Here is a 57,671-nt window from a genome sequence, read left to right as displayed (position 1 = left end):
AATAAGACTTACATCAACTACCGCATACTGAACGGCGCCATCACTCAGCAGGAGGCAGAAAAACCGAACAAGATGGAAATTGTTGGGTTCCGCAATGAATTTCAGGCCAGAGAGCGGGCGCTGCGTGAGACAAAGCGCCTGATGTACTCCCGCGCCCGGATGAATGCCAAGGTGTTTGAGGACGGTATTATTCAGGTCGGCAGCGTTATCCAGATGCCTGATATCTACGACAGCAACGAGCAGCAGGGATACATCACTGGCCGCAGCGGCAATGCGTTTGACACCAGCGAGCCAGTAGTTTTTACCGGGGATATGTTTGTGCTGGTAACAGACAGCTTGGGTAATCCGACAAGGCGCTATCCTGCTACTCCGCGCAGCGACACCCGCTATGGCTTTGTGGCCGCAATTCCTGACATTCAGCTCAACATCTGGAACGGCGATACAGTTCAGTTACCGTCGCGATATCTGATAGCCACAGTGGCTGAAATGGATGCGCAGCTCTGGACGGTTAATAGCATAAAACCTAACTCTGACAGCACGGTTTCTCTGACTGTGGCTGAGTACAGCGATCTGATTTACTCCTAACTTCATCTTCTGACACATAGGCCAGCCAAGCGCTGGCCTTTTTCATGGAAAAAATATGACTACACAGCCAACGCAAAACCGGGTACCAAGCGAATCACCACGTGATTTGAAGTTTAACGCCGGGAAGATTGACGAGTTTGTTACCTCGTTGGTGAATACCTACGTAGATAGATTTGGTAGTGAGCACTACACAATCGAGGGTTTGCGCTGGTTAGCGCAACAGGCTATCTCACAGTATGGCTGGATTCCTGTAGGCACATTTCAGGCTGGCGCAACGCTCACGCTGCCAAACCAAATCCTGAAAGACACAATTGACGGTGAGTACTACCGCTGGGATGGCGCATTGCCTAAGACTGTACCATCTGGATCAGCGCCAGAATCATCGGGTGGCGTAGGCGTAGGTTCATGGATAAGCATTGGTGACTCTTCGTTAAGACAATATCTTTTCGATAACGGGTTTCTTATAAGAACCGTAAAATATTATGGCGCCACTGGAGATGGATTGACCAATGATAGCGCTGCATTTTCTGCAGCCGATTCATGGAGTGTGTCTACCGGGCAAACTATCCGAGTGACTAAAGGCGGATATCTGGTTAAAAATCTCCAGCTGTCAGGTAGTTGGGTATTTGACGATGATGCTTCAATTATTGGCAATATATCTGGCTCAGAAAATGTGATTCTTGCTGGTAACGGGCTGAGGCTTGAAAATTGTACGATTAAAAGAACGCTTTCATCGGCTCCTGCTGATGGCGATTTTGGTAACGCCATAAGAATTGGTACTTACCGGCAGCCTGCTGGGGGGACAAACAGCAACGATATTAAAATAACGAATGCCAAGGTGTTTTGCCTTGGGGATATTCAAGCACAATCAATAGAGATGTTGGGTGATGTCTATAATGTTGACTTAGATGTCACGGTAATTGGTCCGGGTGGTGCTGTGGTGGCACACTGGGGTGGCGACGTGGGTGATGAAGGGCATTCTTCCACAATCACTTATACATACCATCCGCATGACTTAAGAATCAATGTAAGATCTGTTCCCGACTCATCTGGTGTTGGTGGAACTAACTCACTTATTCTTAGCGCATGCTATGGCATAATAGCTAATGTCTACAGTGAGAGCGCTACACGAACGTTCTGGTGTTTCCCAGGAGATGTTTACGATGCGGTTGCTGTAGCAAGGGATAAAGGTAAGGTTTGCACCGGGATCAAGGCAACAATAATTGCTAATCAACCTGTTAACTCATCCTCGCCTGCAATACATCTTTCAGGTATGCCAGCAACACCAAGAACCTCAAGCCTAGCTGGCTACGGTATAGATACAGATACGCAAATGGATTTTGATGTTAATGCCTCTATCAATTGCGGAACAAAAGCTTACACCAGCCCATTAGTCATTGTTGAAGGTGTCAGTACATCTAAGATTAAAATAAGCAAAACTGGATCTGATATTGGTGCTGGATATTGGGCTCAAGTCCGTTATTGCAGCATGATAAGCGCTGATTTTAACGGCTGGTCTCATCAGGGCGTTCGTGTTGCTGGGGTCATGGGATCTACAGTTACAATTAATGGAGCATGTCCTGAGGGCGCCAATCTGGACGTATCTCGCGGATGCGATATTCAGACATTTGTTAGCGGCGCGTTCAGTGTTGTGAGTGCCATTTCTACATCGTCATCATCCATGTCAGTATCTGCATCCGGGCAGGACGCGGTTATATTTGCCGGCACATACCTAACCTACCTCGGTAACCCTGTAGCTCGCGTCATGAAAAGCTACCTATGCAAAGCTGGGGTAACAGTTACTGTGCCAGTTCAAGGAGTAATATCTGCCGTTCCTGCGGGTGCTTCTGTGGCATTTAGTATGCCATGCGAGGGAACAGTAATAAGAGGAACACTTGAAGGATTCCTAAACAATTACGTCTTGGTTAACGCCTGGGGAGTGACTTTAGACATTGATTCAAAGTCGTCGAAACAGCACTCCATTGTATTCAATGGTAACTATATAAGAGGGGTCAAACTAAAAGGGTCTGTAGAAAGAACCGGAAGGTCATCGGATACTACCCGCTCAGATATCTTCATTCCGTCAACCATTACTTTACGCGGTCTAACAGTATCGATGAGTTTTGATCCTGCTATCGTTAACCCATACGTTTCAAGCAGGTTGCAGTACTCAGGGACAAATCATACTGGACTAATAGTGTCTGACTGCGTAGGAACCCCCACATTATCTGGCATATCATTTTCTATAGCCAATAGTGATGTTAATGGAGCAAATTCCCAGGCGCAGATATATGGGAATAAAGTGGACGATTTCCAGGCTCCCAATGGCGTCATGACAGGTATGTATGCAGGCAATGTTTTCATAGGGAACAGCAGGAACGACGGGATACCGACTACAGGATATTGGTCTCGGGGCTCTCGCCTATACAACAACAACATAGTCGCAGGAGGTCAAGAGGGTTACGTGTGTACCGCTAGCGGATCTCCTGGTACATGGAAAGGGTTTGGAGTGATATCTTCATAACCTGTAGAGCGAAACAAGCCGCATTAATTGAACCGTAAAATGTAATGCTCTATTAGCAATTACAGTGATTAAATTAATGCGGCATAGCTTTATCTACCAGCCAAAGTGTTTGTTTTCCTGTTTTTAATATTATTGTAAGGCATGGCAAACAAATAGTAGGATGCAACAACGCATATACCAGAAAAAATAACGGTGTCTAAAGGGGATTTCAGGGATATGTTACATCCTATCATGGAGAAAAAAGAGACCACTACTATTTTAGTGGCCTGCTCTGTTCCGCAGAATACTACTGTTGACTTACCTATCTCACTTAAGAATTTAAACTTAATGATATTTGAAAGAATTATTTGAGGAATAAACAATGCAACGGTAGCAAAAAGAGAAGTCATATTTCTCATGAAGCTACTGCTAATATATGCGTAGATTCCATAAGGTTTGTAAAAAGAATATATGGAAAACAACACAGACAAAAAGCAAATCAGAAGCAACAGAGGATTAGTCCAGTTTTTAGGTCTACTATTTGCTTCACTCATGAGCAATGGAGATGCCAGACTTCCAATTGTGTAAAAAACGAAGTAGTAGATTGCACTATCTATATTCCACGGTAGTGATGGATGGCTTGCTATAGAGAAGTGGCCGGCTATAAAATAAAGGGCAAGGGATAATAAAAAAACATAAAGATCATTTTTTAATACCAATCTCGCTATGCAGTAATAAACTATTACCATGAACAAGCACGGCAAAAACCATAAGGATGTTGCAAAAATATTATTCCTTATCGCCAATATCAAAGATTTCAATTGCATAAGTGTAGCATGAGAATCAAGACCACCCTTTAAGCTATATATCAGTAGAGATATGAAGCCAAATATAAAATATGGGACCAGAATTGACTTAGCACTTTTTATTACCGTGTTTCTAGCATCTGAAAAGGTGGACACCTTTCGTGCAAATAGTCCAGATATAAAAAAGAACAAAGGAACATGGAAAAGAAAGACAAATGGGTGCAGATACCCGGCATTTTTACCAAAGTGTCCTAAGTATATGTAAAAAATGCCTATGACTTTAAGTGTGTCTACCCATTCAATCCTTTCACTCGCACTGCTTGCCATTCATCCCTCTCTTGATAAAAAGTCTGTACGTCAATGTAATTATTTTGTAAAGAGTAAAACATAAATTAGGGCCATGTAAAAGCCCCTGAATGCGGCAAACATGTACCAATCCGTTGTTAACAGGCGACAGAGCGAGAGGCTAAACATTAACCACTCGAACTGGCACCAGAAAATAAATATCTATGCCTGACAGCAGCTTTGAAAGATATACCCCTAACGCATCTTGATCAGATCCACCGATCGATACTACTGTATCTATATACAGTTATTATCAGAGGAGGATTTGACCATGCCACGCGAGTACCAGATCAAAGAAGCATTCATCAGTTCCATCAAGCGCGCGCCATCAGGCCGCAGTACCGTCACCACTGCTGACTTCGTAGAGGAGCTGGAGCGCGTTAACTGGCACTTCACGCTAAAGCAAGCCAACGACTGGATACGCAGCCACACAACCACGTTCCGCGACGCCTCAACGCAGGAGGGCGAGAATATGACGTGGTTCCGGTTCAACCCTAATGGTGGCCTCTGATGGGATTCCCTTCACCGGCGCAGGACTACATAGAGCCGCGGCTCAGTCTCAACTCAGTATTCATTCCCAACCCGGCCACAACGTTTCGTGTCGATATCCCGGACGGCTTCCTGCTGGTTGACTCAGCTGCAAAGGTAAAGCCCGGCAACCGGATTGCGTATCAGTGGAACGGCTACTCAGGGCTGGGGAAGATGTACCGCAACAGCCTGGTCACGGAAGAGGGCGAGGTGATCGAAGGTGAGCCGCTGAATGATGTCATTGTGCTGGGTAAGGTGACGTGCGAGGTACGGCACGTTTATGACGATGGCCGGCCGACTATATAGGTGAGACAGATTTGGGACATGCAAAGGGTTGAACCGGTTTCCAAGCCTTTGCATGTTTTCGCATCGTGGGACGTGTGAGCGCGGTCAGATGCGGGTAAGTTTATGTTTTAGAAGTAAGCTGTCGCATCGGACATACGATGTTCGGGATCGATACGCGTAATAGACATGCTGTTCTCCTCTGTTTTTTGCTGCGCCAGCCTGGCATAACCGGGCTGCGATGTCATCTGTTGTGGTCGCGTCTGCGGAATCCTGACATAATTACAGTGTTTTTCAGGTTACAGGTGAGGATGTGTGGCAGACGATTTTGCAGCAGATGGCGCGTTAGCGCAGGCAATTCCGGGTTTTAAACCGCGTGCGGCCCAGCATGAGATGGCACAGGCGGTCACGGCAGCGGTAACGCACGGCGGTGAGCTGGTGGTGGAGGCGGGCACCGGAACCGGTAAAACCTACGCCTATCTGGCGCCTGCACTGCGCGCAAAAAAGAAAGTCATTGTCTCTACCGGCTCCAAAGCGCTGCAGGATCAGCTCTACAATCGCGATTTGCCCACCATTGCCCGGGCGCTCAAATTCAGCGGAAAAACTGCGCTGCTGAAAGGCCGCTCTAACTATCTTTGTCTCGAACGTATGGAGCAGCAAAACCAGAGCGGCGGCGATCTTACCGTACAGGCGCTGGGCGATCTTATCCACGTGCGCAGCTGGTCATCGGAAACCAAAGATGGCGATATCAGCAACTGCGCCGGTGTCGCTGAAGATAGCCCTGTCTGGCCTTACGTCACCAGCACCAATGACAACTGTCTTGGCAGCGACTGCCCGCTCTATAAAGAGTGTTTTGTCGTAAAAGCGCGTAAAAAAGCGATGGATGCTGACGTTGTGGTGGTCAACCATCATCTGTTTCTGGCTGACCTGGTGGTCAAAGAGGGCGGGTTTGGCGAGCTGATCCCGGAAGCGGACGTAATGATCTTTGATGAGGCACATCAGCTGCCCGACATCGCCAGCCAGTACTTTGGCCAGCAGCTCTCCAGCCGTCAGCTGCAGGATCTCGCCAAAGATATCATTCTTGCCTATCGCACCGAGGTGCGTGATGTGCAGCAGCTGCAGAAATCTGCCGATCGGCTGGCGCAGTGTGCGCAGGATTTTCGCCTGACGCTTGGCGAACCCGGCTTTCGCGGTAATCTGCGCGATCTGCTCAGCGATAACAACGTCATGCGCATGTTTACTCTGCTGGATGATGCGCTGGAACTCTGTTACGACGTCATTAAACTCTCCCTGGGACGCTCAGCGCTGCTTGACGCGGCCTTTGAGCGCGCGGCGCTCTATCGCACCCGCCTGAAGCGTTTACGTGCCATCAGCGAACCCGGTTTCAGCTACTGGTATGAATGTACCAGCCGGCACTTTACGCTGGCGCTGACGCCGCTTTCAGTTGCGGAGCGCTTTCGCGAAGTGATGGATACGCGTAAAGCGGCCTGGGTGTTTACGTCCGCCACGCTGGCGGTGAATGAACAGGTCGGGCATTTCGCCAGTCGGCTCGGGGTTGAGCAGGCGCAGACGCTGATCCTCGACAGTCCGTTTGACTACGCCCGGCAGGCGCTCCTGTGCGTGCCGCGCAACATGCCGGAGCCGAATGCGCCTGGCGGGGCCCGGCAGCTGGCGCGGATGATGAAGCCGCTGATTGATGCCAATAAAGGACGCTGCTTTTTTCTCTGCACCTCACACAAGATGATGCGTGAGCTGGCGGCCGAGTTTCGTGCATCAATGACTCTGCCGGTGCTGCTGCAGGGCGAGACCAGCAAAGGGCAGCTGCTGAAGCAGTTCCTGGAGGCGGGTAATGCGCTGCTGGTTGCCACCAGCAGCTTCTGGGAAGGTGTCGACGTGCGCGGCGATGCCCTGTCGCTGGTCATTATTGATAAACTGCCGTTTACCTCGCCAGACGATCCGCTGCTGAAGGCGCGCATGGAGGATTGCCGGCTGCGCGGCGGCGATCCGTTCAGTGATGTGCAGCTGCCGGATGCAGTAATCACCCTCAAACAGGGGGTGGGGCGTTTGATCCGCGACACCGCCGATCGCGGCGTACTGGTGATTTGCGATCAGCGTCTGGTCTCCCGCCCCTACGGCGAACTCTTTCTCAACAGCCTGCCACCCACGCCGCGGACCCGCGATCTGGCGCGTGCGATCGACTTTGTCCGGCAGGCTGAGGAACACTAATTTATGCCGCTTTGTGATAAGATGCGCGCCATTTTGATTCTCTGAGGTTGTTATGTCCGCCCGAATTTTAGCACTGGACACGGCGACAGAAGCCTGTTCTGCCGCGCTGCTGAATCAGCAGCAGATCGATGCCCGTTTTGAAATTGCTCCGCGCGATCACACGCAGCGCATTCTGCCGCTGGTGCAGTCGCTGCTGCAGGCGCTGCAGCTGGACCTGACCGCGCTGGATGCGCTGGCGTTTGGGCGCGGGCCGGGCAGTTTTACCGGCGTTCGCATTGGTATTGGCATTGCGCAGGGGCTGGCGCTGGGCGCAAACTTACCCATGATTGGCGTCTCTTCGCTGGCAACGATGGCGCAGGGGGCCTGGCGGCTGACCGGTGCCACTCGTGTGCTGGTGGCGATTGATGCACGCATGGGTGAAGTCTACTGGGCTGAATATCAGCGCGATGATGCGGGTCACTGGCACGGCGCCGACAGCGAAGCGGTGCTGAAGCCTGAGGCTGCTGCTGCCCGCATCGCGGCGCTGAGCGGCGAGTGGGCGACCGCAGGCACCGGCTGGCAGGCATGGCCTGAGCTGATGACCACGCCGGGCGCAACGCTACTGGCCACTCCGGTTACGCTGCCCGCGGCTGAAGATATGCTGCCGCTGGCGCTGCAGGCGTGGCAGCGAGGCGACACCGTAGCGGTTGAGCATGCAGAGCCGGTTTATCTGCGTAACGAAGTGGCGTGGAAAAAGTTGCCCGGACGCTGAGCCGCCACGCAACTTATTTTTGCACCTCCAGTCTAAATTAAAAATTACAGGAGATGTGCTTATGCCAGGTTATCGTGCTGGAATCGCTGGTGGCGTACTGGCGTGTGTATTGCTGCTGAGCGGCTGCGTCAGCGTACCCGATTCTATTAAAGGAAGCTCGGCGCTTCCGCAGCAGGATTTATTGCGCGTGATGAACGCTCCCCAGCTCTATACCGGGCAGGAGTCACGCTTTGGCGGTAAAGTGGTTCGCGTTACAAACCTCAACGGACTGACGCGGCTGGAGATAGCCACGCAGCCGCTGGATGAGAGCGCACGGCCCCGGCTGGGGGCTGCCTCAATCGGACGGATATATGCCGATCTCAAAGGATTTGTCGATCCGGTTGATGTGAATAACCAATATGTTACGGTGCTGGGTACCATCAAAGGCACCGAAAAAGGTGAAATTGGCAAGGCCAGTTATAACTTTGTTGTGATTGATGTGCGCGGCTATCAGCGCTGGCATCTGACTCAGCAGGTAATGACGCCGCCGCAGCCAATCGATCCCTGGATCGGATATGGCCCGACGCGGCATCATCCGGGTTACTGGGGGCCAAACCCTTACTGGGGGATGAACCTGGGGGGGCCGGCTCAGGTACAGACTATTCTGACCGAGTAGCCGCCACATACTTTTCCGGCCCGGTTGCGGTGCACGCAGCCGGGCTTTTTTATTGGGCGCGTAACCGGCGCGCGAAATTTAGTGATGGGCTTCGCAACCTGAAAATGCCGTAACCGGCAAACTGGTACAATCAGTTAAAGTATTGTTAATAACACTGATTGCAGAGGCGGCGATGGCTACGCAACAAGAATATCGGGGTGACTCTTTGACCAAAGTTTGGCTGAAACGCTATCCGCCAGATGTGCCAGCAGAAATAAATGCCGACCGTTATCCCTCTCTGGTCGATCTCTTTGAACATGCGGTGTTGCACTATGCCGACAACGTTGCCTTTATCAATATGGGGCAGCCGCTGACCTATCGCCAGCTCGACGCGCAGAGCCGCGACTTTGCCGCCTGGCTGCAGCAGGGGCTGGGACTGCAGCAGGGCGATCGCGTGGCGCTGATGATGCCTAATCTGCTGCAGTATCCGGTGGCGCTGTTTGGCGTACTGCGTGCCGGTATGGTGGTGGTAAATGTTAACCCGCTCTATACCCCGCGCGAGCTGAAACATCAGCTCAATGACAGCGGTGCCAGCGCCATTGTTATCGTTTCCAATTTTGCTCACACGCTGGAAAAAGTTGTGGCAGAGACGGCGGTAAAGCACGTGATGCTGACGCGGATGGGCGATCACCTGGCACCGGTCAAAGCGACGCTGGTGAACTTTGTGGTCAAATATGTCAAAAAGCTGGTGCCGAAATACCATTTGCCCGGAGCTGTACCGCTGCGGCATGCGCTGCAGCAGGGCGCACGCATGGCTTATCAGCGTCCGGCGCTCAGCAATGACGATCTGGCATTTCTGCAGTATACCGGGGGCACCACCGGCGTCGCCAAAGGCGCGATGCTCACCCATGGCAACATGCAGGCAAACCTCGAGCAGACAAAAGCCACCTACGGCAAACTGCTGCGCGCCGGGCAGGAGCAGGTGGTAACGGCGCTGCCGCTCTACCATATTTTTGCGCTGACGGTTAACTGTCTGCTGTTCCTCGATCTGGGCGGCACTAATCTGCTGATTACCAATCCGCGCGACATACCCGGATTCGTTAAAGAGCTGGCTAAGTTTCCTTTCACCGCCATTACCGGCGTAAACACGCTGTTCAATGCGCTGCTGAATGATGAAAACTTTAATAAACTCGATTTCTCCACGCTGCGGCTCTCCGCTGGCGGAGGCATGTCGGTTCAGAAAGCGGTAGCGGAGCGCTGGGAAAAGCTTACCGGGCATTACCTGCTTGAAGGCTACGGCCTCACCGAATGCTCCCCGCTGGTATCGGTTAACCCTTACGATATTACCTGCCATACCGGCAGTATCGGCCTGCCGGTGCCCTCTACTGATATCCGGGTTATTGACGATCAGGATAATGATGTGACGCCGGGTGAGCCGGGTGAGCTCTGTATCCGCGGCCCGCAGGTGATGGCGGGCTACTGGCAGCGTCCTGATGCCACGCTGGAAGTGCTGAAAAATGGCTGGCTGCATACCGGCGATATTGTTACCGTGGACAGTGAAGGGTTTATCCGGATTGTCGATCGTAAAAAAGATATGATTCTGGTATCCGGCTTCAACGTCTATCCTAACGAAATTGAAGATGTGCTGATGCAGCATCCAAAAATTCGTGAAGCTGCAGCGATTGGCGTGCCAAGCGAACTCTCGGGTGAAGCGGTGAAGGTCTGTATCGTTAAAAAGGATCCCGGGCTGACTAAAGAAGAGGTGCTGGATCACTGCCGTCGTCAGCTGACCGGCTACAAGGTGCCGAAAATTATCGAGTTTCGTGAAGAGCTGCCAAAGACAAACGTGGGCAAAATTTTACGCCGCGAACTGCGCGATGAGGCGAAGCGGGAAGGGCAGTAGTGTCGCCATGCTTCCCCAGGTTAACGCCGGCTACGACCGGCGTTTTTATTGTTTTTAACATGGAGCGCTGCGCGGGGTTTGCGCAGCGGGAATAAATACGTGAATTACACCCTGATCGACCAAGACCACCAGCTGGCTGACGTGTGCCGCCTGGCTCGCCAGCATGATGCTGTTGCTCTGGATACTGAATTTGTACGTACCCGGACCTACTATCCTCAGCTCGGGCTGATTCAGCTGTTTGATGGCGAACAGCTGGTTCTGATCGATCCACTGCCGATTGGTGACTGGACGCCGTTTATCGCCCTGCTGCAGGATACGCAGGTGACTAAATTCCTGCACGCCGGAGGCGAAGATCTGGAAGTCTTTCTGCATCGCTTTGGTTGCCTGCCGCAGCCGATGATCGATACGCAGATTCTGGCCGCCTTTTCCGGCCAGCCGCTCTCCTGGGGATTTGCAGCGATGGTTAATCACTTTAACCAGATTGAACTGGATAAAAGTGAGGCCCGCACCGACTGGCTTGCGCGCCCGCTGACCGAGCGTCAGTGCCAGTATGCCGCAGCGGATGTCGCCTACCTGCTGCCTATTGCCCGTGAGCTGATGGCGCAGACTGAAGCCGCCGGCAACATGAAAGCCGCCCTGAGCGAGTGCGACATGCTGTGTCAGCGCCGGCTCGATATATTGCAGCCTGAAGAGGCGTGGCGCGATATTACCAACGCCTGGCAGCTGCGTCCGCGCCAGCTGGCCGCACTGCAGCGCCTGGCGGCCTGGCGCCTGAAGGTCGCGCGTCAGAAAGATATGGCGGTTAATTTTGTGGTACGTGAAGAAAATTTGTGGAAGGTCGCTCGCTATCTGCCCGGCAGCCTCGGTGAACTGGATCACCTTGGACTCAACGGCCATGAAATCCGTTTTCACGGTAAAGCGATGATTGATCAGGTCGCTGAGGCGCAGGCACAGGATGAGGCAACGCTACCGGCACCGCTGCCCAATCTTATTGAGCATCCGCACTATAAGCAGGTCTTTAAAGCGATTAAAGCGCTGGTACAGCAGGTAAGCGAAGAAACGGGATATGGTCAGGAACTGCTGGCTTCACGCCGTCAGATTAATCAGGTTCTCAGCGTGTTCTGGGGGCTGAAATCAGCAAACCGTCCACCCGAACTGCTGAACGGCTGGCGTGGCGAGCTGCTGAAGCCGGGAATCGACAAGATTCTGCAGGCACTTTAAGCGCGCTGTTTTCCCCTGCGCTATTACGCAGGGGAAACGCTGCGATCCGCTACACTCATTTCGGCGCGTCTTCCGTTTCCGGCAGCGTCACGTTCAGCTCCAGAATCGAAATATCGTCGCCTTTCTGATCGAGCTGTACTGTCACCATATCGGGATCGATTTTGACATATTTGCAGATCACTTCCAGGATATCGCGTTTAAGCTGAGGCAAATAGTGGGGCTCACTGTCGCCCCTCCTGCGTTCAGCAACGATGATCTGCAGCCGCTCCTTGGCTATATTGGCTGTGCTCTTTTTACGGGATAAAAAGAAATCGAGTAAGGCCATTGGTTATCCCCCGAACAGGCGTTTCAGGAAACCCTTCTTCTCTTCTTCAATAAAGCGGAAGGGGCGTTCTTCGCCAAGCAGGCGTTCTACGGTATCAGCATAAGCTTTACCGGCGTCAGAATTGATGTCGAGGATCACCGGTTCGCCCTGGTTTGAGGCGCGCAGCACAGACTGATCTTCCGGAATAACACCGACCAGCGGAATACGCAGGATTTCCAGCACATCTTCCATGCTGAGCATATCGCCACGGGTCACACGGCCTGGGTTGTAACGGGTCAGCAGCAGATGCTCTTTGACCGGGTCCTGGCTGTTTTCAGCACGGCGCGATTTAGAGGAGATAATGCCCAGAATACGGTCAGAGTCGCGTACGGATGAGACTTCCGGGTTGGTTGTGATGATCGCTTCATCAGCGAAGTAAAGCGCCATCAGCGCGCCGGTTTCGATACCCGCCGGGGAGTCACAGACGATAAAATCGAACTCCATAGCGGCTAAATCGTTCAGCACTTTCTCTACGCCTTCGCGCGTCAGAGCGTCTTTATCACGCGTCTGCGATGCCGGCAGAATGTAGAGCTGCTCGGTGCGTTTATCGCGGATCAGCGCCTGATTCAGAGTTGCATCACCCTGAATAACATTCACAAAGTCATACACGACGCGACGTTCACAGCCCATAATCAAATCGAGATTACGCAGACCGATATCGAAGTCGATAACAACGGTTTTTTTGCCCTTTTGCGCTAACCCTGTCGCGATGGCCGCGCTTGACGTGGTCTTGCCAACGCCCCCTTTGCCCGATGTTACTACAATAATGCGTGCCATAAATGTTGATTTCCTTAACGAAAGAAAAGGGGCCTAATTAAGTGTCTGGATGGTAAGCGCGCCCTCTTTCAGACAGAGGCGCGCCGCTTTACCAAAAAATTCCGCCGGAATCTGATCCATGATCCAGTACTCACCGGCGATTGAGACCAGCTCAGCGGCAAGGTGAGTACAAAAAATCTGGCAGTCACGATCGCCACTGGCGCCTGCCAGCGCCCGGCCGCGCATCATGCCGTAAATATGTATATTGCCATCGGCAACCAGTTCTGCTCCGGCGCTAACGCTGCTGGTCACAATCAGGTCGGCGTTACGGGCATAAATCTGCTGACCGGAACGCACTGGCGTATTCACCACGCGCGTTTTGTTGATGCTCTCGGTAACAACAGCGGGTGCAGCAGCTTCTTCCGCAGGCGGCGCTTCAGCCGTTTTGCGGTTCTCTTTGCCTTCAGAGAGCACCGGTAAGCCCGCGCGGGCCACCATTTTTTTCTGGGCGTCATCTTTGCAACCGCTGACGCCAACGATACGCAGTCCGGTGGCGCTGATCGCCTGCTGCATCTGCTTCCAGTTAATATCTCCGGATAGCGCTGAGATGTTCAGGACGACCGGAGCGTTCTGTAAAAAGGCCGGCGCCTGATCGATCTTCTCCTGCAGCGCCTGACGAATCACATCGGGTTGTGAATGGTGCAGATGAACAACTGACAGGGTAAAACTGCTTCCCTTGAATTCGATTGGCGATTGCGGCATCTGTCCTGGCTCAGTCCTGTTTTTTTTGACCCGGAGATGAACGTCGATAAAATCGCCATTAACATCATCGGGTCAATATTCGAAGTTCTGCAAGCATGTTATAGTTACTGTAATATTCAGGCAAGTGACGCTAACAGTTAATTCGAGTAAAAAATATGTTTTGTGTGATCTATAGAAGCCCGCAACGCGACCAGACTTATCTTTATGTAGAAAAAAAGGACGATTTCTCCCGCGTGCCGGAAGCGCTGCTTAAAGGTTTTGGCAAGCCGCAGTTAGCGATGGTGCTGTCGCTGGACAAGCGTGAGAGACTGGCCAACGCAGACATTGAAAAGGTAAAGCAGGGACTGCGCGAGCAGGGTTTTTATTTGCAGATCCCGCCGCCTGTAGAAAGTTTGCTCAACGTCCATCTTGAGCAGGGTAAAGAAGTTTAATTCAGATTCATCTGTAAAAAATATAGCCTGTAAATATATTCAGTGTTCAGTGATTAATTAATTGCCCATGTTCCATCCTGTCGTGGGCAATTAATATTTGTTTGCCCGCCGTCGTAAGAAAGATAAATCTCTTTTGACAATTTCTGTTACACCTGTCGCGATAACCGTTAATATTATCTTTACTGGCGCCCCGTTCCGGCCGCTACTCACAGAGCCTCTGTCATCCCGACAGAGCGCAGACATAACTCAGGCAGGTGAAAAATATGTATCAGCATCGTAACTGGCAGGGTGCTCTGCTGGATTTTCCGGTCAGCAAAGTGGTATGCGTAGGCAGTAATTATGCAAAACATATTAAAGAAATGGGAAGCGCAACGCCGGATGAGCCGGTGCTGTTTATCAAACCTGAGACAGCCTTATGCGATTTGCGGCAGCCGCTCTCTATCCCGACCGCGTTAGGCGACGTACATCATGAAGTGGAACTCGCTGTCCTGATCGGCGCCACGTTAAAGCAGGCCAGCGAAGAGCATGTGGCAAAAGCGATTGCGGGTTACGGCGTAGCGCTGGACCTTACGCTGCGCGATCTGCAGGCGGGGTTCAAAAAAGCGGGTCAGCCCTGGGAGCGCGCGAAAGGGTTCGACAACGCCTGTCCGCTTTCCGGCTTTATTCCGGTCGGTGAGTACACGGGCGATCCGCAAAACAGCGAGCTGCAGCTGGTGGTGAACGGAGAGCGGCGTCAGCATGGTTCTACGTCCGATATGATCCACAAAATCAAGCCGCTCATCGCCTATATGAGCCAGTTTTTTACGCTGCGCGCGGGCGATGTGATCCTGACCGGCACGCCAGAGGGCGTAGGCCCGCTGCGCTCAGGGGATAAACTTGAGATATCGCTTGCGGGTCACGGTATCAGCACGCGCGTGCTGTAATACTTGCATCACCGCATCTTAACCTTTATAAGGTGCGGTTTTGCTGAACAACCCGGACCGCAATGATGAGTGACCAACCTTTCTGGCAGACCAAACGTCTGGAACAAATGGACGACGCTGAGTGGGAATCGCTGTGTGACGGCTGCGGACAGTGCTGTCTGAATAAGCTGCAGGACGCCGATACGGATGAGATCTATTTCACCAATGTCGCCTGCAACCAGCTGAATATTAAAACCTGCCAGTGCCGCAACTACGAACGCCGGTTTGAGTATGAAGAAGATTGTATCAAGCTCACGCGTGAAAACCTCACAACCTTTAACTGGCTGCCGCGCACCTGCGCCTACCGGCTGCTTGGCGAAGGCAAAGCGCTGCCCGCCTGGCATCCGCTGCTGGCGGGATCAAAAAAAGCGATGCATGCCCAGCGGATCTCGGTGCGCTACATCGCTGTACGCGAAAGTGAAGTACGCGACTGGGAAGATCACATTATTGACCGACCCGATCGGAATGGCTGATTCTGCGTCCCTCAGCGGCCAAACAGGTTGCGCTGACGCGGCCTGAATATCTGAGCGACAAGTACCACTATCGCCACCAGCAGGTAGGCGGCAAAAATGGCGATCATCCACTGCGGCATGCTCCAGCCGAGGAGCGTCCAGCCGCGCTCAGCGCAGTCGCCGCTGGCAACAAATACCGCGGGCAGCCATTTGTCCAGCGGCAGCCATGCCGGAAAGCGTGCGGCAAAGTCGCAGGTGACAAACGGGTTAGGGTGCAGCTGCAGCATGGTATGCTCCCAGGATAAGCGCAAGCCCTCAGCGGCGCTGTAGATCCAAATGGCCAGGCTGGCCCAGCGCAGCGGAGTCTGCGGCGCAATAGCGCCCACCACGCCTGCCGCCATTACGCCAAACAGCGCACACCGCTCGTAGATACACATCACGCAGGGCTTAAGCCCCATACCGTGCTGGAAGAACAGCGCCACCAGCTCCAGCGCCAGCGCGGTCAATGCCAGCAGCAGCCAGGCGCCACGCCCGCGCGAGCAGAGATTCAGATATCGCAACATAGTGGATTTCCCTTAGCTATCAGTGCCTGGCAGTGTAAACCAAAAGCCCGACGCTGCCAGCCTGCAATCAGGAATTCAGCGATAAAAATGACGCAGATCGTTTATGTGGCAGGTTGTCTGACCCGATAGCCACTTGCCCGTCCCGGGCCAGGTGAAAGCATTCAGCCCGCATGCTGAAATTTGCGCCAGGCCATGCTTTTAATCCGCCGGCAGACTATTTCCGCTATAGCCCCTCTGGTATGATGAGTGTAATGACGATTAAGAACGCAATGAGAACGTAACGCTATGGTTATCAAGGCGCAGAGCCCTGCAGGATTCGCAGAAGAGTACATAATTGAGAGTATCTGGAACAGTCGTTTCCCCCCCGGGTCGATTCTGCCTGCTGAACGTGAATTGTCTGAACTGATTGGCGTTACCCGCACCACCCTGCGCGAAGTGCTGCAGCGTCTGGCGCGTGATGGCTGGCTCACTATTCAGCACGGCAAGCCGACGCGCGTAAATGATTTCTGGGAAACCTCAGGTCTCAACATCCTTGAGACGCTGGCCCGGCTCGATCACGACAGCGTGCCGCAGCTGATTGATAATTTGCTCTCAGTACGCAGCAACATCGCCTCTATTTTTATCAGCCGTGCGCTGCGTCACCATCCGGAAAAAGCCCGCGAAGTGCTGGAGAGCGCGCTGCATGAGCAGGATCAGGCTGATGCCTATGCTGAGCTTGATTACCGGGTATTCCGCGGTCTGGCGTTTGCTTCCGGTAATCCGATTTACGGTCTGATCCTCAACGGACTGAAAGGGCTCTATACGCGGGTCGGACGCCACTATTTCTCTGATTCCGAAGCGCGCGAGCTGGCACGCAGCTTTTATCAGCAGCTGGCGGATATGTGTTCGCAGCAGCCGACGCAGGAGCAGGTGGTTGAGTGCGTGCGGGTGTATGGACGCCGCAGCGGGGAGATCTGGCACAGTATGCAGAAAAATCTGCCAGACGATCTCGGTAACAAGCGCTAAAGAAAACCGGACTCTTCAGTCCGGTTTTTTTATGCTCAGAGTCCGGGCGCACGCGGCGGACATCGGTCGAGCAGTTCTATGCTGCCATCTTCGTTCTGCTGCTCCAGATGAATATCAAATCCCCAGAGCCGGTGAACATGTTTCAGCACATCGCGCCGGCTTTTATCCAGCGGCGCACGCTGCTGAGGAACATAGCGCAGCGTCAGCGAGCGGTCGCCGCGCAGATCCACGTTATAGACCTGAATATTGGGTTCCAGATTGCTGAGATTATACTGGGCAGAGAGCTGCTGGCGAATGGCGCGATAGCCAGCCTCATCATGAATCGCCGCAATTTCCAGATAGTTATTGCGATCGTCATCCATCACGGTGAACAGACGGAAATCGCGCATCACTTTCGGCGACAGGAACTGGCTGATAAAGCTCTCATCTTTAAACTCGCGCATCGCAAAATGCAGCGTTTTAAGCCAGTCGGAGCCGGCAATATCGGGGAACCAGTGGCGATCTTCTTCTGTCGGCGCCTGACAGATGCGTTTGATATCCTGGAACATAGCGAACCCCAGGGCATAGGGGTTAATACCGTTATACCACTGGCTGTTATAAGGCGGCTGATAGATAACGTTGGTATGACTGTGCAAAAACTCCATCATAAAGCGTTCTGATACTTTGCCCTCGTCATAGAGATGATTGAGGATCGTGTAGTGCCAGAAGGTTGCCCAGCCCTCATTCATCACCTGCGTCTGTTTCTGCGGATAGAAATACTGGCTTACTTTACGCACGATGCGCAGCACTTCGCGCTGCCACGGCTCCAGTAAAGGGGCATTTTTTTCCATAAAGTAGAGCAGATTCTCCTGCGGTTCAGAGGGATAGCGCGCGGCTTCTATGTGCGACGCCTCTTTCTCTTTACGCGGCAGCGTACGCCATAGCGTATTTACCTGACTCTGCAGATACTCTTCGCGGCTCTTTTGCCGCGCTTTCTCCTCCTGCAGTGAAATTTTCTGCGGGCGCTTATAGCGGTCAACGCCGTAGTTCATCAGGGCGTGGCAGGAGTCAACCAGACGCTCAACCTCTTCGACACCAAAGCGCTCCTCACAGTCGGCAATATAGTTACGGGCAAACAGCAGGTAATCGACGATTGAACTCGCATCCGTCCAGCTGCGGAACAGATAATTATTTTTAAAGAAAGAGTTGTGTCCGTAGCAGGCGTGGGCCATCACCAGCGCCTGCATGGTCATCGTATTCTCTTCCATCAGATAGGCGATACAGGGGTTAGAGTTGATGACGATCTCATAGGCGAGCCCCTGCTGCCCATGCTTATAGCGCTGCTCGGTTTCGATAAACTTTTTACCGAACGACCAGTGCGCATAATTGATCGGCATCCCCACGCTGGAGTAGGCATCCATCATCTGTTCGGAGGTAATAACTTCAATCTGATGCGGGTAGGTATCAAGCCCGTAGCTTTTCGCCACGCGGTCGATTTCAGCCAGGTAGACATCAAGCAGTTCAAATGTCCAGTCGGGCCCGTCACTGAGTCGTTTACTGCTGCGGGTTGGCTCGTCAAACATTGTCGTCATAGCGCACCTCTGTTTTGCAGGCGGCAGGAAGACCCTGCCACACGGGTGAAGGCTTCGTCCTGAGAAAGAGCGCCCAAAAACTGAGCGAACAGATCAAGGATAGTTCACTGTCTCGCATCCGATAACGGAACTCAAACGAATTCTTTTGGCAGAAAATCATCCGGATAGCGCGATTACACCATGCTATGAGATATTAATCCGGCTGCAAATCAAAAGGCAGAATAATAAACTGGAAAAACTGCAGTCAGGCAGCAGCGGGTGATTCTGCTGAAAAAGGGAAAAAGCCCTGATTTTTTTCTGACAAAGCGCTCCGGTCAGCGTTTCAGAAGCGGTAAAACTCTGATCTTTGCTATCAGGAAGGATTTAAGTGTGCAGAATGTTAAAAAAGATGTGAAATAGCCGGGTCAATTCTAAGATAAACAGAGCAGCCTGATTATTCTGACTCAGGTGCTCATACCAGTTAATTATGCTTTTGTCTCGAGGGGCCTATGCGTGTCGTGATTCTGGGTAGTGGGGTGGTGGGAGTGGCAAGTGCCTGGTATCTGGCGCAGGCCGGACATGAGGTTACCGTCATCGATCGACAGCCTGACGCCGCGCTGGAAACCAGTGCCGGTAACGCCGGTCAGATCTCGCCTGGCTATGCGGCGCCGTGGGCCGCGCCTGGCGTGCCGCTGAAAGCGATTAAATGGATGTTTCAGCGCCACGCACCGCTGGCGATGCGGCCAGACGGCAGCCGGTTTCAGCTTGAGTGGATGTGGCAGATGCTGCGTAACTGCGATATGCGCCACTATCAGGAAAACAAAGCCCGCATGGTACGTATCGCTGAATACAGTCGCGACTGCCTGAAAACGCTGCGGGCGGAAACCGGAATTGCCTATGAAGAGCGGCAGGGCGGAACGCTGCAGCTGTTTCGTACTCAGCAGCAGTTCGACAGCGCCAGTAAAGATATCGCCGTGTTGAAAGAGGCGGGCGTGCCCTATGAGCTGCTGCAGGCTCATGAGCTGCAGCGTGCCGAGCCGGCGCTGGCAGCTACCGCGCACAAGCTGACCGGTGGCCTGCGGTTGCCTAATGATGAAACCGGTGATTGTCAGCTCTTTACCCAACGCCTGGCAGAAATGGCTATGGCGGCAGGCGTCACGTTTCGCTTCAATACGCCGGTTGATCGGTTACTGCGTGAAGGCAACCGCATCTATGGTGTGAAGTGCGGAGATGAAGTGATTAAAGCGGATGCTTACGTCGTGGCATTTGGCTCCTATTCGACCGCGCTGCTGAAAGATATCCTCGCCATTCCGGTTTATCCGCTGAAAGGCTATTCGCTGACTATTCCGGTAAAAGATGCTGACGCTGCGCCACGCTCTACGATCCTTGATGAGACCTATAAAGTCGCTGTGACCCGCTTTGATAACCGTATCCGGGTAGGCGGCATGGCTGAAATTGTTGGTTTTAACACCAAACTGTTGCCGGCACGGCGGGAAACGCTGGAGATGGTGGTGCGCGATCTCTATCCTGAAGGCGGGTTTATCGAACAGGCCTCTTTCTGGACGGGGCTGCGTCCGATGACGCCAGACGGTACGCCAATTGTGGGACGTACCCCGCTGACAAATCTCTATCTCAATACCGGACACGGTACGCTGGGATGGACCATGGCCTGTGGTTCCGGCCAGCTACTGGCTGATATTGTATCGGGTCAGAAACCCGCGATTGCCGCAGACGATCTCTCTGTATTGCGCTATCTGCCGGGTTTTGCCTCGCACGCATCGCCTTTACGCCGCGCGGATATCGCACGCTAACACTCACGGAGAGTTAACACTATGTCACGTCCTGTGCGCGCGTCGGTTAACCGACAGGCGCTGCGTCATAATCTGTCTGTGGTGCGTCAGGCCGCGCCGCAGTCACACGTATGGTCAGTGGTCAAAGCTAACGCCTACGGACACGGCATTGCCCGCGTCTGGCAGGCGCTGGAGAGCACCGACGGTTTTGCGTTACTCAATCTCGAAGAGGCTATTCTGCTGCGCGAGCAGGGATGGAAAAAACCGATTCTGCTGCTGGAAGGTTTTTTCCACGCAGACGATCTGAAGCTTATCGATCGCTACCGGCTGACCACCAGCGTGCACAGTAACTGGCAAATCAAAGCGCTGGCGACCGTACAGCTCTCTGCTCCCGTGGATGTTTACCTGAAAATGAACAGCGGTATGAACCGGCTCGGTTTTCGCCCTGAACAGGTGCATAACGCCTGGCAAAAACTGCGTGCGCTGCCGGGGGTAGGTGAGATCACGCTGATGGCACATTTCGCTGATGCCGATAATCCCGAGGGGGTAGCCGGGCCACTGCAGCGCATTGAGCAGGCAGCTGAAGGCCTGAACTGTCCGCGTTCGCTCGCTAACTCCGCCGCCACGTTGTGGCACCCGCTTACGCATTATGACTGGGTTCGCCCCGGCATCGTGCTGTATGGCGCCTCACCCAGCGGTCGCTGGCAGGATATCGCCGGTACCGGGCTGCAGCCAGCTATGACGCTGAGCAGTGAAATTATCGGCGTGCAGCAGCTGACAGCGGGCGACGGCGTCGGCTACGGCTATCGCTACCGGGCCAGCGGAGCGCAGCGGATTGGTATTGTGGCCTGCGGCTATGCAGATGGTTATCCGCGCCATGCACCTACCGGCACACCGGTATCCGTTGGCGGCGTACGCACCCGCACCCTGGGAACGGTGTCGATGGATATGATGATGATCGATCTCGAACCCTGTCCGCAGGCGGGTATCGGCACCGCCGTTGAGCTGTGGGGTAATGACGTGAAGATTGATGACGTTGCTGCAGCGGCCGGCACGGTCGGGTACGAGCTGATGTGCGCGCTTGCCCCGCGCGTGCCGGTTGAGGTTATTTAAGCGCGGTCACGCTGCCGCGTATTTTACGGCTGCAGCGCCAGGCAATCAGTGCCAGCGCTGCGCCAGTCAGCATCATCAGGGCCAGTGACGATTTTTCCGCGACCGGCAGGGCAACAATCAGCATGCTGCCGCCAGCGCCTCCCGCCATCTGAATAAAGCCCTGCAGCGCTGCGGCTACACCCGCCTGCTGCTGATAGGGTTCCAGCGCATAGCTGGTGGCCGGGCCAACGGTAAAGGCAAGGCCTGCCACCGAGACCGCCACAGGGATCATATAGAGCGCCCAGTGAGGCTGCCATTCAGCAGGCAGAAGGTGAGCGCCCGCCAGCAGCAGTATTGCCCCCAGCAGCATCGTAATAAAGCCCATCGCCAGACAAAATGGCCGGCCCGCTTTGCGGATCGTTTTATTCACAAAGGCGCTGACCAGCATGATCCAGAAGCCGTTGGCCCCAAAGGCAAATGAGAATTGCAGCGGCGTCAGGCCGCCTTCAGTCATCAGCACATGCGGAGCCAGAGAGACGTAGGTCAGCACCATGCCCAGCGCGCCTGCATTGGCAAACGCAAAAGCGAGAAAGCGCGGCTGGCGCAGAATCGCGCCATATTGCGCCAGCGGCAATCCCTTCACCCGCAGCGTATCCGCCGGCCGGGTTTCCGGTAAGGCCACGATCACCAGCAGGCCAATCGCCAGCGCATAGCTGCACAGGAACCAGAAAGGTGCACGCCAGCCATAGGCTTCCGCCAGAAGGCCGCCCAGCAGCGGTGCCAGAGCCGGAACGATGTTTAGCGCGCCATTCAGAAATCCGTAAGCGCGTGCCGCCTCATCGCCGCTCAGGCGATCGCGTACGCCGCTGAATGCCACCACCGCGCTGCAGCAGACGCCGCAGCCCTGAATAATGCGGGCCAGGAAAAATACCGGCCAGAGCGTGGCGGTTGCCGCAACGGCGCTGCCCACGATATAGAGCAGCAGGCCAGCCAGCGCCACGGGCTTGCGGCCAAAGTTGTCCACCAGCGGCCCCGTCACCAGCTGACCTATGCCCATCACCAGCAGGAACAGCGGGATGGTAAGCTGGATCAGGCTCACCGGGGCGTTAAGGCCATCGGCAATCTGCGGCAGAACAGGCAGGTAGAGATCAATACCGAGCGGAGCCAGCAGCACCAGACTCAGCAGAATAAGCGTAAATTTTTGCATGAAGAACCAGAAACGTCCTGTTAAACAGGCGAGAAGGGTAATGAGTCTGCGGATAAAAAGAAAGCGCTAAAGTGAAAAGGCGATGCCTGCCGGACGGCAGGCATCGCACAGAGAGCGGTCAGTAGGCACCGTCGCGGCGCAGTACCACGCCAGCGGTTTTAAACAGAATGGCAATATCGGTCCACAGCGCCCAGTTTTTTACATACCAGGAATCAAAATAGACGCGGGTGTCATAATCGATATCATTACGACCGCTTACCTGCCATAAACCGGTCATACCCGGTTTGGCCATCAGGTAGTAATCAACGTCACCGGCATAGCGCTCCAGTTCAGCTTCGATAACCGGACGCGGCCCCACCAGGCTCATCTCTCCGCGGATCACGTTCCAGAGCTGCGGCAGCTCATCGAGGCTGGTTTTACGCAGGAAGCCGCCGATGCGGGTAACGCGCGGATCGTTTTTCAGCTTAAAGTCACGATCCCATTCGGCCCGCGCCTCTTCGCTGGTGGCCAGCAGCGCCTGCAGGACGTCCTGCGAATTGGTAACCATAGAGCGAAACTTCAGGCATTTAAACTTTGCGCCATCCTGACCTACGCGCTCATGACCGTAGATAGCGTTACCGCCATCGCGTTTCACCATCCAGCAGAGCAGGCCAAATATCGGTGCGAGAAACAGCAGCAGCAGCGACGCTACCACAATATCAAAGGTGCGCTTCAGGAAGCGCGATGAGCGCTTGGCCAGATTATTGCTGACGCGCAGAATCATCACTTCATGACTGAAGATAAATGACATATCGGTACCGTAAAGCGGTACGCCACGCAGCGTCGGGATCACTGAGACAGAGCGGCATTTCATTCTGGAGAGAAACTTCAGCCAGTGATCGCGCACCGCCTGCTGTTCATATTCGGTCGCCACGATAAACTGCGTGTTATCGCGATCCATGGTCTGCCAGTTAATATCCTTGCGGGTGATAACCGGCACGCCGTTGAGTTTATCCGGGGTGTTTTCATCATCCAGTGAGATAAACGCCTGCACGTTATAACCAAGGATCTCTTCACTCTGCAGCGCGGCATAGGCTTCCAGGGCATTTTTGCCTGAGCCGATGATAATGGTCTCTTTCTGCCACTGTCCTGCACGGCTGATCGCCCGTTTTACCATTGCGCGCATCAGCGGCAGCAGCAGCAGCGCCCAGCTCCAGCTGAACACCCAGACCATGCGTGAAAAGTCCCATTTTGAAAAGGCAATCAGCGCCAGATCCAGCAGTGAAAAAACAAACAGCGTTTTAACCACTTCTTTCAGCTCAAACCAGAAAGGTTTGCGGTAGGTGTAGTGCCGCATCCGGACCCAGAACCAGGCGGTGCAGAGTACCGAGAGGCCAAGCTGCGCGATAAACCGGTACTCAATCTGCTGCGGCGGAATAAAGCTGTCCAGCTCTCCCCAGATCCCCTGGACGGTAGCCGCGGATAAAAACAGCGCCAGATTAAGTGCAATAAGATCGGAAAGACTTAATGCGACTTTAGCAATGAGATTTTTGCGCAGGCCGCTCCATGAGCGGCTTGCGTCATTCATTACAATTGTACTTGCCATAACACCCGCTCTCTTTTCTTAAGTAAAAGATGGCCTGACCAGAATCAAGTACGCGCTCAGGGTTAATGGCTGACAGGAAAATAACTTTTGTTATCAGCACACTAACCATTAGTGATCACTCAAGCGCTGCACGGCAAGGGCCGGATAAGACGTGATACAAGTCACGAAAACAGCAGCAACGTTTACGAGTATGCAAGAGGAATCTGACGGAGTTAATATGGAATTACTCTTAAAAGGAAATTATTGACCTGAGGGACTATCAGCTATGTTATTGAAAACAGAGAGATGGTGATGAAAAAGAGGACAAAAAAAGCGTTTTTTTTCAGCAATTTTTAGGAATCACCGCCATACGCAGGCATGACGGTGTGGTGAGATCAGGCGGGGCGATTGAGTACCCAGCGATCCTGCTCTTTATCGTAGTGGCCAATTTTCAAATCGACAGGCTCGCCATCAATCCACGCCGGCACGCTGGTCTCATGATCCCAGCCATCAAGCTGATAGCTCAGGCCCGGGTTAGTCTGGCAGGGGATAGAGACGGTATCAGGTTTATCGCCTCCCATCTCCGCATCAACAATTTCATAGCGACCAATTTTGACTACCGTTCCCATTTTTTGCTCCCGTTTGCTGACTGATAAGTAAAATCATAGTCGCTGCTGACCGCTTCAGGGGCGCTAAAACCTCAGATTATTCTCGCTCTTCGCTGACGCGCACGCCGACTTTCATGATTTTATTATCCTCTTTTTCCGCGACGGTCCAGGTCAGCTGCTTCCACTCCACCTGGTCGCCTACCACCGGCGTGCTGCCGAGCAGGCTCATCACCAGCTGCCCCAGCGACTGTTGATCGCTGGTTTCATCATCCAGCTCCAGGCCATAAATCTGTGCCACGTCCCGCAGGCGTGCATCAGCGTCGAGGATAAAGTCGCCGAAAAAGCGCTGGTCAAGGGCCACCGGCGGCGTCTGACTGAACATTTTACCCAGCGCCGGTAAATCGCGCTCGCGGCCTATGACGCACAGTACATCACCCTCTTTTAGCCGGGTAGCGCCGCTGGGATGCATCAGCGTGTTATCGCGGAACAGCGCCGCAATGCGCGTTTCACGCGGCATTTTGAGATCGCGCAGCGCCGCGCCCACACACCATTTGTCGGCATTGAGCTGGTAGACAAACTGCTCCCACGGATTTTCCGGATGGATATCAAGCCCGATACGGCTGACAGGCGAGGCGAGCGGCGGAACAACCACTCTGGCGCGTTTCGCTGCGTAACCCAGCGACGTTCCCTGCAGCATCAGTGATACCAGCACCACAAAGAAAGCGATATTAAAATAGAGTCTGGCATTCTCCAGTCCCGCCATCATCGGAAACACGGCCAGGATGATCGGCACGGCGCCGCGCAGGCCGACCCAGCTGATAAAAATACGTTCCCGACCGGTGAATCCTTTGAAAGGCAGCAGTCCGACCAGTACCGAAAGCGGGCGGGCCACCAGAATCAGCCAGAGTGAGAGGATCATGGCCGGCAGGGCGATGTGCCACAAATCGGATGGCGTCACCAGCAGCCCCAGCACAATAAACATGCCGATCTGGCTGAGCCAGGCCATGCCATCAAACGTTTGCAGAATGCCGTGGCGGTTGCGGATAGGGCTGTTGCCCAGTAAAAAGCCACACAGATAGACCGCGAGGATCCCGCTGCCCTCCATCACCGTAGTCAGCGCGAATACGATAATGCCACCGCTAAGCGCCAGCAGCGGATAAAGCCCCTGAGCCAGGCTGATACGGTTAACCAGCTGCTGCAGCGCCCACCCGCCGCCGAGGCCAAAGACGATGCCCAGACCAAACTGCTGTACCAGATGTACTACAAACATCCAGCTCAGGCCGCTCTGACCCTGCTGGATCATATCAATCAGCGTGATGGTCAGAAATACCGCCATCGGGTCGTTGCTGCCCGATTCAATCTCCAGCGTAGAGCTGACGCGTTCGTTGAGGCCTTTATCACCCAGCAGAGAAAAAACCGCTGCTGCGTCCGTTGAGCCGATAATGGCGCCAATCAAAAATCCCTGCATCAGGTCGAGTTTAAACAGCCAGGCTGCAATCAAACCGGTCAGGCCGGCGGTGATCATGACGCCGACTGTTGCCAGCGACAGCGCCGGACCGAGCGCGACTTTCAGCGAGCTGGCTTTCGTGCGCATGCCGCCGTCCAGCAGAATAACCGCCAGCGCAAGGTTGGAGACCAGATAGGCTACCGGGTAGTTATCGAAGGCGATACCGCCGATGCCATCCACACCGGTCAGCATACCGAGCGCGAGAAAGATCACCAGAATGGGGATGCCAAGACGCGAGGAAAATGAGCTCAGTAAAATGCTTGCAGCGACCAGCACGGAACCAATAATAAAAAGACTGTAAATCATGCTGGTATTCAATAGCATTCTCCTGCAACCGGGGCAAAACTGACAAGCACGAACAATTCGTACAAATAAGTTCAAAAGATAATGCCTTATCAACGGCTTGTCAGCGCTTAATTTCCTGTTTTTTGTTTATGCGAGCTATGATGACATTAAACAGGAAAATCCTGCAACAGGCGGGTCGTTTTGCGGGTAAACAGGTCGTAATCAGATATAAAAAAGCCGGTCAGTGACCGGCTTACGATTCAGGCCTCGGCAGCCTGCTTGTGGAAAAGCTCCCGGAATACCGGGTAGATATCTTCAGGTTCACGAATATGCTGGATAGCAAAATTGTCAAACATAGCCTGTAAGTGTTCATATTCGCGCCACAGAGTCTGGTGGGCCCGCCGGGTGATCTCGATATAGCTGTAATAGCGTACCACCGGCAAAATATGTTTCGCCAGGATCTCGTGGCATAGCGGCGAATCATCTGCCCAGTTATCTCCGTCTGATGCCTGCGCCGCATAAATATTCCACTGGGACGGGTCATAACGTTCTTTGACCACCTCATCCATCAGCTTCAGCGCGCTGGAAACAATGGTGCCGCCGGTTTCCTGCGAGTAGAAGAACTCCTGTTCATCCACCTCTTTTGCCTGCGTATGGTGACGGATATACACCACTTCAACGTTTTTATAGGTACGACTCAGGAACAGGTAAAGCAGAATATAGAACCGTTTGGCCATATCTTTGGTGGCCTGATCCATAGAGCCGGAGACGTCCATCAGGCAGAACATCACCGCCTGACTGGAGGGTTCAGGACGTTTTTCAAAGTTTTTGTAGCGCAGATCGAAGGTGTCAATAAACGGCACCCGTTCAATACGCGCGCGCAGTTCAGCAATCTCATGACGCAGTCGATCTTCTTCAAGCAGCTGCGCCGGCTCGCTGTTTTCTACCTCATGCAGGGCAGCTTCCAGCTCATGCAGCATACGGCGCTTGCCTGCTGTCATAGCTGTACGCCGGGCGAGCGAGTTCTGTAATGAGCGTACCACGCTGATATTGGCCGGGACGCCGTTTGAGGTAAAACCGGCACGGTGCGTTTTAAACTCATTGAGCTGGCGATGCTGATTTTTGCGCAGGTTCGGCAGCGCCAGGTCTTCAAACAGTAAGTCGAGATACTCATCTTTCGATATCTGAAAGACAAACTCATCCTGCCCCTCACCATCCTGGCTGGCGTTGCCCTGACCACTGCCGCTGCCGCCCGCGCCGCCCTGAGGCCGCTCGACACGGTCATTTTGTACAAAGTGATCGTTGCCGGGATGAACACGATGGCGGCTTCCGCCGCGACCCTGATGAAATACGGGTTCATTGATGTCATCAATCGGGATCGACACCGACTCACCACTCTCTGTATCGGTTACCGAACGCTTGTTGATGGCCTCGGAAATCGACTGCTTGATTTGCGACTTATAACGGCGCAGAAAGCGCTGCCGGTTGACCGCACTCTTGTTTTTACCGTTGAGACGCCGATCGATAAAATAGGCCATGGTTTCCCCTCAACTGCAGTGTAAGCCAGGCCGGAAAGGGTTCTCCGGCCTGATTAACGGCACGCAAGGCGCCGGGCTTACGGATCGATTATGACGATTTACGCACGCGGAGATACCACTCGCAGAGCAGACGCACCTGTTTGCGGGTATAGCCTTTCTCCATCATACGGTCGACAAAATCATCATGTTTTTTCTGCTCATCGGTAGACGTTTTAGTATTGAACGAGATAACCGGCAGCAGCTCCTCAGTATTGGAGAACATTTTTTTCTCAATGACCGTGCGCAGTTTCTCATAGCTGGTCCAGTTTGGATTACGGCCGCTATTTTGCGCCCGGGCGCGAAGAACAAAGTTGACGATTTCATTACGGAAATCTTTTGGATTACTGATACCGGCTGGTTTCTCAATCTTCTCCAGTTCCGCATTAAGCGACTCACGGTCAAACAGTTGCCCGGTATCCGGATCGCGATACTCCTGATCCTGGATCCAGAAGTCGGCATAAGTGACATAGCGGTCAAAGATATTCTGACCATATTCAGAATAGGACTCCAGATAAGCGGTCTGGATCTCTTTACCGATAAACTCCGCATATTTCGGAATTAAATAACCCTTCAGATGCTCCAGATATTTCTCTGCCTGATCCTGCGGAAACTGCTCCCGCTCAATCTGCTGCTCCAGCACGTAAAAGAGGTGAACCGGGTTAGCCGCCACTTCAGTGTGATCAAAGTTGAACACGCGCGACAGAATTTTGAAGGCAAAACGAGTTGAGAGGCCATTCATCCCTTCGTCGACGCCCGCGTAGTCGTGATACTCCTGCCAGGATTTTGCTTTGGGATCGGTATCCTTCAGGCTTTCACCGTCATACACCCGCATTTTCGAGTAGATGCTGGAGTTTTCCGGCTCTTTCATGCGCGACAGGATAGTGAAACGGGCCAGCGTTTCAAGTGTGCCAGGGGCGCAGGGCGCAGTGGTGAGATCGCTATGGTTAAGCAGCTTCTCGTAAATCTTGATCTCTTCTGAAACGCGCAGGCAGTAGGGCACCTTAACGATATAGACACGGTCGAGGAAGGCTTCATTATTCTTATTGTTGCGGAAGGTGACCCACTCCGATTCGTTGGAGTGCGCCAGAATAATGCCGTTAAAAGGCAGAGCGGAAATGCCTTCAGTACCGTTGTAGTTGCCTTCCTGCGTAGCAGTCAGCAGCGGGTGCAGCACCTTAATCGGCGCTTTGAACATCTCTACGAATTCCATGATGCCCTGGTTCGCGCGGCAGAGCGCACCAGAGTAACCATAGGCATCCGGATCGTTTTGCGCATGATTCTCAAGCTTGCGAATATCAACCTTACCTACCAGCGCGGAGATATCCTGGTTGTTTTCATCACCGGGTTCAGTTTTAGCGATAGCCAGCTGTTCCAGAATTGATGGCCACACTTTTACCACTTTGAAGCGGGTGATATCGCCACCAAATTCATGCAGGCGTTTTGCTGCCCACGGCGACATAATGGTGCCAAGGTAGCGCCGCGGTACGCCATACTCTTTCTCCAGAATATTGGCATCTTCCTGCGGGTTAAACAGGCACAGCGGATGATCGTTAACCGGGCTGCGTTCGCCATCGGCACTCAGTACATAAATAGGCACGCGCTGCATCAGCGCTTTTAAACGTTCAGCGAGAGAGGATTTACCGCCGCCCACCGGACCGAGTAAATAGAGGATCTGCTTCTTCTCCTCCAGCCCCTGCGCCGCATGTTTCAGGTAGGAGACGATCTGTTCAATCGCTTCCTCCATACCGTAGAACTCTTCAAACGCCGGGTAACGGCCAATAACACGATTCGAGAAGATACGGGAAAGGCGTGGCTCCTGAGCGGTATCAACCATAACGGGCTCACCAATAGCCGTTAACAGTCGTTCTGCCGCATTGGCGTATGCACTGCGATCCTGCTTACAGATAGTAAGAAATTCCTGCAGTGTGAACTCTTCGTCCTTGGCAGCTTCATAACGCTGACGATAGTGATCGAATATATTCATAGCGATGCCCGTCCTGTTAGAATTGTTGGGAACAATAAGCGTAACCTTACAAACAGTGGTGCCAACCTCTCAATTTTAAGGATATAAATCTCTCTGCTTCTCTATTGTTATGAGCGTGTATCGGATAAAGATCAAGTAGTAAGTGGCGCAGGATTAAACGATTAGCGCACAAAAAACGCGCAAATTTCCGCATATTGTTTTAAGCCACGATCGTTTTGCGAAATATTCGCCTGTGAGGATGGGAGACGGCCTGTAAAGATGCCAACAACTCTGTTCGGTATAAGCTGCGTAAATTTCTGCAAGATGTGAAGAGCGGCAGAATTAGCCATTACGGTTAACAGCAGATTGCCTCTGTTGCAAAATATTCGCTAGACTGCAAAAGCAATTAGTGACTTAACAGGCAAAATATATAGTGAACACCTTTAAACTTTCTGCGTTTATGCTGCTGTCTCCCGCGCTGGTGACCGCATTTACTGCTCATGCTGACCCGCTGTCGCTGGGCGCCTCTGTTATCTATGCTCAATCGCCTTATCGTGGCGGACAGGATCGCTATCTGCCCGTACCGGTTATCAACTATGAAGGCGAAAACTTCTGGTTTCGCAGCCTGCAGGGCGGCTATTACCTGTGGAAAGACCCGCAGAATCAGCTGTCGCTGACGCTGCTCGGTTCGCCACAGCAGTATGACCCGGATGATAACGATCTTGGCGATATGAAATCTCTGGATAAGCGCCGGATGACGCTAATGGCGGGTGGCACTTATCGTCATGTTGCAGAGTGGGGCATCCTGCGCACGGCATTACTGGGTGATGTGCTGAATAACAGTAATGGCATCATCTGGGATCTGACGTATCTCTACCGCTTTGAGTTTGGCGCATTCAGCCTGACGCCCGGTATCGGGGCCCTGTGGAACAGCGCAAATCAAAACCGTTACTACTACGGCGTCTCTTCGCATGAGAGTGCCCGTAGCGGTATCACCACCTACCGGCCCGATGACAGCTGGTCGCCCTATGTCGAGCTGAACGCCAGCTACCAGCTTACCCAAAACTGGAACGCCAGTTTTTCCGGGCGCTACACTCGCTTTGATGATGAGGTTAAAGACAGCCCGATGGTCGATAAAAACGGCCAGGTCACGCTCTGGACCGGCCTCAGCTACAGCTTCTGATGCACTATCGCAACGCCTGATATCAGGCGTTGTTTTTTTATAGCCGTACCGCGCAGGAGGGATGATGCAAAACGTCTGGATCAATGGTGCTTCGCTGCCCGCTATCGGGCAGGGAACCTGGTATATGGGGGAAAACCCCGCGCTGCGTGCTCAGGAGATCGCTGCGCTGCAGGCGGGGCTTGCTGCCGGATTACAGGTGATAGATACGGCCGAAATGTACGCTGACGGGGAAGCTGAGAGAGTGGTGGGTGAAGCGCTGCAGGGACGACGTGATAGCGCCTGGCTGGTTTCCAAAGTCTATCCGTGGAACGCCAGCGAAGCTGATATCACCGGAGCCTGTGAGCGCAGCCTGCAGCGACTTAAAACCGACTACCTCGATCTTTATCTGCTGCACTGGCGCGGTAATATCCCGCTGGAGGAGACCCTTCGCGGCATGGAGAAACTGGTGGCGCAGGGAAAGATACGCAGCTGGGGCGTATCAAATTTTGACAGCGATGATATGGAAGAGCTGTGGGCAGAAGAGGGCGGCTTCTCCTGCGCGACGAACCAGGTGCTGTATCATCTTGCATCCCGCGGCATTGAGCATACGCTGCTGCCGCTCTGCCAGCAGCGCGCCATGCCGGTAATGGCTTATTGCCCTCTGGCCCAGGCGGGGCGGCTGCGACAGGCGCTGTTTGATAATGCGCAGCTGCTGGCGCTGGCACGGGATAAGCAGATTAGTGTGGCGCAGCTGCTGCTGAGCTGGGCGATCCGGCATGAGGGTCTCATAGCGATACCTAAAGCAGGCAGCGTCGCGCACGTTCAGGAAAACGCTGCGGCGCTGAACATCACGCTCAGCGCCGAAGAGATCGCGTTGCTCGACCAGCTGTTTCCTGCTCCGCAGCAGCGCGTGCCGCTGGATGTGGTTTAAGCTGGCTTAGCGCTGCGCACGCGTAAGGTTGTCCCCAGGCGGGCAGGTGTTTCGCCCGCGCTTTTTAGCGGCTTAGTGATGCGCGCCGTCTCGACGCAGACCATGCGCTTGTAGCCATCATTCGGCATATCCGCCATGCTGCAGGAGAGTTCAGGACCCGGGTTCCAGGTGACAACGTCACTTTGATAGTGGTGATAAACTTCAATCTGCCTGCCGCCGCTGCTGTCTTTGATCACGCTGCACTCGTCAGGCGCAGTATAAATACGGTCAATCCGTCCCGGGTAGCGCTGTACGCCGCTACTGTTTTCACCCGGTGAGTTATCCGCCACTTTATCGATAAACGTCTTACCCAGCCCGCTGACTGCGGTCTCAGCGATATCCGCTACGCTAAAATAAGCATGCAGCGCGGCTGTCGCGTCGAAATCGCCCCAGGCTTCAAGTTCAATCTCGCACTGATCGGCCAGCCGGAAACGGGCCAGCAGCGTAAAGTCGTGAGGCCAGAGCTTTTTCGTCTGGCTGTTACTTTCCAGCGTAAAGGTCAGCATGACGGCATCGTAATTTTCATCGTGTGCTGTCAGCGTCCATGGCTGGGTGCGGGCAAATCCGTGAGCCGGTTCACCGGCAGGGCCAAACCACGGCCAGCAGATCGGCACGCCGCCGCGAATCGCTTTACCTGCTTTAAACGCACTTTTATCACTCAGCCAGAGAACAGGCTGCTGACCGCTGGGCTGCCAGGCGAGCAGATGCGCGCCCTGAAGCGCGATAGCCGCACGAACTTTCGGATGACTGATAATCACGACCGGCAGGTCATCCTGCTGACGCAGCGACAGGTAAGGGGTTATCTGCTCTGTCACAGGCAGTGTAAAAAGCGTATTTGGCATCGTTCAGCCTCTGTTTATCTGGTCGAAAAAAAAGGGCGACCGAAGTCACCCTTATTGATATAGCCTGGTCGCTTATTTAGCAGCAACCAGAGCAATCAGGTCGAGAACCTTGTTGGAATAACCGGTTTCGTTATCGTACCAGGAAACCAGTTTCACAAAGTTATCATTCAGCGCGATACCTGCTTTGGCATCGAATACTGAAGTCAGTACTTCGCCGTTGAAGTCAGTAGAAACCACGTCATCTTCAACATAGCCCAGTACATCTTTCATTTCGCCTTCTGAAGCCGCTTTGATAGCTTCACAGATCTCTTTGTAGGTCGCTGCTTTTTCCAGACGAACGGTCAGGTCAACCACAGAGACGTTAGGCGTAGGAACGCGGAAAGCCATACCGGTCAGTTTACCGTTCAGCTCTGGCAGTACTTTACCAACCGCTTTTGCTGCGCCAGTAGACGATGGGATGATGTTCTGTGCTGCACCGCGGCCGCCGCGCCAGTCTTTATGTGACGGACCATCAACGGTTTTCTGGGTAGCAGTGGTGGCGTGAACGGTGGTCATCAGGCCTTCAACGATACCGAATTTATCGTTGATGACTTTTGCCAGCGGTGCCAGGCAGTTGGTGGTGCAGGATGCGTTAGACACGATATCCTGGCCAGCATATTTATCAAAGTTGGCACCGCGTACAAACATCGGGGTGTCATCTTTAGATGGACCGGTCAGAACCACTTTCTTTGCACCGGCAGAGATATGCTTACGTGCGGTTTCGTCAGTCAGGAAGATCCCGGTTGCTTCAGCAACAACGTCAACGCCTGCTTCGTCCCACTTGAGGTTAGCCGGGTCTCTCTCAGCGGTAACACGGATTTTTTTGCCGTTAACAATCAGCGCGCCATCCTGTACTTCTACGGTGCCGTCAAAACGACCATGGGTAGAATCGTACTTCAGCATGTAAGCCATGTAATCGGCGTCGAGCAGATCGTTGATCGCGACGATTTCGATGTCTGAACGCTGCTGAGCAGCACGGAAAACGATGCGACCGATACGGCCAAAACCGTTGATACCTACTTTGATAGTCATATATTCCACCAGCTATTTGTTAGTGAATAAAAGGTTGGCTGTAAAATTACAAAAACCTTACCAGGCGTCAAGCGGAATCGTGTCAATTGTTGCGACAGGTCAATTCCAACGCCAGGAATAATCTGTATTGCAACCGCTTGCGCGCCGATTTTACAGCGCGTCTATCTTACGCTGATTAGCGTGTGAAAAGGGAAGTTTGTCACAAAGAGTGATCGTCATCACAAAACCACGCTGCAGCGACCAGGGCAGAAAAGTTCGCACAAAAAAAACGTCGGGCAATGTTGTCCGTTTGTTAGAATAGTAGCTGATTTCTACAGAAAGATACTCTGGAAGCAAAAATGGCAAAAGATACCGCATCTGAAGCAAAAATCGGCCAGCTGTCGGAAATGCAGCGCTACGTCACGCAGCATCGGGGTACTGAACCACCCTTTACCGGCGCGCTGTTGCACAACAAGCAGGATGGCATTTATCACTGTCTGGTCTGTCAGGCACCGCTGTTTCTGTCAGAAAGCAAATATGATTCAGGCTGTGGCTGGCCCAGTTTCTACCAGCCGGTCAGCGATGAGGCGATACGCTACCTTGAAGACGACTCGCACGGCATGCACCGGGTTGAGATCCGCTGCGGCAGCTGTGACGCGCATCTGGGGCATGTTTTTCCGGATGGCCCGCAGCCTACCGGTGAGCGCTATTGCGTTAACTCCGCCTCGCTGAGCTTTACTGACGAACAGGGCAAACAGCAGGAGGGATAGAATGAATCAGGAACTGAATGCGATGCTGGATGCGATGACGCCTGAGATCTATGCACGTCTGGCAACCGCCGTTGAGACGGGTAAATGGCCTGATGGTGTTGCATTAACGCAGGAGCAGCGCGAGCACTGTCTGCAGCTGGTCATGCTGTGGCAGGCGCGTCATAACGACTCACCTCAGCATATGAGCATTGCCAAAGGGGGAGATATTGTGACGAAATCTAAAAAGCAGCTGAAAGAAGAGTTTGGCATCGAGCCGGATGTCACGCGCATCAATCTGCACTAAGAAAACAGGCTGGAATACCCAGCCTGTTTTTCAGATTATTTCCGCACCCTGCGCCTGCATTTGCGCCAGCGCAATGTCACTGTCTTCCGGATTGAGATTCACGCCGCGGCAGCCCTCTTTAACGACCTGAACGTGATACCCGAGCTCCAGCGCATCCAGCACGCTATATTTCACACAGTAGTCAGTCGCAATCCCCAGCATAACCAGATGCGTGATATCGCGTTCGCGCAACCAGTTATCCAGTTCAGTTTTGCGCCGGTGTCCGTTATCGAAAAAGGCGCTGTAACTGTCGACATCAACGTCTCCACCTTTGTGAAATACGGCGTCAATCAGGGAGCGATCGAGGTCGGGATGAAAATCTGCGCCCGGGCTGTTTTCGATACCATGGTCCGGCCACCAGATTTGCGCCAGCCCGTTAAGCTCACCCAGCGTGTAGACAGGCTCACCAGACACTGAGGCAAAGCTGCCATGATTTGCCGGATGCCAGTCCTGCAGGGCCACAACACATTCGCCGCGCTGGCGAAACTCACGCGCATAGCGATTCGCTACCGCCACAGTCTGATCACCTTCGCGCACGGCCATCGGACCGCCGGGGCAAAAGTCATTCTGGATATCGATAATTACCAATGCCCGCTTCATATCATTTTGCTCCGTTCAATCTTCAGTCAGTTCGCCACGTAAGTTCTGCTGCATTCTGGCACGAATTTCATCGGGGCTAAGGTCCTGACTCAATAAATAGTGCAGTTTTGTTAACGTGGCCTCAACGGTGAGGTCAAAACCGCTGATCACGCCAGCATGCTCCAGCGCATTGCCAGTGGCATAGCCGCCCATATTCACTTTGCCGGACATGCACTGCGTCAGGTTAACCACGATAATCCCGCGTTCGCTCGCCTGCTGCAGCTCATGCAGGAACTCCGCATTTTGCGGCGCATTGCCCACGCCATAAGAGCGCAGAATCAGCGCCTTAACCGGCTGGCGCAGGAAGTTGCGCACCACGTCTGCAGAGATGCCCGGATAAATGGTGACCACGCCAATAGGCTGCGGGGTAATGGGATGAACCACCAGCTCGCCCGTCTGCTGTGGCGCGGGAGAGGTGTTCAGACGGCGGATATGGATACCCGCTTCCAGCAGCGGCGACAGATTTGGCGAGGCGAAGGCGTTAAAGCCGTCGGCGTGCGCTTTGGTGGTACGGTTACCGCGGAACAGGGTGTTATTGAAAAACAGTGCCACTTCATTGATCGGATAGTTAGCCGCCACGTAGAGGGAGTTCAGCAGATTTTGCTGACCGTCAGAGCGCAGTTCCGCCAGCGGGATCTGCGATCCGGTGACGATGACCGGTTTTGCCAGATTTTCCAGCATGAAGGAGAGAGCCGATGCGGTGAAAGCCATGGTATCGGTTCCATGCAGAATAACAAAACCGTCATAGGCGTCATAATTCTGGCGGATATCATCTGCGATTGCCTGCCAGTCCTGCGGCGTCATATCAGAGGAGTCGATAAGCGGGGCGTATTCATGAATCGTAAAATCCGGCATCTCCGGCCGGTGAAACTCAGGCATATTGGCCAGCTGCTGCTGAAGGTGGCCTGATACCGGTACATAGCCCTGCGCAGAGCGCTGCATCCCGATAGTACCGCCCGTGTAGGCTACATAGATATTTTTCTTTTGCATGAGTGTACTCAGACTTGCCGTAAAACGCGCAGTATAAGGGGATTGACAGGGAAAAGCAGCCCGACCAGCGGCCGGGCTGTAAAATTAGCGAACGCTGCCGCAATTCAGACAAAAGGCGTAACGATTTTGCGGATCGTTAAGCTTACCGAGCAGGCCCGGCTGCGACTGCATGGCGCTGACAACATCCTGCACCGGTGCGGGCAGCCAGATTTTCAGCGCGTCGGGCAGTACCGCCTGCGCCGAGGCGCTCATCTGATTAAGCAGCAGATCAAGCATACCGGGTTCATCCTGATACCAGTTCAGCGCAGGCTGTTTCACGCTGGCCAGCGAGGCAGCTTTCGCCACGGCGTCATCAAAATCACCCAGCGCGTCAACCAGACCATTACCTTTGGCATCGCTGCCGGTCCAGACATGGCCCTGTGCAATCGCATCAATCTGCTCAGGCGTCTTATGGCGCGACGCAGCAACCAGACCGATGAAATTGCGATAGCCATTCTCAATCGTCAGCTGCATCAGCTGCTGTACCTCTGCAGGCAGCGTTTTGGTGGTAGCCACATCAGCGAGCGGTGAGGTGGCTACGCCATCCGTATGTACACCGATTGCGTCCAGGCTGTTTTCGACCGTATTAATCACGCCAAAAATGCCAATTGAACCGGTCAGCGTAGAAGGCGCGGCGATGATGTAATCTGCCGGCGTTGAAATCCAGTAACCTCCCGATGCGGCCATGCCTCCCATGGAGACCACCACCGGCTTACCGGCTTCATGCGCGGCGGCCAGCTCTTCACGAATCGCTTCCGATGCGGTGACGCTGCCGCCCGGGCTGTTTACCCGCAGCACGATAGCTTTAATGGCGGGATCGAGGCGTGCTTCACGGATCTGTGCGGCCGTCGTATCACCGCCGACATTGCCTGCGCTCTCTTCTCCATCCATGATCGCACCGCTGGCGAGGATCACCGCGATGTTGCCTTTTTGCTGCGCTGGCTGTTTCAGACGGTAGTCATAGATGCTGACATAGCGGTAGTCATTATTTGCTTTGTCCCAGCCAAAGGTTTTCGCCAGCGCCTGGTCAGCCGCCGCGCGTGAGCTCAGCGTATCCACCAGTTTGTTATTCAGCGCATATTTAGCGGTGTCACCCTGTACCGCCTCCAGTCCGCTGATCACGCCTGCCGCACCGGGAAAGAGCTGCTCTGGCGTAATCTGACGGTTGGCCGACACCGTATTGAGATAATTTTGCCATAGCTGAGTGATCCAGCGGCTGTCCGCATCGCGTGCATCCGGTGACATATTGTCGCGCAGGAACGGTTCAACGGCTGACTTATAGGTGCCTACGCGGAAAACGTGGGAAGAGACCTTCAGCTTTTCCAGCAGCGTTTTGTAATAGAGGCCGTTGGTCGCAAAGCCGTGCAGGTCAACCGTACCCTGAGGGGAGAGCCAGATTTTATTCGCGAAGCTGGCCAGGTAATACTGCGCCTGACTGTAGCTGTCACCCAGCGCATAAACCGGTTTACCGCTGTCGCGAAACTCCCGCAGCGCTTTACCGACATACTGCAGAGAGGGCTGATCGCCACCGGCAAAATCGCGCAGATCCAGCACGATACCGGTGATATTGCTGTCAGTTTTAGCCTGACGAATCGCATCAACCACATCAAACAAGGAGTTTTCCTGCAGGCGATCGCTGTTCGCGCCCAGCAGCTGACGGCTGATGCGGCTCAGACGGTTACTCACTGAAGGTTTATCCACCAGCATACCGCTAAGATCGACTTTTAATGCTCCCTGCTGGACCGGTTCACTGTTGCCGGCGCTCGACAGCTGCAGCCAGATGCCGACACCGGCCAGGATCAGGACAATCAGAAACAGGTTAAGGATAAATTCCCGGATAAAATTCAGAACCCGCCAGCTCCAGCGGAACAGACCGGTAATCATTCGCCACAATGTGCGCATAAACTCTCCATATTCACGTAGCCAGGGCCGGCAGCAGGCGTGCGGACCCCGATATCGGCATCATCCTAAAGAGCAGCGGCTGAAAAGTCAGCAGGAATTCGCACCAGACTGTTACAAAAGATCGCGCTGTGCCAGGATTAGCACATCATCAAAAGGCACAGGAGAACCCTTATGGATGCACTGGAGTTATTAACCAATCGCCGCTCAGCTTCGCGACTGACTGAACCCGCTCCGGCAGGTGAGGTGCTGCAAAATATTCTGCATGCCGGTATGCGGGCACCCGACCACGGTACGCTGCGCCCGTGGCGTTTCATTATTGCGGAGAATGAGGGACGGGACCGGCTAAGCCGCGTGCTGGAGCAGGCCGCCCGCGAGAGCGCGCTGGATGAAAAAGCCATCGCGAAAGCGGCGGCGGCGCCGTTTCGTGCGCCCATGGTGATAACGGTAATTGCAGACTACAAGCCCTCTGAAAAAGTGCCGCAGTGGGAGCAGGTTGTCTCTGCGGGCTGTGCCGTTATGGCGATGCAGATGGCCGCGCTGGCTCAGGGGTATAACGGCATCTGGCGCAGTGGCCCCTGGACCGACCATCCTCACGTGCGGGCGGCGTTCAACTGCAAAGAAAAAGATGCCATTGTGGGCTTTCTCTATCTCGGCACGCCGCAGCTTAAAGCCAGCACCACAGTTGTCGCACCGGATACCACAGAGTTTGTCTCCTGGTTTTGATTCTCTCGCCTGCAATCTGGCAGAATTGCAGGCGTCGTGCGCAAAAGCGCCGCATCCGTGCAGAGAAAGCTTACCTCCAGCAGGCCGCCAGGCTACCATCGCTTCACTGTTTTCGTTAAAGCTAAAAGAAAGGATTTGCGCCTTCCATGCGTCTATTTATTGCTGAAAAACCGAGCCTGGCGCGCGCCATCGCAGATGTTTTGCCAAAGCCGCATCGCCGCGGAGAGGGCTATATCGCCTGCGGCAACGATCAGGTGGTGACCTGGTGCGTCGGGCATTTGCTGGAGCAGGCGCAGCCTGATAGCTACGACAGCCGCTATGCCCGCTGGAACCTGGCCGATCTGCCTATTATTCCTGAAAAGTGGCGTCTGCAGCCGCGCCCCTCGGTAGCGAAACAGTTGAAAGCCATAGAAGGCTTACTGCAGCAGGCCAGCGAAATCGTGCACGCCGGCGATCCGGATCGCGAAGGTCAGCTGCTGGTGGATGAGGTGCTGGACTATCTGCAGCTGCCGGCCGGTAAGCGCCAGCGGGTGCAGCGCTGCCTGATCAACGATCTTAATCCGGCGGCCGTTGAGCGTGCGGTGAGCCGGCTGCGCGAAAACCGCGAATTCATCCCGCTTTGCGTCTCAGCGCTGGCGCGTTCACGCGCTGACTGGCTGTATGGCATCAATATGACGCGCGCCTGGACCCTGCTGGGGCGTAACGCCGGCTATGATGGCGTTCTGTCGGTGGGGCGCGTGCAGACGCCGGTGCTCGGACTGGTCGTGCGACGTGATGAAGAGATCGAGCACTTTGTGCCCAAAGACTATTTTGAAGTAAAAGCGCATGTCGTCACGCCAAAAGAGGAGCGCTTCGTTGCCAGCTGGGTGCCAAGCGACGCCTGCGAACCCTGGCAGGATGAAGAGGGGCGCGTCCTGCACCGGCCGCTGGCAGAGCATGTGCTGGCGCGTATTCAGGGACAGCCCGCGCAGGTGACCGGCTATAACGACAGGCGTGAATCGGAAACCGCACCGCTGCCGTTTTCGCTCTCCAGCCTGCAGATTGAAGCCGCAAAGCGTTACGGGCTGAGCGCGCAGAGCGTGCTGGACTGCTGTCAGCGCCTCTATGAGACGCATAAGCTTATTACTTATCCGCGTTCGGATAGCCGCTATCTCCCTGATGAGCACTACGCCGGTCGTCATGCCGTGCTGAAAGCGATCGCTGTGCATCAGCCCGATCTCACGCCACCTGCTGACTTCAATACGGAACAGAAAAACCGCTGCTGGGACGATAAAAAGGTCGATGCGCATCACGCTATCATTCCCACCGCGCGTACCGGCAAAGTCGCACTCAGCGACAATGAGGCCCGGATCTATGCGCTGATTGCCCGGCAATATCTGATGCAGTTCTGCCCGGATGCGCAGTTCCGCAAATGCGTTATCGATCTGGAGATCGGTGGTGGCCGGTTTGTTGCAAAAGCGCGGTTTCTGGCGGAAGCGGGGTGGCGCGCGCTGCTCGGGAATAAAGAGCGTGACGAAGAGAATGACGGCACGCCGCTGCCGGTCGTCGCTAAAGGCGATACCCTGCTGTGCGAGCGCGGTGAACTGCTGGAGAAGCAGACCCAGCCGCCGCGGCCGTTTACTGATGCCACGCTGTTATCCGCCATGACCGGCATTGCGCGCTTTGTGCAGGATAAAGAATTAAAGAAAGTGCTGCGTGCGACCGATGGTTTAGGAACGGAGGCGACGCGGGCCGGCATTATTGAACTGCTGTTTCGCCGCACCTTCCTGGTTAAAAAAGGGCGCTATATCCACTCAACGGAGGCGGGCAGAGCCCTGATCCATGCGCTGCCGGAAATGGCGGCGCGGCCGGATATGACGGCGCAGTGGGAGTCAACCCTGACGCGCATCAGCGAAAAAAGCTGCCGCTATGATGAGTTTATGCAGCCGCTGGTGTCAACGCTGACCACGCTGATTGGCGAGGCGCGGCAGCGGCCTTCTTTGCAGGCGTTCAAAGGGCTGGCGGCCGCTTCGCCAGCGCGCGCGAAAGCCAAAAAACAGCGGCGAAAGCCAAAGGAGACGCAATGAGCGGGTATACAACAGGGGTGGCGCTGGCGCTGCTGATCTGCAGCACTACAGCGCTGGCAAACCGGATGCCGGAGCCGGGGCGGACGGGTAATACGGATGTGGTGGTGGATATGCCGGCGGAAGTCTGGACGCAGGGCCAGAATCGTCAGCAAAACAGCTGCCTTCAGTGCTGCATTTATGAAAACCGCAGCTATTCAGAAGGCGCAGTGGTTAAGGCCGAAGGGGTACTGCTGCAGTGCTCGCGGGATGAAAAGGTGCTGGGGACCAATCCGCTGCTGTGGAAAATCATTAAATAGTTAAGCGTGGCGCGCCGGCGCCACGCCTGACGTTTACAGATCGAACGTCGCCCAGACGGGAGCATGGTCAGAAGGTTTTTCCATGCCGCGAATGGCGTAATCGATACCGGCATCGACGCAGCGCGCGGCCAGCGGCTGACTGGCCAGCAGCAGATCGATGCGCAGTCCGCGGTTGTCATCAAATCCGCGCGAGCGGTAGTCGAACCAGGAAAAGCGATCGTTTGTCGTCGGGTTTCTGGCGCGCCAGGTATCGGTAAGACCCCACTGCAGCAGCCGATCCATCCACTCACGCTCTTCCGGCAGAAACGAGCATTTTCCGGTACGCAGCCAGCGCTTGCGGCTCTCCTCACCAATCCCGATATCCAGGTCAGTGGCGCTGATATTCATGTCGCCCATGATCAGCACCGGCTTGTCAGCGGCAGCGTGCTCCATCAGATAGCTCTGCAGATCGCGGTAGAATTTCTCTTTAGCCGGGAATTTAAGCGGGTGGTCGCGGCTTTCACCCTGCGGGAAATAGCCGTTGATAACGGTGATGTTACCTGCCGGGCTCGGTATCTCCGCCATAATCAGGCGTCGCTGGGCGTCAGCGTCATCGCCCGGAAAACCGCGCATGACCCGTACCGGTGCGTTTTTGGTAAGTAGCGCGACGCCGTAGTGACCTTTTTGCCCATGATAGAAGACGTGGTAGCCGAGCTGGCTGACCTCTTCCAGTGGGAACATCTCATCGTGAACCTTGGTTTCCTGCAGGCCGATAACCTCAGGCTGATGCTGTTCCACCAGCGCGGCCAGCTGATGAGGGCGGGCGCGCAACCCGTTGATGTTGAATGAAACAAATTTCATATCGCTGCCATTTTAATAACCTGTATGCGGCGCGATGGTAACGGCTTTTTGGCAAAAAGTCATGCCCGAAGCGGAGCAGGCAGCACAGTATCAGAGGGGAAGAGCAAACTGAGTTTTTTCAGGATGTAGCGAACGGAACAGGAGATGGTGGCGGGAGAAGGATTCGAACCTTCGAAGTCGATGACGGCAGATTTACAGTCTGCTCCCTTTGGCCGCTCGGGAATCCCGCCTGGGATATAAAGCTCAGATTCAGGCACTGCAGAGTGATTCAGATGGTGGCGGGAGAAGGATTCGAACCTTCGAAGTCGATGACGGCAGATTTACAGTCTGCTCCCTTTGGCCGCTCGGGAATCCCGCCACTTGCCTGAATCTTTGTGCCTGAAGGCGGGGCGCATCATATCAAATGCGTTCCGCCTGTAAAGCACCGGATGTAAAAATAAAACCTGTTTGCCCGTTTTTTACGCGTAGCGCTGAAGAGTTAGACAATTCAGCGCCCTGGCGCCAAAACGCCGCGCTTAAAGAATAATCGTGCGGTTGCCATAAACAAACACGCGCTGGCCGAGCACTTTATAGAGCGCGCGACTCAGCACGTTTTTTTCCACATCGCGTCCGGCGCGCATCATCTCTTCAGCGGTATAGCTGTGATCCACGTTAATGACATCCTGCATAATGATTGGACCTTCGTCCAGGTTGTCATTGACGTAATGCGCCGTTGCGCCAATGATTTTAACGCCGCGTTCATACGCCTGATGATAAGGACGCGCGCCGATAAAAGCTGGCAGGAACGAGTGGTGAATATTGATGATCTGGTTAGGGTAGCGCTGCACAAAAGCAGGAGTCAGCACGCGCATATATTTTGCCAGCACCACGTAATCAGGCTGATAGCGATCGATCTCTTCCGCCATGCGGTTGTCATGCTCTTCGCGCGTTTTGCCTTCATGGCTGACCAGCACAAAAGGAATATCAAAACGTTCTACCAGCGAGCGCAGCGTATCGTGATTGCCGATCACCGCAGCGATCTCCATATCCAGACCGCCAAACGCGCTTTTCATCAGCAGGTCACCCAGGCAGTGCGCCTCTTTTGTGACCAGAATAACGACGCGGCGGCGACCGGCAGTGTGCAACTCACGCACCGAACCGGTCGGCAGAGCGCTATCCAGATCGGCCAGCAGCGTATTGTCGTTAAAAATGCCTTCCAGCTCGGTGCGCATAAAAAAGCGGCCGGTGCGGTGATCGACAAACTCATTGTTTTGCACAATGTTGAGTTCATGCTTGTAGCAAATGTTGGTGATCTTGGCGATCAGACCTTTAGCATCAGGGCAAATGGTCCGTAAAACTTTTCGTTGCAGTGTTTGCGCTTGCATCTCAGTCAAGGTCCTGTCAAAGCGATAAGGGTATTACCATTGCGGCGAAGCGGATATCAGCCACAACATTTTTTGTATTTTTTGCCAGAGCCGCAGGGGCAGCGATCGTTACGCCCGATTGCTGGCGCTGTTCCATCCACATAGTACCAGCGACCCTCCTCCCGAAGAAAGCGTGAACGTTCAGCGATCGCTGACTCGCGCTCTTTTTCGCGGTAGCGCGCAAAAAAGGTCACAAAGGCTTCGTTCTCATGGATGCCATGATTACAACAGGTTACATTTAGTCCGAGCCACGTTGTACCGGCAAAACTTTCAGATAAACGCGCCGTCAGATCGACGCTGCGCTGGCTGGCGTGCCAGGTTTCTGTCAGATAAACTGCATTACCCGTGGCGTAGGCCGTATAGCGAGATCGCATCAGCTGTTCAGCACTTAGCGGGATGGCCTCGCCGTTTAAAAAGGGCTGACAACATACGCTATACTGCTTCCCGCTGCAGCAGGGGCACTTTTCGGACACATCATCTCCTGAGAGTGGTTAACGTTATCATAGGCGTGCGCTATGGTAGCCGACTGCGTGGCATGATGCTACGTACCAGCAGCATCACGAGGTAAGATGAGAAAGGTCAAGATTGGACTGGCTCTGGGATCGGGCGCCGCGAAGGGCTGGGCGCATATCGGCGTCATCAATGCGCTGGAGCGTGCCGGTATTGAAATTGATGTGGTAGCGGGCTGCTCAGTCGGCGCGCTGGTTGGTGCCGCCTACACCAATGGTCACCTGGCAAAGATGGAGAAGTGGGTCAGCGCGTTTCGCTACTGGGATGTTATACGCCTGATGGATCTCTCCTGGCAGCGCGGGGGACTGTTACGCGGCGATCGCGTTTTCAGTCATATTCGCCAGCTGATCCCGCATGACCAGATTGACGGCGGCCTGAAACCGTTTGGCGTGGTTGCCACCAACCTGAGTACCGGCCGTGAGCTCTGGCTGACTGAAGGCGATCTGCATCAGGCCGTGCGCGCTTCCTGTAGTATGCCAGGCTTATTACCACCTGTTGGCTACAATGGATACTGGCTGGTGGATGGCGCGGTGGTAAACCCGGTGCCCATCTCCCTGACGCGCGCACTTGGCGCCGACATTGTTATTGCGGTCGATCTTCAGCATGATGCGCATCTGATGCAGCAGGATCTGCTGTCGGTAACGCCGGAAAACGGCGATGACGCGGCAGAGGCGCTCTCGTGGGGTAAAAAATTACGTCAGCGTCTGATGGGATTTTCCCGCCAGCGCGCGGCGCAGTCACCTGGCGCAATGGAGATCATGTCGACCTCAATTCAGGTGCTGGAAAACCGCCTGAAACGTAACCGTATGGCGGGCGATCCGCCGGATGTGCTGATTCAGCCGTTTTGTCCGCAGATTTCAACGCTGGATTTTCATCGTGCTGAAGAGGCGATGGCTGCCGGTAAGGCGGCCGTAGAGAAAAAAATGGATGAACTATTACCACTGGTCCGTAGCAGATAGTCAGTTGTTCATTCAGGGGGGTTGTCGCTGATGACAATAATTAAAGGCGCAACTGCATTTTATGAACCACTATTGCAATATCTGGTACGCAGGGGGAGAGAATGGAAAAACCACTACTCGGCAAAAAGATACTCATTGTCGAAGATGAGGTCGTTTTCCGTTCATTGCTGGAAAATGTACTGACCAGTCTGGGGGCAACAGCCCTGCAGGCCGGCGATGGGCTGGAAGGCCTCGACATTCTGTCGTCGCACAGCGCCGATCTGGTGATTTGCGATCTGGAAATGCCCCGGATGGGCGGTATTGCGTTTGTTGAGCATCTGCGCAGTCAGGGGAATACGGTGCCTGTACTGGTCATATCTGCTACCCAGAATATGGCTGATATCGCGCATGTGCTGCGGCTTGGCGTGCAGGATGTATTACTGAAACCCCTGAAAAATATCGAACGCTTCCGCGAGGCTGTTTTTGAGTGTCTTTATCCCTCGATGTTCACCTCGAAAGTGGAGGAGGATGAGCAGCTGTTTCAGGACTGGGATGCGCTGGCCCGCGATCCGATCGCCGCGGCAAAACTGCTGAAGCAGCTGCAGCCGCCGGTGCAGCAAACCATTGCGCACTGCCGCATCAACTACCGACAGCTCACCATGGCGGAACAGCCAGGGCTGGTTCTGGATATCGCTGCGCTCTCCGATAAAGATCTCGCCTTTTACTGTCTCGATGTTACCCGGGCGGGCGACAACGGCGTGCTGGCCGCGCTGCTGCTGCGGGCGCTATTCAACGGTTTACTGCAGGAGCAGCTGTCCGGACAGCATCATCGGCTGCCGGAACTCAACGGTCTGCTGCGTCAGGTGAATATGCTGCTGCGCCAGGCAAACCTTACCGGGCAGTTCCCGCTTCTGGTGGGATATTATCATCGCGAACTGCGTAAATTAATTCTGGTTTCAGCAGGGCTTAATGCCACGCTGCACCTGGAAACGCAGCAGCTGCAGTTAAACAGCGGTGTACCGCTGGGTACGATGGGGGGGACCCATCTTAATCAGATTTCTCAGCATACCGGTGCCTGGCAGTGCCACGTCTGGGGTGCCGGCGGCAGGCTACGTCTGATGTTATCGGGTGAAGAATAAGCAGTTAAACAGCGGGTTAAATCAGTTAAGCGACAGCGCCAGACCTATCCTTTACACTTGGGTAAAAGTCTTAAATTCCATGGATTAACTTTATCCAGGATAATTCCGCCTGATACTAACTGATATACTCATTTCGTTTTTTAAACCGACATATCAAGTATTAACTTGAGCGGCCTATTAAGAGAGGTATTTGATGTCTGCCTATAAGTCAAAAGTAAAAAAAGCGGTAATCCCGGTTGCAGGTTTAGGTACGCGTATGCTGCCAGCGACCAAAGCTATTCCAAAAGAGATGTTACCGCTGGTCGATAAGCCGTTGATCCAGTATGTCGTAAATGAGTGTATTGCTGCGGGCATTAACGAAATTGTGCTGGTTACGCACTCTTCTAAAAACTCAATCGAAAACCACTTTGATACCAGCTTCGAACTGGAAGCCATGCTGGAGAAGCGTGTTAAGCGTCAGCTGCTGGATGAAATCCAGTCTATCTGTCCGCCACACGTCACCATTATGCAGGTGCGTCAGGGTATCGCTAAAGGTCTGGGCCATGCAGTCATGTGTGCACATCCGCTGGTAGGCGATGAGCCGGTAGCAGTCATTCTGCCAGACGTTATCATCGACGAATATGAGTCAAACCCGACCAAAGACAACCTGGCAGAGATGCTGGCGCGTTTTGAAGAAACCGGTCACAGCCAGATCATGGTTGAGCCAGTAGCAGACGTAACCGCATACGGTGTGGTTGACTGCAAAGGCGCCGAGCTGAGCGCGGGCCAGAGTGCACCGATGGTGGGCGTTGTTGAGAAGCCAAAAGCGAATGAAGCGCCTTCAAACCTCGCGGTAGTAGGTCGTTATGTTCTTTCTGCTGATATCTGGCCTCTGCTGGCTAAAACCCCTCCGGGTGCAGGCGGCGAAGTTCAGCTGACCGACTCTATCGCTATGCTGATGGAAAAAGAGACTGTAGAAGCTTATCACCTGACTGGCGTCAGCCACGACTGTGGTAACAAGCTGGGTTACATGCAGGCTTTTGTTGAGTACGGCGTACGTCACCCGGTGCTGGGCAAAGATTTTGCACAGTGGCTGGACAACGCGGTAGGCAATAAAAAGTAATTCATTAAGCACAGGATAATTTAATGAAAGTCACTGTATTTGGTATCGGCTATGTCGGTCTGGTTCAGGCTGCGGTGTTGGCCGAAGTCGGACATGACGTTCTCTGCATTGATGTCGACGCGAACAAAGTCGAAAACCTGAAAAAGGGTGTTATCCCGATTTTTGAACCGGGTCTGACGCCGTTGGTGATGTCCAATTATGAATCGGGCCGCCTGAAATTCAGTACTGACGCCAAAGAGGGCGTTAATCACGGGGTGATGCAGTTTATTGCTGTTGGCACACCGCCTGACGAAGATGGTTCTGCCGATCTGAAATATGTGACCGCGGTTGCGCGCACGATTGCAGAACATATGAACGATCACAAAGTCGTTATCGATAAATCAACGGTGCCAGTCGGCACAGCCGACCGCGTACGCAATGTGATGCAGGAGACGCTGAAACAGCGTGGCGCCAGCGTTTCTTTCGATGTGGTTTCCAACCCGGAATTCCTCAAAGAGGGTGCGGCCGTTAACGACTGCATGCGACCAGAGCGTATCGTTGTCGGTACTGACAATGATGATGTGGTGGAACTGCTGCGCGAGCTCTATGAGCCGTTCAACCGTAACCACGATCGCATGATCCTGATGGATATCCGCAGTGCAGAGCTGACAAAATATGCGGCAAACTGCATGCTGGCGACCAAAATCAGCTTTATGAACGAGATCTCTAATCTCGCTGAGCTGCTGGGCGCTGACGTGGAGAAAGTCCGTCAGGGTATCGGTTCTGATCCCCGTATCGGCTATCACTTCATCTATCCGGGCTGCGGCTACGGCGGTTCCTGCTTCCCGAAAGATGTGCAGGCGCTGATCCGTACAGCAGAGTCTATTGGCTATAAACCGCGCCTGCTGCAGGCGGTGGAAGAGGTCAATGACGCGCAGAAAAACAAACTGCCTGCCTTTATCAAGCGCCATTTTGGTGACGATCTGCGCGGCAAGACGTTTGCGCTGTGGGGCCTGGCGTTTAAACCCAACACCGACGATATGCGTGAAGCCTCCAGCCGTGTGCTGATGGAAGCGTTATGGGAAGCGGGTGCTACGGTTCAGGCTTACGATCCGGAAGCGATGGAAGAAGCGCAGCGCATCTATGGTCACCGTGACGATCTGAAACTCACAGGGACTAAAGAAGCGGCACTGCAGGGCGCTGATGGTCTGGTTATCTGTACCGAATGGCAGAATTTCCGGGCGCCTGATTTTGACGTAATTAAAAATGCGTTAAAACAACCCGTGATTTTTGATGGTCGTAACCTGTATGATCCAGAGCGTATCAGCAAACGCGGTTTCGTTTATTATGCAATCGGCCGCGGAGCGTCTATTCAAATTGCGTAATAAATGAGGGATGTATGAATTTTCTGGTAACCGGCGCAGCAGGATTTATCGGTTTTCACGTAAGCCAGCGTTTGCTCGCTGCCGGTCACCAGGTTGTTGGTATCGACAACCTGAATGACTATTATGATGTCAGCCTGAAACAGGCTCGCCTCGATCAGATTTCACCGCATCCCGCATTTACTTTTATTAAAATGGACCTGGCCGATCGCCAGGCCATTTCCTCTCTGTTTGAACAGCACGCGTTTGAGCGCGTTATCCATCTCGCCGCGCAGGCGGGTGTGCGTTACTCAATCGATAACCCGCACGCTTATGCAGATGCTAACCTCACCGGCCATCTGAATATTCTGGAAGGCTGCCGTCACCATAAGATTGGCCACCTTCTTTATGCATCTTCAAGCTCAGTTTATGGGCTGAACCGCAAAATGCCGTTCTCCACCGATGACAGCGTTGATCACCCGGTTTCCCTCTATGCGGCGACGAAAAAAGCCAACGAACTGATGTCGCATACTTATTCGCACCTTTATCAGCTGCCGACAACCGGACTGCGTTTCTTTACCGTGTATGGCCCATGGGGCCGGCCCGATATGGCGCTGTTTAAATTTACCCGTGCAATGCTGGCAGGCGAGGCGATCGACGTTTATAACCGCGGTGAGATGACGCGCGACTTTACCTATATCGATGATATCGCTGAGGCGATTGTTCGCCTGCAGGCGGTGGTACCACAACCTGACAGCGCATGGAGCGTGGAGCACGGCTCCCCCGCCAGCAGCTCTGCGCCTTATCGGGTATATAACATTGGCAACAGTCAGCCAACGCGCCTGATGACCTATATAGAGTCGCTGGAGAAAGCTTTGGGCATTGAGGCAGTGAAGAACATGCTGCCGATGCAGCCCGGCGATGTACTGGGCACCAGCGCAGATACGCAGCCTCTCTATGACGCCATCAATTTCCGGCCGCAGACCAGCGTTGAGCAGGGCGTACAGCAGTTTGTCGACTGGTATCGCGACTTTTATCAGAAATAAGCGCATAAAAAAAGGAAGCCGCGGGCTTCCTTTTTTTTACCTGGCGAAACGAATATTGCAGTAAAAGTGCAGACAGTTAAAACGAAGCGCGCGGATTACAGCAGGAAATCGTCCAGCTGTTTACCATCTTCTTCAATCGCTTTTTTAATTACGGCAGGCGTGCGGCCCTGACCGGTCCAGGTGCGGCTTTCACCGTTTTCATCTACATAGCTGTACTTGGCGGGACGGGCAGCGCGACGCGCTTTGGTCACCGTTTTGTTTTCTGATAATGCGTTCAGCAGTTCATTAGGATCGATGCCGTCAGCCAGCAGCATTTCGCGATACTGCTCCAGTTTGCGGCTGCGTTCAGCATTTTCAGCCTGAGCATGACTCTCTTCTTCACGACGCTCATTAACCACTACGTCAAGTTTTTCAAGCATCTCTTCCAGGGTTTCCAGAGAGCATTCGCGAGCCTGAGCACGCAATGTACGGATATTATTAAGGATTTTAAGTGCTTCGCTCATTGTTCTTATCTCAGAATATAAAAAGGAGTGGTTAAGCTGTTCCATAATAGTGGCGGGAATATATAACTGCAATAGTGAAACCTGAGTGAGGAGATTTATTTATTTTTTTAGTTATGTCAGCAGAGTTAATTATCAATCGCTGTGCTGCATAAATTATCCGCGATATGTCTCGTTGCGTGACGGCTATTCCATTTGGCTGAGATTAAATTAACCGCTATTAGTGATTTAACCGCAGCGTGCCGGCATTGATTTTCAGCGTCCAGCAGCGTGGCTTTCTGCTACGGTAAACCTGTCGTTTGTGAGGTGCTCTGCGGCAATACATTTGTGTTAAACTGCCGCCTTCTGAATTTAGTATCCCCGGAGAGACTGGTAAGTGGCTCAACTCTATTTCTATTACTCGGCGATGAATGCGGGTAAATCCACCGCGCTGCTGCAATCTTCCTATAACTATCAGGAGCGCGGCATGCGCACCCTGGTCTATACCGCAGAGATAGACGATAGATTTGGTGCCGGCGTGGTCAGCTCACGAATCGGGCTCTCTTCGCCTGCCTGTCTGTATAATGATAAAACAGAACTGGCCGAAGCCATTGCGGAAGAACATGCGCGCCAGCCCGTACACTGCGTGCTGGTTGACGAAAGTCAGTTTCTGACGCGTGAGCAGGTTTATGCGCTCTCTGACGTGGCGGACAATCTTGATATTCCGGTTCTCTGCTACGGTCTGCGTACTGACTTCCGCGGTGAGCTGTTCACCGGCAGCCAGTATCTTCTTGCCTGGGCCGATAAACTGGTCGAGCTTAAAACAATTTGCCACTGCGGCCGTAAGGCGAGCATGGTACTGCGCCTTGACGGGGAGGGCAGACCGTTCAGCGAAGGTGAGCAGGTCGTAATTGGCGGTAATGAGCGCTATATATCCGTATGCCGGAAACATTACAAGCAGGCGATTAATCTGGGTACGCGTGAGGCGATATATGGCGCTAATCCGCCACCGGTTTAATCAGCCAGCCATAAAAAAACCCGCCGCGGCGGGTTTTTTATTTTCAGCGGACTACGCTTTCTTTACTTTTTTTTCACGGGCAGCGGACTGCAGCTCGCAGATTTCTGCAGAGGGTATGTCCGTTTCTGAATAATCACGTCCGTAGAACGTATCCAGCATAATCTGTTTTAGCTCAGCGATTAATGGATAGCGCGGATTGGCGCCAGTGCACTGATCGTCAAAAGCGTCTTCAGCCAGCTTATCTACTTTCGCCAGGAAATCCGCCTCCTGCACGCCTGCTTCCCGAATAGAAGCGGGAATACCGAGCTGCGTTTTTATTTCATCCAGCCACGCCAGCAGTTTTTCGATTTTCTGCGCCGTGCGATCCCCGGGCTGAGTCAGGCCGAGATGGTCAGCAATTTCCCCATAGCGGCGCCGTGCCTGCGGCCGGTCATACTGGCTGAACGCCGTCTGTTTCGTCGGGTTATCATTGGCGTTATAGCGGATGACGTTACCGATAAGCAGCGCGTTTGCCAGCCCGTGCGGGATATGAAACTCTGAGCCAAGTTTATGGGCCATAGAGTGGCACACCCCGAGGAAAGCGTTGGCAAAGGCAATGCCGGCGATAGTCGCCGCGTTGTGTACGCGTTCACGCGCAACCGGATTTTTCGCACCATCGCGATAGCTGGCAGGCAGGTTCTCTTTAAGCAGCTTCAGCGCCTGTAGTGCCTGTCCATCTGAGTACTCACTGGCAAGCACCGAAACGTAAGCCTCCAGCGCATGCGTCACCGCATCAAGACCGCCAAAGGCGCAGAGCGAGCGCGGCATATCCATCACCAGGTCGGCATCGACAATCGCCATATCCGGCGTTAGGGCGTAGTCCGCCAGCGGATATTTTTGCCCGGTGGCGTCATCGGTGACAACGGCAAACGGGGTGACTTCTGAGCCGGTGCCTGACGTGGTAGCGATCGCGACCATGCGCGCTTTCACACCCATTTTCGGGAATTTGTAGATACGTTTACGGATATCCATAAAGCGCAGCGCCAGCTCTTCAAAATGCGTTTCCGGATGCTCATACATGACCCACATGATTTTCGCTGCGTCCATCGGTGAACCACCACCCAGGGCGATAATCACGTCAGGCCGGAAACTGTGCATCTGCTCTGCACCCTTACGCACAATGCTCAGGGTCGGATCGGCTTCCACTTCAAAAAATATCTCGGTTTCGATACCCTGTGATTTCAGCACCCGCGTAACGCGCTCGGCATAGCCGTTATTAAACAGAAAGCGATCGGTAACGATAAACGCGCGTTTCGCTCCCTCAGCAGCAACCTCTTCCAGCGCAATCGGAAGAGAGCCGCGGCGGAAGTAGATAGACTTCGGTAACTTATGCCACAACATATTTTCTGCTCGCTTAGCCACGGTTTTCTTATTTATCAAGTGTTTAGGGCCCACGTTTTCAGAAATAGAGTTGCCCCCCCAGGAGCCGCAGCCCAGCGTCAGGGAAGGGGCAAGTTTGAAGTTGTAAAGATCGCCAATGCCGCCCTGTGAAGCCGGGGTGTTGATCAGGATGCGGGCCGTTTTCATTTTGTCGCCAAAATAGTGGATCCGCCCGGCCTCGTTATCCTGATCGGTGTAGAGACAGGATGTGTGACCAATGCCGCCCATCGCGACCAGCTTCTCTGCTTTTGCTACCGCGTCCGCATAATCTTTTGCCCGATACATCGCCAGCGTCGGCGAGAGCTTTTCATGTGCAAAAGGCTCCGATTCATCAACGGCTGACACCTCGCCAATTAAAATTTTGGTGCCCGGCGGGACACTAATGCCGGCAAGCGCAGCAATATTGCAGGCGGGCTGGCCCACAATTGCCGCGTTCAGTGCGCCGTTTTTCAGCAGGATATTCTGAACCGCGCTCAGCTCATGGCCCTGCAGCAGATAGCCGCCGTGGCTGGCAAACCGTTCGCGGACCGCGTCATAGACGGCATCAACGATAATGACCGATTGCTCAGAGGCACAGATCACGCCGTTATCGAACGTTTTAGACATTAAAATGGAAGCGACCGCGCGTTTGATGTCAGCCGTTTCATCAATCACCACCGGCGTATTGCCCGCGCCAACGCCAATCGCCGGTTTACCTGAGCTATAGGCCGCTTTAACCATGCCCGGGCCGCCGGTCGCCAGAATCAGGTTGATATCCGGATGATGCATGAGCTGACTGGAAAGCTCGACCGAAGGCGCATCGATCCAGCCGATGATATCTTTGGGAGCGCCCGCAGCAATAGCCGCCTGCAGCACGATATCGGCTGCTTTATTGGTGGCATTTTTTGCGCGCGGATGAGGAGAAAAAATAATGCCGTTGCGGGTTTTCAGGCTGATAAGGGCCTTGAAAATAGCCGTGGAGGTAGGGTTGGTGGTAGGGACGATACCGCAGATGAGGCCAATGGGTTCGGCAATGGTAATGGTGCCAAAGGTATCATCGCTTGCCAGCACGCCACAGGTTTTTTCATCTTTGTACGCGTTGTAGATATATTCTGAAGCGAAATGATTTTTGATCACTTTATCTTCAACAATACCCATGCCCGATTCCGCTACCGCCATCTTAGCCAGCGGAATGCGGGCGTCAGCTGCCGCCAGCGCCGCGGCGCGAAAAATTGCATCAACCTGCTCCTGGCTAAAACTGGCAAACTCGCGCTGCGCGCGTTTTACACGTTCAACCAGTGCATTGAGTTCGGCAACATTGGTTACGGCCATAATACTCTCCTGAGGAAGTTAAACTTTTTTAATAAACAGGCCAGCGCAGAGAAAGAAATCAGCTAAGGTTTGACAGGGTAGGCCCGTCTGTTTAGTAAAAAGGTCTGACGTGAATGATTTACTGCACCCAGCGTAGCGCTGGTGGAGAGACGTAATCATGATGCAGATCAAGAGAGGCTGCAGCGGTGAGCGGTCAGCCAGATCGTTTACGACTAAAGGCGCCGTTTTTTAGACGCTGCTGTTCTGCAGGCATATATGAAAACAGCCAGATTTTTATGCCATCTCTGTGGTGGACATATAGCAGATATTTCTGCCATATACGCTGTTTTTCAGCAGACATATGCACTACATTAAGCGCGTTTTTTTGACTTTTTCAGGAGCCTGTTGTGACCCCCGTGCTACTCGATCTTTCCGGCTATATAAAATTTTTTGTCGGCCTGTTTGCGCTGGTGAATCCGGTAGGCATCATTCCGGTTTTTATCAGCATGACCCGCTATCAGGCGGTGGCTGAACGCAACAAAACCAATCTTACAGCCAACCTTGCGGTCGCGATTATTCTCTGGACCTCGCTGTTTCTTGGCGATGGGATCCTGCATCTGTTTGGTATCTCAATCGACTCTTTCCGAATCGCAGGCGGCATACTGGTTGTGACCATTGCGATGTCGATGATTAGCGGCAAGCTGGGTGAGGATAAGCAAAACAAGCAGGAAAAATCAGAAACGGCTATTCGTGAAAGCATCGGTGTTGTCCCGCTGGCGCTGCCGCTCATGGCAGGGCCGGGGGCTATCAGTTCCACTATCGTCTGGAGTTCGCGCTATCACAGCTGGCTTAATTTGCTGGGTTTTACGCTGGCGATTGCGGTTTTCGCCTTTTGCTGCTGGTTACTGTTCAGAGCGGCGCCGTTAATGGTACGGATATTGGGTCAGACCGGAATTAACGTCATTACCCGTATTATGGGGTTGTTATTAATGGCGTTAGGGATTGAATTTGTCGTCACCGGCATAAAAGCAATCTTTCCAGGATTACTGAATTAGACCTGACCTGTTTTTTGCTGAAAAACATCTTCATGAACCAAAAGGGTGCGTCGCGACGTGCAGATGCACCTTTTTGGTGAAATTAGTTATCGGGCTACTTTCAGGCTCGCTTTTATCACTTTTACTACTCAGTCAGCCATCCCTGCTTAATATCCGCTTATTAATGTGATTATTGTCACAGATTTACCTGCTGCTAAATCCGCGCTGAAAGTGATTAGCTGTGCCTCTCTTGTAAAGTAGTCGCTGAATATTCTGCTTTGAAGTAAAAACTCAATAGATTTGCGCAGAATGAGTTTTGCATAAAATAAGTGCGCACATAATCGCCAGAATTGCTTAAATAATCATATTTATCAATGTATTAACTGATATTTAGCGGAGATAATTAACGCTTTCAACGTTATCCCGGACATGATAAAAGAGAAATAGCTAACATTTTTCTGCATTGGCTTTGGCGCAACGGGATAGCTTCTGATAATTTCTGGCACTCTCAGGATTTTTATCGCTCTCTCAGCAGATGTGTACGATTTTTGCTTATTAGCACGCGGGCGTAGTTATACCGGCAACGCGTATCAGAAACCGGCAGCTGAACGCTTTCTTTATCAAAAGAACAGTGAGTGAGTCGTCAGCAAATATCATTACCCGCTGGCGGCTTGCTGAAGTCACCCGGAAGGGGACAGGGATCTTTGCTCGAACGAGACGAAGATCGCCCGGTAAACGGGATACGTCAGGCGCGATAGCGCACCGACGACAATAATAAAACTGGAGCATAACAATGAACAACATCACGAAAAAAAGTCTGATTGCGGCCGGCGTTCTGGCCGCAATTGCCTCTCTGACAGGGAACGCTGCGCTGGCTGCAACGGTACCGGCTGGCGTTGAGCTGGCCGCCAAACAGGAGCTGGTGCGCGGTAACGGTGACGAAGTTCAGTCGCTCGATCCGCATAAAATTGAGGGCGTACCAGAAGATAATATTGCCCGCGATCTCTATGAAGGGCTTATCGTCAGCGATGCCAGCGGCAAACCGGTTCCGGGCGTTGCAGAGAGCTGGGAAAACAAAGATTTTAAAGTCTGGACTTTCCATCTGCGTAAAAATGCCAAATGGTCTAATGGCGAGCCGGTTACCGCACAGGATTTCGTCTACAGCTGGCAGCGTCTGGTTGACCCGAAAACGGCGTCACCTTATGCCAGCTATCCGCAGTATGGCCATATCGCTAACGTTGATGAAATTATTGCCGGTAAAAAGCCGACCTCTGAACTGGGCGTAAAAGCGCTGGACGATCATACGCTGGAAGTTACGCTAAGCCAGCCGGTACCTTACTTTTATAAGCTGCTGATCAATGCCGTGATGTCACCGGTCTATAAGCCTGCAATCGAAAAATCGGGCGATCAGTGGACGCAGCCGCAGAACTGGGTAGGAAACGGCGCGTTTAAACTGGAAGCGCACGTTATCAACGAGCGCGTCACGCTGGTACGCAACCCGCAATACTGGGATAACGAACATACGGTACTGAACAAAGTCACCTTCCTGCCCATCAACTCAGAAGTGAGCGATGTGAACCGCTACTTCTCTGAAAATGGCAGCGACATCACCTATAACAATATGCCGATTGAGCTGTTCAAAAAGCTGCAGCGCGATAATGGCAAAGAGCTGATGGTAAAACCGTATCTCTGCACCTACTACTACGAGATCAATAACCAGAAAGCGCCTTTCACTGATGCCCGCGTGCGCACCGCGCTGAAGCTGGGTCTGGATCGCGACATCATGGTGAATAAGGTACTGGCGCAGGGTCAGCTGCCCGCCTACAGCTATACACCGCCGGCAACCGATGGCATGGAACTGCTGCCGCCGGACTGGTTTAAATGGGATCAGAACAAGCGTAACGCAGAAGCGAAAAAACTGCTGGCTGAAGCAGGCTATACCGCAGATAAGCCACTGACGTTTAACCTGCTGTATAACACCTCAGATCTGCACAAAAAGCTGGCAATCGCGGCGTCCTCTATCTGGAAAAAGAACCTCGGCGTTAATATCAAGCTGGAGAATCAGGAGTGGAAAACGTTCCTGGATACCCGTCATCAGGGCAACTACGACGTTTCACGTG

Annotated in this window: 52 protein-coding genes and 2 tRNA genes (2 of these 54 running past the window's edge); 30 read left to right on the top strand and 24 right to left on the bottom strand. The window is 53.5% G+C overall.

Annotated elements, in window-relative coordinates; genetic code table 11:
• Both B4M48_RS10145 and B4M48_RS10140 read left to right on the top strand, forming a co-directional pair.
• Positions 1–585 carry the end of a host specificity factor TipJ family phage tail protein gene (locus B4M48_RS10145; protein WP_288656530.1) on the top strand. It extends 1,893 nt beyond the left edge of the window, so only the last 585 of its 2,478 coding nucleotides appear in the window; its start codon lies beyond the left edge, outside the window; the stop codon is at positions 583–585.
• A gap of 55 nt (positions 586–640) precedes the next feature.
• Positions 641–3,109, top strand: coding sequence for a hypothetical protein (locus tag B4M48_RS10140; protein ID WP_288656527.1), 2,469 nt, complete (start codon positions 641–643; stop codon positions 3,107–3,109).
• Positions 3,110–3,198: 89 nt separating this feature from the next.
• On the opposite strand, the gene B4M48_RS10135 is transcribed toward B4M48_RS10140, so the two are convergent.
• Positions 3,199–4,221 carry an acyltransferase family protein gene (locus tag B4M48_RS10135; protein WP_288656524.1) on the bottom strand — a complete coding sequence of 341 codons (1,023 nt, stop codon included), beginning with the start codon at positions 4,219–4,221 and terminating at the stop codon, positions 3,199–3,201.
• Positions 4,222–4,510: 289 nt separating this feature from the next.
• Between B4M48_RS10135 and B4M48_RS10130 the strand changes: the two genes are divergently transcribed.
• From B4M48_RS10130 to rnd, 7 genes are all read left to right on the top strand, one after another.
• On the top strand, positions 4,511–4,750 hold the full coding sequence (locus tag B4M48_RS10130) for a DNA polymerase V (RefSeq protein ID WP_288656522.1): 240 nt from the start codon (positions 4,511–4,513) through the stop codon (positions 4,748–4,750).
• Positions 4,750–5,073, top strand: coding sequence for a phage repressor protein (locus B4M48_RS10125; RefSeq protein ID WP_104085021.1), 324 nt, complete (start codon positions 4,750–4,752; stop codon positions 5,071–5,073). The genes B4M48_RS10130 and B4M48_RS10125 overlap by 1 nt, the downstream gene beginning before the upstream one ends.
• 291 nt (positions 5,074–5,364) lie before the next feature.
• Positions 5,365–7,275, top strand: a complete 1,911-nt coding sequence (locus B4M48_RS10120; protein WP_039384744.1) for an ATP-dependent DNA helicase — start codon at positions 5,365–5,367, stop codon at positions 7,273–7,275.
• A 52-nt stretch (positions 7,276–7,327) separates the two neighbouring features.
• Complete coding sequence (gene tsaB / locus B4M48_RS10115; RefSeq protein ID WP_250340915.1) at positions 7,328–8,026, top strand: tRNA (adenosine(37)-N6)-threonylcarbamoyltransferase complex dimerization subunit type 1 TsaB; 699 nt, start codon at positions 7,328–7,330, stop codon at positions 8,024–8,026.
• Between the two features lie 61 nt (positions 8,027–8,087).
• Positions 8,088–8,681 carry a Slp family lipoprotein gene (locus B4M48_RS10110; RefSeq protein ID WP_071668868.1) on the top strand — a complete coding sequence of 198 codons (594 nt, stop codon included), beginning with the start codon at positions 8,088–8,090 and terminating at the stop codon, positions 8,679–8,681.
• A gap of 205 nt (positions 8,682–8,886) precedes the next feature.
• Positions 8,887–10,563 (top strand): long-chain-fatty-acid--CoA ligase FadD, encoded by a 1,677-nt coding sequence (fadD, locus tag B4M48_RS10105; RefSeq protein ID WP_139239674.1) that lies wholly within the window; start codon positions 8,887–8,889, stop codon positions 10,561–10,563.
• A 99-nt stretch (positions 10,564–10,662) separates the two neighbouring features.
• Positions 10,663–11,784, top strand: coding sequence for a ribonuclease D (gene rnd, locus B4M48_RS10100; protein WP_071668922.1), 1,122 nt, complete (start codon positions 10,663–10,665; stop codon positions 11,782–11,784).
• Positions 11,785–11,839: 55 nt separating this feature from the next.
• On the opposite strand, the gene minE is transcribed toward rnd, so the two are convergent.
• From minE to minC, 3 genes are read right to left on the bottom strand one after another with little or no spacing between them, the layout of a single operon-like run.
• Complete coding sequence (minE, locus tag B4M48_RS10095) at positions 11,840–12,109, bottom strand: cell division topological specificity factor MinE (protein ID WP_039384731.1); 270 nt, start codon at positions 12,107–12,109, stop codon at positions 11,840–11,842.
• A gap of 3 nt (positions 12,110–12,112) precedes the next feature.
• Positions 12,113–12,925 (bottom strand): septum site-determining protein MinD, encoded by an 813-nt coding sequence (gene minD / locus B4M48_RS10090; RefSeq protein ID WP_039384727.1) that lies wholly within the window; start codon positions 12,923–12,925, stop codon positions 12,113–12,115.
• Between the two features lie 33 nt (positions 12,926–12,958).
• Positions 12,959–13,666, bottom strand: coding sequence for a septum site-determining protein MinC (minC, locus tag B4M48_RS10085; RefSeq protein ID WP_039384722.1), 708 nt, complete (start codon positions 13,664–13,666; stop codon positions 12,959–12,961).
• A 155-nt stretch (positions 13,667–13,821) separates the two neighbouring features.
• Between minC and B4M48_RS10080 the strand changes: the two genes are divergently transcribed.
• The 3 genes from B4M48_RS10080 (at position 13,822) to B4M48_RS10070 (ending at position 15,532) form a co-directional block, all read left to right on the top strand.
• A complete protein-coding gene (locus B4M48_RS10080) occupies positions 13,822–14,097 on the top strand; it encodes a YcgL domain-containing protein (protein WP_039384721.1) in 276 nt (91 codons plus the stop codon).
• 263 nt (positions 14,098–14,360) lie between these two features.
• Positions 14,361–15,020, top strand: coding sequence for a fumarylacetoacetate hydrolase family protein (locus B4M48_RS10075; protein ID WP_039384719.1), 660 nt, complete (start codon positions 14,361–14,363; stop codon positions 15,018–15,020).
• 65 nt (positions 15,021–15,085) lie between these two features.
• Positions 15,086–15,532 carry a YcgN family cysteine cluster protein gene (locus tag B4M48_RS10070; protein WP_039384718.1) on the top strand — a complete coding sequence of 149 codons (447 nt, stop codon included), beginning with the start codon at positions 15,086–15,088 and terminating at the stop codon, positions 15,530–15,532.
• A gap of 11 nt (positions 15,533–15,543) precedes the next feature.
• On the opposite strand, the gene dsbB is transcribed toward B4M48_RS10070, so the two are convergent.
• The gene (gene dsbB, locus B4M48_RS10065) at positions 15,544–16,074 is read right to left on the bottom strand and encodes a disulfide bond formation protein DsbB (RefSeq protein WP_039384717.1); all 531 of its coding nucleotides are present in this window, start codon (positions 16,072–16,074) and stop codon (positions 15,544–15,546) included.
• A gap of 285 nt (positions 16,075–16,359) precedes the next feature.
• Between dsbB and fadR the strand changes: the two genes are divergently transcribed.
• Positions 16,360–17,079, top strand: coding sequence for a fatty acid metabolism transcriptional regulator FadR (gene fadR / locus B4M48_RS10060; RefSeq protein WP_039384716.1), 720 nt, complete (start codon positions 16,360–16,362; stop codon positions 17,077–17,079).
• A 35-nt stretch (positions 17,080–17,114) separates the two neighbouring features.
• Here fadR and B4M48_RS10055 read toward each other — a convergent pair whose 3' ends face one another.
• On the bottom strand, positions 17,115–18,650 hold the full coding sequence (locus tag B4M48_RS10055; RefSeq protein ID WP_039384715.1) for a SpoVR family protein: 1,536 nt from the start codon (positions 18,648–18,650) through the stop codon (positions 17,115–17,117).
• A 488-nt stretch (positions 18,651–19,138) separates the two neighbouring features.
• Here B4M48_RS10055 and B4M48_RS10050 point away from each other — a divergent pair, with 488 nt between their 5' ends.
• Both B4M48_RS10050 and dadX read left to right on the top strand, forming a co-directional pair.
• Positions 19,139–20,440 carry a D-amino acid dehydrogenase gene (locus B4M48_RS10050; RefSeq protein WP_039384714.1) on the top strand — a complete coding sequence of 434 codons (1,302 nt, stop codon included), beginning with the start codon at positions 19,139–19,141 and terminating at the stop codon, positions 20,438–20,440.
• Between the two features lie 21 nt (positions 20,441–20,461).
• Positions 20,462–21,532 carry a catabolic alanine racemase DadX gene (gene dadX, locus B4M48_RS10045; RefSeq protein ID WP_288656518.1) on the top strand — a complete coding sequence of 357 codons (1,071 nt, stop codon included), beginning with the start codon at positions 20,462–20,464 and terminating at the stop codon, positions 21,530–21,532.
• Here dadX and B4M48_RS10040 read toward each other — a convergent pair.
• From B4M48_RS10040 to yeaG, 6 genes are all read right to left on the bottom strand, one after another.
• Positions 21,525–22,718, bottom strand: coding sequence for a multidrug effflux MFS transporter (locus B4M48_RS10040; RefSeq protein ID WP_039384710.1), 1,194 nt, complete (start codon positions 22,716–22,718; stop codon positions 21,525–21,527). The two genes, dadX and B4M48_RS10040, sit on opposite strands and share 8 nt — an antisense overlap.
• 118 nt (positions 22,719–22,836) lie before the next feature.
• A complete protein-coding gene (gene wbaP, locus B4M48_RS10035; protein WP_039384708.1) occupies positions 22,837–24,303 on the bottom strand; it encodes an undecaprenyl-phosphate galactose phosphotransferase WbaP in 1,467 nt (488 codons plus the stop codon).
• Positions 24,304–24,677: 374 nt separating this feature from the next.
• Positions 24,678–24,911 (bottom strand): DUF1480 family protein, encoded by a 234-nt coding sequence (locus B4M48_RS10030; protein ID WP_039384706.1) that lies wholly within the window; start codon positions 24,909–24,911, stop codon positions 24,678–24,680.
• 76 nt (positions 24,912–24,987) lie between these two features.
• On the bottom strand, positions 24,988–26,715 hold the full coding sequence (locus B4M48_RS10025) for a potassium/proton antiporter (RefSeq protein WP_039384705.1): 1,728 nt from the start codon (positions 26,713–26,715) through the stop codon (positions 24,988–24,990).
• Between the two features lie 227 nt (positions 26,716–26,942).
• Positions 26,943–28,220 carry a YeaH/YhbH family protein gene (locus tag B4M48_RS10020; protein ID WP_039384703.1) on the bottom strand — a complete coding sequence of 426 codons (1,278 nt, stop codon included), beginning with the start codon at positions 28,218–28,220 and terminating at the stop codon, positions 26,943–26,945.
• Between the two features lie 88 nt (positions 28,221–28,308).
• Positions 28,309–30,243 (bottom strand): protein kinase YeaG, encoded by a 1,935-nt coding sequence (yeaG, locus tag B4M48_RS10015; protein ID WP_065649162.1) that lies wholly within the window; start codon positions 30,241–30,243, stop codon positions 28,309–28,311.
• A 412-nt stretch (positions 30,244–30,655) separates the two neighbouring features.
• Between yeaG and B4M48_RS10010 the strand changes: the two genes are divergently transcribed.
• Both B4M48_RS10010 and B4M48_RS10005 read left to right on the top strand, forming a co-directional pair.
• Positions 30,656–31,405 carry a MipA/OmpV family protein gene (locus B4M48_RS10010; RefSeq protein ID WP_414692668.1) on the top strand — a complete coding sequence of 250 codons (750 nt, stop codon included), beginning with the start codon at positions 30,656–30,658 and terminating at the stop codon, positions 31,403–31,405.
• A gap of 61 nt (positions 31,406–31,466) precedes the next feature.
• Complete coding sequence (locus tag B4M48_RS10005) at positions 31,467–32,315, top strand: aldo/keto reductase (protein WP_369826775.1); 849 nt, start codon at positions 31,467–31,469, stop codon at positions 32,313–32,315.
• Here B4M48_RS10005 and B4M48_RS10000 read toward each other — a convergent pair.
• Both B4M48_RS10000 and gapA read right to left on the bottom strand, forming a co-directional pair.
• Positions 32,312–33,196 (bottom strand): D-hexose-6-phosphate mutarotase, encoded by an 885-nt coding sequence (locus tag B4M48_RS10000; protein WP_288656515.1) that lies wholly within the window; start codon positions 33,194–33,196, stop codon positions 32,312–32,314. The genes B4M48_RS10005 and B4M48_RS10000 overlap by 4 nt on opposite strands.
• Positions 33,197–33,268: 72 nt before the next feature.
• On the bottom strand, positions 33,269–34,267 hold the full coding sequence (gapA, locus tag B4M48_RS09995; protein WP_039384694.1) for a glyceraldehyde-3-phosphate dehydrogenase: 999 nt from the start codon (positions 34,265–34,267) through the stop codon (positions 33,269–33,271).
• A 338-nt stretch (positions 34,268–34,605) separates the two neighbouring features.
• Here gapA and msrB point away from each other — a divergent pair, with 338 nt between their 5' ends.
• Together msrB and B4M48_RS09985 are read left to right on the top strand one after the other, a co-directional pair.
• The gene (msrB, locus tag B4M48_RS09990) at positions 34,606–35,016 is read left to right on the top strand and encodes a peptide-methionine (R)-S-oxide reductase MsrB (protein WP_039384692.1); all 411 of its coding nucleotides are present in this window, start codon (positions 34,606–34,608) and stop codon (positions 35,014–35,016) included.
• Between the two features lies 1 nt (position 35,017).
• Positions 35,018–35,299, top strand: a complete 282-nt coding sequence (locus B4M48_RS09985; RefSeq protein WP_039384691.1) for a YeaC family protein — start codon at positions 35,018–35,020, stop codon at positions 35,297–35,299.
• A 30-nt stretch (positions 35,300–35,329) separates the two neighbouring features.
• Here B4M48_RS09985 and pncA read toward each other — a convergent pair whose 3' ends face one another.
• From pncA to sppA, 3 genes are all read right to left on the bottom strand, one after another.
• Positions 35,330–35,938: a bifunctional nicotinamidase/pyrazinamidase gene (pncA, locus tag B4M48_RS09980; protein ID WP_039384690.1), complete on the bottom strand. Its 609-nt coding sequence runs from the start codon at positions 35,936–35,938 to the stop codon at positions 35,330–35,332.
• Positions 35,939–35,953: 15 nt separating this feature from the next.
• A complete protein-coding gene (ansA, locus tag B4M48_RS09975; RefSeq protein WP_039384688.1) occupies positions 35,954–36,967 on the bottom strand; it encodes an asparaginase in 1,014 nt (337 codons plus the stop codon).
• A gap of 84 nt (positions 36,968–37,051) precedes the next feature.
• Entirely contained in the window at positions 37,052–38,908 is a 1,857-nt protein-coding gene (gene sppA / locus B4M48_RS09970) for a signal peptide peptidase SppA (RefSeq protein WP_071668866.1), read from the bottom strand.
• A 171-nt stretch (positions 38,909–39,079) separates the two neighbouring features.
• On the opposite strand from sppA, the gene B4M48_RS09965 reads away from it, so the two are divergent.
• From B4M48_RS09965 to B4M48_RS09955, 3 genes are all read left to right on the top strand, one after another.
• A complete protein-coding gene (locus B4M48_RS09965; RefSeq protein ID WP_288656510.1) occupies positions 39,080–39,631 on the top strand; it encodes an NAD(P)H nitroreductase in 552 nt (183 codons plus the stop codon).
• A gap of 146 nt (positions 39,632–39,777) precedes the next feature.
• Complete coding sequence (locus B4M48_RS09960) at positions 39,778–41,697, top strand: DNA topoisomerase III (RefSeq protein ID WP_039384680.1); 1,920 nt, start codon at positions 39,778–39,780, stop codon at positions 41,695–41,697.
• Entirely contained in the window at positions 41,694–41,993 is a 300-nt protein-coding gene (locus B4M48_RS09955; protein ID WP_039384678.1) for a YnjH family protein, read from the top strand. The genes B4M48_RS09960 and B4M48_RS09955 overlap by 4 nt, the downstream gene beginning before the upstream one ends.
• Positions 41,994–42,026: 33 nt before the next feature.
• On the opposite strand, the gene xthA is transcribed toward B4M48_RS09955, so the two are convergent.
• The 5 genes from xthA to B4M48_RS09930 form a co-directional block, all read right to left on the bottom strand.
• Positions 42,027–42,833, bottom strand: a complete 807-nt coding sequence (xthA, locus tag B4M48_RS09950) for an exodeoxyribonuclease III (RefSeq protein ID WP_108569369.1) — start codon at positions 42,831–42,833, stop codon at positions 42,027–42,029.
• Between the two features lie 145 nt (positions 42,834–42,978).
• Positions 42,979–43,063 (bottom strand) — tRNA-Tyr (locus B4M48_RS09945).
• A gap of 43 nt (positions 43,064–43,106) precedes the next feature.
• A tRNA-Tyr gene (locus B4M48_RS09940) sits at positions 43,107–43,191 on the bottom strand.
• A gap of 157 nt (positions 43,192–43,348) precedes the next feature.
• Positions 43,349–44,197, bottom strand: coding sequence for a formyltetrahydrofolate deformylase (gene purU, locus B4M48_RS09935; protein ID WP_039384674.1), 849 nt, complete (start codon positions 44,195–44,197; stop codon positions 43,349–43,351).
• A 56-nt stretch (positions 44,198–44,253) separates the two neighbouring features.
• Positions 44,254–44,709 carry a YchJ family protein gene (locus B4M48_RS09930; protein ID WP_039384671.1) on the bottom strand — a complete coding sequence of 152 codons (456 nt, stop codon included), beginning with the start codon at positions 44,707–44,709 and terminating at the stop codon, positions 44,254–44,256.
• A 96-nt stretch (positions 44,710–44,805) separates the two neighbouring features.
• On the opposite strand from B4M48_RS09930, the gene rssA reads away from it, so the two are divergent.
• From rssA to B4M48_RS09905, 5 genes are all read left to right on the top strand, one after another.
• Complete coding sequence (rssA, locus tag B4M48_RS09925) at positions 44,806–45,705, top strand: patatin-like phospholipase RssA (protein ID WP_039384669.1); 900 nt, start codon at positions 44,806–44,808, stop codon at positions 45,703–45,705.
• Positions 45,706–45,806: 101 nt separating this feature from the next.
• Entirely contained in the window at positions 45,807–46,823 is a 1,017-nt protein-coding gene (gene rssB / locus B4M48_RS09920; protein ID WP_071668865.1) for a two-component system response regulator RssB, read from the top strand.
• A gap of 193 nt (positions 46,824–47,016) precedes the next feature.
• Positions 47,017–47,925, top strand: a complete 909-nt coding sequence (gene galU, locus B4M48_RS09915) for a UTP--glucose-1-phosphate uridylyltransferase GalU (protein ID WP_039384664.1) — start codon at positions 47,017–47,019, stop codon at positions 47,923–47,925.
• Between the two features lie 23 nt (positions 47,926–47,948).
• Positions 47,949–49,289 carry a UDP-glucose dehydrogenase family protein gene (locus B4M48_RS09910; RefSeq protein ID WP_039384663.1) on the top strand — a complete coding sequence of 447 codons (1,341 nt, stop codon included), beginning with the start codon at positions 47,949–47,951 and terminating at the stop codon, positions 49,287–49,289.
• 14 nt (positions 49,290–49,303) lie between these two features.
• Positions 49,304–50,311: an NAD-dependent epimerase gene (locus tag B4M48_RS09905; protein ID WP_039384660.1), complete on the top strand. Its 1,008-nt coding sequence runs from the start codon at positions 49,304–49,306 to the stop codon at positions 50,309–50,311.
• 95 nt (positions 50,312–50,406) lie between these two features.
• Here the strand turns inward: B4M48_RS09905 and hns are convergent, their stop codons facing one another.
• The gene (hns, locus tag B4M48_RS09900) at positions 50,407–50,814 is read right to left on the bottom strand and encodes a histone-like nucleoid-structuring protein H-NS (RefSeq protein WP_039384658.1); all 408 of its coding nucleotides are present in this window, start codon (positions 50,812–50,814) and stop codon (positions 50,407–50,409) included.
• 373 nt (positions 50,815–51,187) lie between these two features.
• On the opposite strand from hns, the gene tdk reads away from it, so the two are divergent.
• Positions 51,188–51,808, top strand: a complete 621-nt coding sequence (gene tdk / locus B4M48_RS09895; RefSeq protein ID WP_039384655.1) for a thymidine kinase — start codon at positions 51,188–51,190, stop codon at positions 51,806–51,808.
• A gap of 51 nt (positions 51,809–51,859) precedes the next feature.
• Here tdk and adhE read toward each other — a convergent pair whose 3' ends face one another.
• On the bottom strand, positions 51,860–54,538 hold the full coding sequence (adhE, locus tag B4M48_RS09890) for a bifunctional acetaldehyde-CoA/alcohol dehydrogenase (protein ID WP_039384652.1): 2,679 nt from the start codon (positions 54,536–54,538) through the stop codon (positions 51,860–51,862).
• A 386-nt stretch (positions 54,539–54,924) separates the two neighbouring features.
• Between adhE and B4M48_RS09885 the strand changes: the two genes are divergently transcribed.
• The gene (locus tag B4M48_RS09885; RefSeq protein WP_039384649.1) at positions 54,925–55,572 is read left to right on the top strand and encodes a YchE family NAAT transporter; all 648 of its coding nucleotides are present in this window, start codon (positions 54,925–54,927) and stop codon (positions 55,570–55,572) included.
• A 772-nt stretch (positions 55,573–56,344) separates the two neighbouring features.
• On the top strand, positions 56,345–57,671 hold the 5' portion of the coding sequence (oppA, locus tag B4M48_RS09880; protein WP_039384646.1) for an oligopeptide ABC transporter substrate-binding protein OppA. The gene runs 314 nt beyond the window's last position; the window shows 1,327 of its 1,641 coding nt (coding positions 1–1,327); it begins with the start codon at positions 56,345–56,347; its stop codon lies off the right edge, out of view.

The organism is Pantoea sp. UBA6567, from assembly GCF_002434165.1.
GTDB lineage: Bacteria > Pseudomonadota > Gammaproteobacteria > Enterobacterales > Enterobacteriaceae > Pantoea > Pantoea eucrina.
The sequence above is the reverse complement of the archived record's forward strand: the minus strand, read 5'-3'. Positions and strand labels throughout refer to the sequence as shown.

Bases quoted from the DNA above. Each gene is read 5' to 3' on its own strand.
- purU (WP_039384674.1), bottom strand. From the start codon at position 44,197: ATGCAAGCGCAAACACTGCAACGAAAAGTTTTACGGACCATTTGCCCT.
- gapA (WP_039384694.1), bottom strand. From the start codon at position 34,267: ATGACTATCAAAGTAGGTATCAACGGTTTTGGCCGTATCGGTCGCATC.
- dadX (WP_288656518.1), top strand. From the start codon at position 20,462: ATGTCACGTCCTGTGCGCGCGTCGGTTAACCGACAGGCGCTGCGTCAT.
- xthA (WP_108569369.1), bottom strand. From the start codon at position 42,833: ATGAAATTTGTTTCATTCAACATCAACGGGTTGCGCGCCCGCCCTCAT.
- B4M48_RS10135 (WP_288656524.1), bottom strand. From the start codon at position 4,221: ATGGCAAGCAGTGCGAGTGAAAGGATTGAATGGGTAGACACACTTAAA.
- B4M48_RS10040 (WP_039384710.1), bottom strand. From the start codon at position 22,718: ATGCAAAAATTTACGCTTATTCTGCTGAGTCTGGTGCTGCTGGCTCCG.
- yeaG (WP_065649162.1), bottom strand. From the start codon at position 30,243: ATGAATATATTCGATCACTATCGTCAGCGTTATGAAGCTGCCAAGGAC.
- sppA (WP_071668866.1), bottom strand. From the start codon at position 38,908: ATGCGCACATTGTGGCGAATGATTACCGGTCTGTTCCGCTGGAGCTGG.
- pncA (WP_039384690.1), bottom strand. From the start codon at position 35,938: ATGAAGCGGGCATTGGTAATTATCGATATCCAGAATGACTTTTGCCCC.
- minD (WP_039384727.1), bottom strand. From the start codon at position 12,925: ATGGCACGCATTATTGTAGTAACATCGGGCAAAGGGGGCGTTGGCAAG.
- galU (WP_039384664.1), top strand. From the start codon at position 47,017: ATGTCTGCCTATAAGTCAAAAGTAAAAAAAGCGGTAATCCCGGTTGCA.
- fadR (WP_039384716.1), top strand. From the start codon at position 16,360: ATGGTTATCAAGGCGCAGAGCCCTGCAGGATTCGCAGAAGAGTACATA.
- B4M48_RS10070 (WP_039384718.1), top strand. From the start codon at position 15,086: ATGAGTGACCAACCTTTCTGGCAGACCAAACGTCTGGAACAAATGGAC.
- rssA (WP_039384669.1), top strand. From the start codon at position 44,806: ATGAGAAAGGTCAAGATTGGACTGGCTCTGGGATCGGGCGCCGCGAAG.
- adhE (WP_039384652.1), bottom strand. From the start codon at position 54,538: ATGGCCGTAACCAATGTTGCCGAACTCAATGCACTGGTTGAACGTGTA.
- B4M48_RS09965 (WP_288656510.1), top strand. From the start codon at position 39,080: ATGGATGCACTGGAGTTATTAACCAATCGCCGCTCAGCTTCGCGACTG.
- B4M48_RS10030 (WP_039384706.1), bottom strand. From the start codon at position 24,911: ATGGGAACGGTAGTCAAAATTGGTCGCTATGAAATTGTTGATGCGGAG.
- hns (WP_039384658.1), bottom strand. From the start codon at position 50,814: ATGAGCGAAGCACTTAAAATCCTTAATAATATCCGTACATTGCGTGCT.
- B4M48_RS10110 (WP_071668868.1), top strand. From the start codon at position 8,088: ATGCCAGGTTATCGTGCTGGAATCGCTGGTGGCGTACTGGCGTGTGTA.
- B4M48_RS10140 (WP_288656527.1), top strand. From the start codon at position 641: ATGACTACACAGCCAACGCAAAACCGGGTACCAAGCGAATCACCACGT.
- B4M48_RS10055 (WP_039384715.1), bottom strand. From the start codon at position 18,650: ATGACGACAATGTTTGACGAGCCAACCCGCAGCAGTAAACGACTCAGT.
- B4M48_RS10050 (WP_039384714.1), top strand. From the start codon at position 19,139: ATGCGTGTCGTGATTCTGGGTAGTGGGGTGGTGGGAGTGGCAAGTGCC.
- B4M48_RS09985 (WP_039384691.1), top strand. From the start codon at position 35,018: ATGAATCAGGAACTGAATGCGATGCTGGATGCGATGACGCCTGAGATC.
- B4M48_RS09910 (WP_039384663.1), top strand. From the start codon at position 47,949: ATGAAAGTCACTGTATTTGGTATCGGCTATGTCGGTCTGGTTCAGGCT.
- minC (WP_039384722.1), bottom strand. From the start codon at position 13,666: ATGCCGCAATCGCCAATCGAATTCAAGGGAAGCAGTTTTACCCTGTCA.
- B4M48_RS10000 (WP_288656515.1), bottom strand. From the start codon at position 33,196: ATGCCAAATACGCTTTTTACACTGCCTGTGACAGAGCAGATAACCCCT.
- B4M48_RS10075 (WP_039384719.1), top strand. From the start codon at position 14,361: ATGTATCAGCATCGTAACTGGCAGGGTGCTCTGCTGGATTTTCCGGTC.
- tsaB (WP_250340915.1), top strand. From the start codon at position 7,328: ATGTCCGCCCGAATTTTAGCACTGGACACGGCGACAGAAGCCTGTTCT.
- B4M48_RS10080 (WP_039384721.1), top strand. From the start codon at position 13,822: ATGTTTTGTGTGATCTATAGAAGCCCGCAACGCGACCAGACTTATCTT.
- minE (WP_039384731.1), bottom strand. From the start codon at position 12,109: ATGGCCTTACTCGATTTCTTTTTATCCCGTAAAAAGAGCACAGCCAAT.
- msrB (WP_039384692.1), top strand. From the start codon at position 34,606: ATGGCAAAAGATACCGCATCTGAAGCAAAAATCGGCCAGCTGTCGGAA.
- B4M48_RS10020 (WP_039384703.1), bottom strand. From the start codon at position 28,220: ATGGCCTATTTTATCGATCGGCGTCTCAACGGTAAAAACAAGAGTGCG.
- wbaP (WP_039384708.1), bottom strand. From the start codon at position 24,303: ATGGCAAGTACAATTGTAATGAATGACGCAAGCCGCTCATGGAGCGGC.
- B4M48_RS09955 (WP_039384678.1), top strand. From the start codon at position 41,694: ATGAGCGGGTATACAACAGGGGTGGCGCTGGCGCTGCTGATCTGCAGC.
- ansA (WP_039384688.1), bottom strand. From the start codon at position 36,967: ATGCAAAAGAAAAATATCTATGTAGCCTACACGGGCGGTACTATCGGG.
- B4M48_RS09960 (WP_039384680.1), top strand. From the start codon at position 39,778: ATGCGTCTATTTATTGCTGAAAAACCGAGCCTGGCGCGCGCCATCGCA.
- dsbB (WP_039384717.1), bottom strand. From the start codon at position 16,074: ATGTTGCGATATCTGAATCTCTGCTCGCGCGGGCGTGGCGCCTGGCTG.
- B4M48_RS10130 (WP_288656522.1), top strand. From the start codon at position 4,511: ATGCCACGCGAGTACCAGATCAAAGAAGCATTCATCAGTTCCATCAAG.
- B4M48_RS09905 (WP_039384660.1), top strand. From the start codon at position 49,304: ATGAATTTTCTGGTAACCGGCGCAGCAGGATTTATCGGTTTTCACGTA.
- rssB (WP_071668865.1), top strand. From the start codon at position 45,807: ATGGAAAAACCACTACTCGGCAAAAAGATACTCATTGTCGAAGATGAG.
- B4M48_RS10125 (WP_104085021.1), top strand. From the start codon at position 4,750: ATGGGATTCCCTTCACCGGCGCAGGACTACATAGAGCCGCGGCTCAGT.
- B4M48_RS10005 (WP_369826775.1), top strand. From the start codon at position 31,467: ATGATGCAAAACGTCTGGATCAATGGTGCTTCGCTGCCCGCTATCGGG.